Source organism: Saccharopolyspora sp. NPDC003752 (assembly GCF_053605825.1).
The window spans coordinates 1-56,548 of record NZ_JBSGJZ010000017.1; the positions used below are offsets into that span (position 1 = coordinate 1).

The following is a 56,548-nucleotide window of genomic DNA, read 5'->3' on the forward strand; positions in this document are numbered from 1 at the left end:
CAGTACCGCAATGTGAAGGCGGACTACGTCAAGCACCTGTGGAACGTCGTCAACTGGGACGAGGTCTCCAAGCGCTTCGCCGACGCCCGCGCCGGCAAGAACGGCCTGCTCCTTCCCTGACGGGCATAGCGGGACGGCGGTTCCGGGGCCGTGCGTGCTTTGTGTCGCCATAGCGGCACAAACCACGCACGGCCCCGTCGTGCGTCCGGCCCCGTGGCATCCGGTTCTGGAAATGTCATCCAACTGTGAGTTATCCGAATGCAGGCTCGGATACGATCGTGGACCAATGGCGAGTCCGCCAGCTCAGCCCTGCTACCGACCGGCCACTTAGGACCTCATTTGATGCCGACCCGCGTCTCCGTTCACCGTCGAGGAGTGCGGCTGCCGCTGCTCGCTTTTCCGGCCGCACTGGTCGTCACCGGCGGCGCCTGCCTGTGGGTGTCCCTCGCCGCACCGGTCGGCAGCCAGGCGCTCGTGGCCTGGTACGGCGGCGTCCTTTCGTTCCTGCTGTCCGCCGCGATCGCCGTCGCGATCCGCGGGGCGCAGCTTTTGCGCCAGGCGCGGGCGGATTCGGCGGCGCTCGACGCGGAACACGCCCGGCTCGCCGGTGAGGCGCTTCCGGTCCTGGCGCACCGGATTCGCGGCGGCGTCGCCGCGGACGCCGCTGCCGCCGAAGCGGCGCCGTCCTTCGGCATCGCGCACCAGCGCGTCATCCGGGCCATGGCGCAGGAAGTCGCCACCGGCGAACGCATGCGCGCCGCGGCCATGGCCACCTGCGCCAACGCGGCCGGTCGCATGCAGGCGCTGGCGACCAGCACGCTCGCCGACCTCCGCGAGATGGAGAACCGGCACGACGAGGACGTGCTCGCGGACCTGCTGAAGCTGGACCACAGCACGGCGCAGGCCGGCCGGCTCGCGGACAGCATCGCGGTGCTGACCGGCGCCCGCTCCGGCCGCCGCTGGACCAAGCCGATCGTCATGGAGAGCGTGCTGCGCGGCGCGATGGGCCGGATCAGCTCCTACCAGCGGGTCCGGCTGCATTCCACCAGCACGGTCGCGGTGGTGGGTTACGCCGCGGAAGGCGTCATGCACGCGCTCGCGGAGCTGATGGACAACGCCACCCGCTTCTCGCCGCCGGCGGAGGAGGTCCACGTCTACGTGGAGGAGCTCCACACCGGCGTCATCGTCACCATCGAGGACAGCGGCCTGGTCATGAGCCCTGCCGCACTGGCCCGCGCCGAGCGCGCCGTGTCGGCGGAACCGCTGGACCTGGCCGCGATGTCGGGCACCCGGCTCGGGCTCGCCGTGGTGGGCCAGCTGGCCCGCAAGCACGGCCTGACCGTCTCCTTCCGGTCGTCCTCGCGCGGCGGAACCGGCGTCGTCGTCCTGATCCCGCGGCAGCTGATCACGCAGCCCCGGCCGGAACCCGCGCCCGCCCCGAGGCAGGAGTCGGAAGCCCCCACGATCACCACAGCGCCGGTCGCGGCCGAAAGCGCCGATCCGGCACCGGAAACCGGCGAGCCGAACGCGCTGCCGAAGCGCCGCCGCGGCAAGACGCTGGCCGCGGCGCGATCGGCCGCCACCGCGCCGGAGGAGTCCGAGCCGCCCCGGCCGCGCCCGGACGCCGGGGCGCGGTTCGGCGCCTTCCGGAACGCCCGCCGCGATCCACCGTCCACTTCGGACGACGACTCTCGATGACGGCCTGACCGCCTGGACAACGGATTGGAGGCGCGGGTCGGTGCCGGGATCCCGGAGCACCGCCCCACAGCTGCGATGACCACGACAACTCGCGACCTCGATTGGTTGCTGGAGAACCTGCTGGAGCGGACGCCCGGCACCCGGCACGCCCTGGTGCTGTCCAAGGACGGTCTCAAGCTCTGCCACACGCCCGGCCTGTCGGTGGACCAGGCGGACCAGCTGGCCGCCATCGCCTCCGGCATCCAAAGCCTGTCCTACGGGGCGTCGGTCGAGTTCGGCGACGGCAGCGGCGGCGTCCGGCAGTCCATGACCGAGTTCTACGGCGGCGTGCTGTGCATCGTGGAGGCCGGGGTCGGCGCGCACCTCGCCGTGCTGGCCGCCGACGACGCGGACGTCGGCGTCGTCGGGCACAACATGAACGAGCTGGTGGAGCAGATCGGCGAGTACCTGAGCTCCCCGCCGCGCGACGACGACCCGGCCGAGGCGTGATGGCCAGGCGGTTGGTCGACGAGGAGGACCCGGACCGGCTCTACACCGTCACCGGCGGGCGCAGCCGGCCCACCGAGGACACCTTCGACCTGGTGACGCTGATCGTCAGCGAATCCGATCCGACCCCGGGAATGCAGTCCGAGCACGCCAAGATCCTGCGGTTGTGCCGTGAGCCGGTGGCGGTGGTGGAGCTGTCCTCGGACCTCGGGCTGCCGGTGAGCGTGGTGAAGATCCTGCTCTCCGACCTGCTCGACATGGGCAAGATCACCGCCCGCCACCCGTCCTCGAAGCGCGTCGAGGCGCAACTGCCCGCCCCCGAATTCCTCAAGCAGGTGCTCGTTGGACTCCGGAACATCTAGTCGCGTCCCGCTTCGCGACACCGCCGCGGACGGCTTGAAGATCGTGATCGTCGGCGGCTTCGCCGTCGGCAAGACCACCATGGTGCGCTCGGTCAGCGAGATCCGGCCGCTGAGCACCGAGGAGACGATGACGCAGGCCGGCATCGGCATCGACGAGACCGGCGGCGTCGGCGGCAAGTCGACCACGACGGTCGCGTTCGACTTCGGCCGCATCACGCTGGACGAGCGCCTGGTGCTGTACCTGTTCGGCGCTCCCGGCCAGGAGCGGTTCTGGTTCGTGTGGGACCAGCTGTTCTCCGGGACGCTCGGCGCGGTCGTGCTGGTGGACGGCCGCCGCCTGACCGATTCCTGGTACGCCATCGACCGCCTCGAACACCACGGCATGCCGTTCGTGGTCGCCCGCAACAACTTCGGCGAACCGGAGCACAGCCCGGCGCAGGTGCGCGACGCGCTCGACCTGTCGCCCGAGGTGCCGCTGATCGACTGCGACGCCCGCGACCGGGAGTCCAGCAAGGCCGTGCTGGTCGGGCTCGTCGAACACCTCCACGCCCTGTCGACCGCCCGGGAGGCCACGCGGTGACCAGCCCCAACAAGTCTTCGGCGGACGAGGACACGCACGCCGGGGCCGCGACGTTCTACGGTCCGCGGTTCCAGAACAACCCCGAGGAGGTCTACCGGGAGTTGCGGCGCGAGCACGGCACCGTCGCGCCGGTGCTGCTCGAAGGCGGCGTGCCGGCGTGGTGCGCGCTCGGCTACCGCGAGGTCCACCACGTCACCAGCAACCCCGACCTGTTCGGCCGCGATTCCCGCCGCTGGAACGGCTGGAACTCGGTGCCCCCCGACTGGTCGCTGCGGCCCTACGTCGAGCCCCAGCCGTCGGTGGTCTTCACCGAGGGCGAGGACCACCGCAAGCGCGGCGGCGCGCTGGCCGAAGCGCTGGCCGATGTGGACGAGTTCGACCTGCGGTCGCAGGTCGAGCAGATCTGCGACGGCCTGATCGACGGCTTCGCCGGCCGCGGCGAGGCGGATCTGATCGCCGAGTACACGCACCAGATCCCGCTGCTGGCGCTGCTGAAGATCTACGGGCTGCCGGACGAGGAGGCTCCGACGCTGGTCCGGGACGTGGCGCTGTCCGCCGAGGAGGGCGACGAGGCGGTCCGGGCGCACGAGCGGGTCGTCGCGCGGATGCTGGCGCTGGCGGGGGAGAAGCGCGAGAACCCCGGCCGCGACGTGCCCTCGTTCCTGCAGGCGCATCCGGTGGGGTTCACCGACGAGGAGATCGCGGCGGACCTGTTCATCACGATGGGCGCGGGCTATCTGACCACTTCGGACTGGATGGGCAACACCATCCGGCTGATGCTCACCGACGAGCGCTTCGCGGTGACCCTCGCGGGCGGCCGCCGCAGCGTCGGCCAGGCCCTCAACGAGGTGCTGTGGGAGGACACCCCGACGCAGAACTTCGTCGGGCGCTGGGCGACCCAGGACACGCGGCTGGGCGGCAAGCGGATCCGCAAGGGCGACCTGGTGGTGCTCGGGCTGGCGGCGGCGAACACCGACCCGCAGGTGCGGCCGGACTCCTACGCGGGCGCGGCGGGCAACCAGGCGCACTTGTCGTTCAGCCACGGCGAGCACGGATGTCCGTTCCCCGCGCAGGAAATCGCGCGGATCATCACGACGACGGGCATCGAGGTGCTGCTGGACCGGCTGCCGGACGTGGCGCTGGCGGTGGCGCCGGAGGGCCTGGTGTGGCGCCCGTCGGTCTGGATGCGGGGCCTGACGGCCCTACCGGTCACCTTCACCTGGTACTGACCGCAGAGGTGTGCGGTACCGCCGAGGGGCCTTCCAGCGCGTTCTCCGTGCCGACGCGACTACCAGCCCCCTGCAGGACCGCAATTTCAATGGAAATCAGAGGTTCGATTTCCATTGAAATTGCGGGAGTTGTCCACAGCCTCCGGCGTGTCGTTGGCCGACACGCCGGAGGTGCGCAGTTTCAATTGAAACTGTCGGTGTCGGGTTCAGCGGGTCCAGTGGTAGCGGCGTTCCGGGCGGCCGGTGCCGCCGTAGCGGAGGCGGACCTCCGCGCGGCCTGAGGCCACGAAGTGCTCCAGGTACTTTCGCGCGCTCACGCGGGAAACGCCTGCGGCGTCCGCGCATTCCGCCGCCGACACGTCGCCGTCGGTCGCGGTCGTCTCGCGCAGGATGCGCTCGACGATCTGCGCCGTCTCGGTGGCCAGCCCCTTCGGCGGCGCCGCTCGGTGGGTCCGGGTGCCGAAGATCTGGTCGACGTCCTGCTGCGCGGCGGGGGAGTCGCCGGGCAGTCCGCTGAGCTTCTGGTGCAGGGCGCGGAAGTTCTCCAGCTGGTCGCGCAGCGCCTCGTAGCTGAAGGGCTTGATCAGGTAGTGCAGCGCCCCGCCGCGGATCGCGCCGCGCACGGTGTCCAGGTCGCGGGCCGCGGTGATCACGATGACGTCGGGGTCCGCCGACGGGCGAGCGGTGCTCGCGCGCAGCTCCCGCAGCACCGAGAGGCCGTCCATGTCGGGCAGGTAGATGTCCAGCAGCACGAGCTCCGGGCGCAGTTCGTCGACGGCGCGGATCGCGTCCGCACCGGTGTGCGCCACCCCGACGATCTCGAACCCGTCGACGCGAGCCACGTATCCACTGTGGATCTTCGCGACCATGAAGTCGTCGTCCACCACCAACACCTTGATCACGATCCCGGCCCTTCCAGCGGCAGCCGCGCGGTGAACACCGCGCCGTGCGCGTTGTGCACCTCCACCGAACCGCCGCGACGATGACAGATCTGCCTCGTCAACGCCAGACCCAGGCCGCGTTCGCCGCCGCGCGCGGCCTTGGTGGTGAAGCCGTGCCGGAACACCTCTTCGACGATCTCGGCGGCCACCCCGGGCCCGGAATCCCGCACCACCGCGGTGACTTCGTCGGTGCAGCGCAGGTCGATCTCGATCCACCGGTCCGCGTCGGCCGGACCGGCTTCGAGGGCGTCGAGCGCGTTGTCGATCAGGTTGCCCAGCACCGTGACGAGGTCGGCGGACAGCTCTTCGTCGATCTCCGGCAGGTAGCTGCCCTCGTTCAGGCGCAGGCCGACGCCGCGTTCGGCGGCGAGGCTGGCCTTGGCGATCAGCAGCGCGGCGGTGGCCGGGTCGTGGACCCGCGCGGTGACCTCTGCGTGCCACTGCTCGCGGGTGTGGCTGATGCGGTGCACGTAGCGCTGCAGCTCCTCGTACTCGCCCAGCTCGACCAGCCCGGAGATGATGTGCAGCCGGTTGCTGAACTCGTGCGCCTGGGCGCGCAGGGTGTCGGTGGTGTCCCGGTGCACCGCGAGCTCTCGTTGCAGGTCCACGAGCTCGGTGCGGTCGCGCATGGTCACCACGGCGCCGACCGACGAGATCGGCATCCGGTTGAGCACCACGACCTTGCCGCGCCGCAGCACGATCTGGTCCACGCCGTCGGTTCGGCCGGTGAGCACGTCGCGGGCGCGGTCGTTGAGGTCCAGCGAGTCGATGTCGCTGCCCACGCAGTCCGCCGGCAGCGACAGCAGGCGGCGCGCCTGGTCGTTGACCAGCGTGATGCGGTTCTGCTCGTCGACGCCCAGCACGCCTTCGCGGACGCCGTGCAGCAGGGCCTCGCGGTGCTCGACGAGCCGGGTGATCTCCTGCGGTTCCAGGCCGAGCGTCTGCCGCTTCACCCGCCGGGCGAGCAGCACCGATCCGGCGATGCCGAGCACGGTGGCGAAGGCCAGCAGGGTCAGCGGGTTCTCCGGCGCCTGGCGCAGTCCCTGCAGCAGGTCCGGGGGATTGCGGCCGGCCGCGACGACGCCGAGGACGCGCGCGTCCTTGGAGATCACCGGCACTTGGGCGACGAGCGAACCGGCGCCGTCCAGCTCGATCTCGCCGACCCACGAGCGGCCGCCCAGCGCGGTCTCGGACTTCGGCAGCAGCTGCCCGCGCTGGCCGGGATCGGGCGAGGTGAGCACGATGCCGCGCTGGTCGGTGATGATCACGTAGTCGGCGCCGGAGAGGTTGCGGGTGCTCTCGGCGAAGATCGGCAGCGTGTCGCGCTTGTAGGGGTCTTCGAGGCTGACGCGCACCCCGGAGGTGGCGGCGAGGTCTTCGGCGACCGACAGCATCTTGCGGCCCTCGGTGGCGCGGAACGCGGCGTCGGTCTGCGCGACGGAGAACACCGCGATCGAGGCGAGCAGCAGGACGATGATCAGCAGCTGCCACCCGAGCAACTGCCGAGACAACGATCCCTGCACCCGCAACACCGCGCCCGCCTCCTCCACCGCCGGTTCGAACGTTAACCGCCGGGGTTCGGCGAACGCGCGGCACCCCGCCATCGCCGCAGGTCAGCGATCGATTTCCGGGTGTGATCACCGGGTGCGCCGCTCGCGGAGCGCTTCGGTCGCGCCCGACGCGCTCCAGCAGCAGGCGGGCGAATTCCAGCCGTTCCCGCTCGGGCCGGTCCCCGGGTGATGTGCTCGTGCGCTTCGCGCTGCTGCCGCCGGAATCGGTCCAGCAGCTCGGCGCCGTCCGGGCCGGTTCGCCACCGCTCCCGGTTACAAAAGTGACAAAAGTTTCGTTATGTACGCAACGGCGACAGTGCGGTGGTGGCGCGGCAGCATGGCATCACTCGGCTCTCGACCGCGGCGACGAACTCCCCGTGCACGCAGTGCGTTCGTCTCCGACGGCGGGTCCTCCGGCCGACGAATCCCGGGTGATTCCGCGGCGCGGTGCGCAGGCCGCGGAATCGCGGGAGGAGGAACGGGTGGACACCTGACACCCCCAGGTACCCACCTCGTGGTGGCCCGGTCGCACATCCCCCGGCGACCGGGCCACTGCTTTCCCTCCGGGTGCGGCTCGTCCCCCGAACTCGGGAACCGGTTGCACGGCACGGTGATGCATCCGGCGGTGGTGATCGAGTTGTGGTGGCGTCTCCCACGGCAATGCCCGACTCCAGGGAGGTTTTCCATGCGTCGTCCACTCATCACTGCGCTGCTCGGCGGTCTGGTCGTATTGGGGGCGTCCGGCACCGCCGTCGCGGCTGAAGGGACCAAACCCCTCGGGCTGGACAAGGTCCTCACCGCGACGGTGCTGGACGCGTCCTCGCACGACGGGGAGTCCCACGACGGAACCGCGCACACCACCACCTCGTCGCCGGACGAATCCGAGCCTCAGACCAAGCCGTACCCCAAGCCACAACCGCCGACCAAGCCCCAGCCCCAGTCCGAAACTCAGCCGCAGTCCGAAGCTCAGCCGCAGGACTAGCACCCGGGACCGCGTCGCGCCCGGTCGGCTACGGGCGCGGCGCGGCGGTGCTCCTGACGAGCGATTCGAAGGCCGCGACGTCGCCGATGATTTCCTCGGCCCGCTCCGGGGATTCGTACAGTCCGAAGTAGCGTTCGCCCACCTCGGCGGCGTTTTCTGCGGTGACTCCGGTGGCGATCGTGACCGCCGCGGCGTGGACCCCCTTCGGTGCGAGCTCGATGTGCAGCGCGTGCGCCCAGTTCCGCAGGCCCGCCATCGCCAGCCCCACGTTGCCCAGGAAAGGCGCGGGCACCAGCGACGACACCCCGGTGGTCAGCAGCAGCGATCCGCGGCCGCGCACCACCATGCCGGGGAGCACGTGGCTGACGGCGGTGACGGCGCCCAGCGCGCACAGCTCGAACTGCGCGCTCGCCGCATCGGGATCGGTCTCGGCGGCCGAGGTGATCGGCGCTTGCGGACCGGGGCTGTATTCGAGCACGTCGATCGGCCCGAGCGCGCGCTGCGCTTCGTCGAGCGCGCCGGTCAGCGCGTCGCGGTCCCGCACATCCGCCGGGTGCGCGGTCGCGGTGATGCCGCTGCTCTCCAGGTCCCGGACGGATCCGGCGAGCCGCGCCGCGTTCCGCGCGATCAGCCCGACCCGGAACCCGCGCCTGCCGAACGCCCGCGCGACGCCCATCCCGAGCCCCGGCCCGGCCCCGACGACCACCAGATTCTTGTGCACCAGCTTCCCTTTCCGCGTCACCGCTGGTCACCGGCCGGATGCTCGTCGTGCCGCGATGGCAGCACGAAGCACACACGGCCGCCCGCCAGCGGGAACGGCTGAACTTTCCAATGCTTATCTTTTGTGCGCAGGCACATCATTTGGTACCAACGGAGTCGGCACAAGACGGCACATTCCTGTCGGTGACGCACACGGAGGTAACCATTGACCCGCGCCGATGCAGTGGAAGCAGCGGCCTGCCAGGAGGTGCTGGGAATCCTGGCGCTGGTCGGGGACAAGTGGAGCCTGCTGGTCGTCGGGCAGCTCCGGGACGGGCCGCTTCGCTTCGGCGAACTGCACCGCGCCGTTCGCGGCATCTCGCAGCGGATGCTCACCCTGACGCTCCGCAAGCTGGAACGCGACGGCCTGGTCAGTCGCTCCGTGCACGCGAGCGTGCCGCCGCGCGTCGACTACGCGCTGACCGAGCTCGGCGACTCGCTGCTCGGCCCGGCGCTCGCGCTCGGCGAGTGGGCGATCGACCATCGCACCGAGATCGTGGCCAACCGGCTTCGCTACGACGCGCGCTGAGCCGGCCGGCGCGGTTGCGACGATCCGGTGATCGTGGTGATCCGCTGGACGAACCCCCCTGCGCCAAGGGAATCTGGGGCGGTCCGGGGCGACCGAGACTGGAGAGGGCAGGCGATGACGAAGCATCCGCTGGAACCGTTGAGCTCCGACGAGATCGTGCGCAACCGCGAGGTCCTGCAGGGCGCGGGACTCCTGCGCGATTCGATCCGGTTTCCCCTGGTGCAGCTGGAGGAACCGGCGAAGGCCGTGGTGCTGGCGGGCGGCGACTTCGACCGCCAGGTGCGTTCGGTGCTGCTCGACACGAAGACGGGTGAGCTGACCACCACCGTGGTGTCGCTGACCGGCGATCGGGTGGTGGAGCGGCACACCGTCGACCCGGTCGAGCACGGCCAGCCGCCGGTGATGCTGACCGAGTACGAGCTGGTCGAGAAGATCGTGCGCGCCGACGAGACGTGGCGGCAGGCGATCCGCGACCGCGGCATCGACGACATCGACGAGGTGCGGGTCTGCCCGCTGTCCGCCGGCTGGTTCGGCGTCGCCGAGGAGACCGGGCGCCGGATGCTGCGCGCTCTGGCATTCGTGCAGAACGACCCGGACGAACTGCCGTGGGCGCACCCGGTGGACGGGCTGGTGGCCTACGTCGACGTCATCGAGCAGCGCGTGCTGGAGGTCGTCGACGACCGCCACCTGCCGGTCCCGGCGGAGAGCGGCAACTACCCCGACCAGGAGCTGTTCGGCCCGCAGCGCGACACGCTGAAGCCGATCGAGATCACCCAGCCCGACGGCCCGAGCTTCGCCGTCGACGGTCACGAGGTGCGCTGGGAGAACTGGCGCTTCCGCGTCGGTTTCGACCCGCGCGAAGGCCTGGTGCTGCACCAGCTGTCGTTCCGCGACGGCGACCGGGAGCGGCCGGTGATCTACCGCGCCTCGGTCGCCGAGATGCTGGTCAACTACGGCGATCCGGCCCCGGCGCGGTTCTGGCAGAACTACTTCGACTCCGGCGAGTACTCGCTGGGCAAGCTCGCCAACGAGCTCACCCTCGGCTGCGACTGCCTCGGCGAGATCCACTACTTCGACGCGGTGGTGGCGCAGGAGGACGGCGCGCCCCGGACGCTGCGCAACGCGGTGTGCATGCACGAGGAGGACTTCGGCGTGCTGTGGAAGCACACCGACGTGTTCACCGGATCGGCCGAGACCCGGCGGCAGCGGCGGCTGGTGATCTCGTTCTTCAGCAGCGTCGGCAATTACGACTACGGCTTCTACTGGTACCTCTACCTGGACGGCACCATCCAGCTGGAGGTCAAGGCCACCGGCATCGTGTTCACCTCGTCCTACCCGGCGGAGGGCTCGCGCTGGGCCAGCGAGCTCGCCCCCGGCCTCGGCGCGCCGTTCCACCAGCACCTGTTCAGCGCGCGGCTGGACATGATGGTCGACGGCACCAGCAACGCCGTCGACGAGGTGCAGGCGAAGCGCGAGCCGATCAGCGCGGAGAACCCGCACGGCAACGCCTTCACCCGCAGCGTCACCCGGCTGGCGCGGGAGAGCGACGCCGGACGGGAGGCCGACCCGGCCGGCGGGCGGGCCTGGCACGTGGTCAACACCGAGCGCACCAACCGGCTCGGCCAGCCGGTCGGGTACGCGCTGCACCCGCAGGGCTATCCGGTGCTGCTGGCGGATCCCGGTTCGTCGATCGCGAAGCGCGCCGAGTTCGCGACCAAGCACCTGTGGGTCACCCGGTACGCGGCGGACGAGCGGTACCCGGCGGGGGAGTGGGTGAACCAGAGCCACGGCGGCGCGGGCATCCCGGCGTTCACGGCGGAGGACCGCGGCATCGACGGCGAGGACATCGTGCTGTGGCACACCTTCGGCCTGACGCACTTCCCTCGCGCGGAGGACTGGCCGGTGATGCCGGTGGACGTCTGCGGCTTCACCCTCAAGCCGGTCGGCTTCTTCGACCGGAACCCGACGCTCGACGTCCCGCCCGGCAACGGCACCGCGTCGCACTGCCGCGAGAGCTGACCGGGGGCGTGAGTGCGGAAGCCGGTTCCTACCGGTTTTCGCACTCACGACCGCCGGCTCCCCGCGCTGATGAGAAGCTGTCGGGGTGAGCACCCCCAAGCGATGCCCCTGCGGCCTCGGCGAACCGTTCGCCGAGTGCTGCGCCCGCCTGCACGCCGGCGAGCGCCGCGCGGCCACGGCCGAGCAGCTCATGCGCTCGCGGTTCAGCGCGTTCGCGGTCGGCGACACGGCCTACCTGCTGGCCTCGTGGCACCCCTCGACCCGGCCGGACTCGCTGAGCCTCGATCCCGACCAGCGCTGGGTCCGCCTCGAAATCCTCGACCGCACCGGCGGCGGGCCGTTCGACGCGGAGGGCACGGTCCGGTTCGAGGCGCACTACCGCCTGGGCGGGCGCGCCGGAGTGCTGACCGAGGACAGCCGCTTCGTCCGCGAGGACGGGGCCTGGTTCTACGTCGACGGCGACCACGACTGACCGCAGTTTCCGCAGTTTCAATTGAAACTGCTAGGCTCCGCGTCGACATCTCACCGTGGGCGCCTCCCATCGTGGACGGTAGCCTCGCCGATCAGCTTTCCTCGCGTCCGATGACGCGAGAAAGGTGGGAGTCACACCACATCGCAGCAAGGTGTTCTGAGATGGTTGTGACAATCGGGCGAGCAGACCTGCGTTCTGCCTTCGAATCACCGCATTCCGGCTCTCCGCGCGCCGAACTCGGCGCAGCGTCCGGCAATCCTCCGAAACCCGGGTTCTAGGGCGTCTCCGCGACGTCACCGGAACGCCCACATTTCCCGGACCGGTCATGGGATCCGGGTCCGAGGCCGCGCGCTTCGGCTCCCGGATCGCCGACCGGTGCCCGAATTCTCGGAGGTAATCGGAGTGCTGGAGAACAATTCCGCCGACCGGCCAGCGGCGCGACGCCCGTGGCTGGTGCTCGGCATCCTCTGCGTCGGCTTCTTCATGTCGTTGCTGGACGCGACGATCGTCAACATCGCGGTCCCGACGCTGATCGACGGCATCGGCGCCTCGTACGACCAGGTGTTGTGGGTGATCGATGCCTACCTGCTGGTCTTCTCAGCGCTGTTGATCACGACCGGACGGCTCGGGGACACCTTCGGGTACCGGCGCCTGTTCCTGATCGGCATCGCCGCCTTCACCGCCGCATCCGCGCTCTGCGGACTCGCGAGCACGCCGGGACAGCTGCTCGGCGCGCGAGTGCTGCAGGGGCTGGGCGGAGCGCTGCTGTTCCCGCAGGTGATCTCGTCGATCCTGACGATCTTCCCGCCGCGGATGCGCGGCCGGGCGTTCGGCGTCTTCGGCGCGATCGCGGGTCTCGCGCCGATCCTCGGCCCGGTGTTCGGCGGGTTCGTCGTCGCCCACCTCGGCTGGCGCTGGATCTTCTTCATCAACGTCCCCATCGGGGTGGCCACCGCGGTGCTGGTCCTGGCATTCGTCCCGGAGCTGCGCGTCGCACGCCCGCACAAGATCGACCTGGTGGGCGTCGTGCTCGCCACCGCGGGCCTGAGCGGGATCGTGTTCGGCCTCATCGAGGGCGAGCGCTACGACTGGGGAACGATCAGCGGGCCGATCGGCATCCCGTCGGTCATCGCGGCCGGCGTCGTGCTCCTGACGCTGTTCGTCGGCTGGCAGCACGTTCAGCGCGGTGAGCCGCTGATGCCGCTGGGCCTGTTCGCCGGACGGAACTTCGCGGCCGGGAACTGGATCGGCTTCGTCTTCCAGCTGGGCATGATCGGCACCGCGTTCGTGCTCGTCCTCTACCTGCAGATGGCGCAGGGGTATTCGCCGCTGGAAGCGGGTTTCGTCCTGCTGCCCAATGCCGTTCTCACCGCGATCGGCTCGGCGTACGCGGGGCGGCTGGCCGACGAGATCGGGGGCAAGCGCGTCCTCGCCGCGGGGATGATCACGCTCGCGCTCGGTCTGGTGGTCATCGCCGCGATGGCGGGGCCGGACTCCGGAGCCTGGCCGCTCCTGCCCGGCCTGCTGATCATCGGCATCGCCAGTGGCGCGACGTTCGCGCCGTTGCAGCAGGTCACCATGGACGGCGTCGATCCCAGGTTCGCGGGTGCGGCATCGGGGGTCGCAGGCACCACGCGGCAGGTCGGCGGGGTGCTGGGCACCGCGTTGGTGGGCGCCGTCCTGGCCTCCTGCCTGAACTCGGCCCTGCGCGGCGAAGCGGAGCTGCGCGCGGACCAGTTGCCCGCGGGGTTGCGCGCGCAGTTCGTCGAGAGCGCGGTGGCCGGGGGAGGGCGGTTCAGCCCGCCCTCGGTCCCGGCTGGTCTGTCACCCGAGGACGCCGCCCTCTTCGCGCGGCTGGGCCAAGAGGCGTTCGCGGTGGGGTTCGTCAACGCGATGCAGGTGGTGCTGCTGGCGTCTGCCGCGGTGCTGGTGGTAGCCGCGTTGTTCTGCTTTGCGCTCAAGGGGAACGACCGAGCTCCGCGAGGCGAAGCGGCCAAGGCGGACGCTGGCTGACGTCCGACGGAGCAGCGGGCGCGGCGGAGGCCACGCCCGCTGCCCGGCCGCGAGGGGATCGTGCTCGCGGCGCCCGTCGATCTCGCCCCGTCCGAAGTCGGCCGGTTCGGGCGACGCACGGGCGCGGCCCAGGTCGCGGCGCGGTTCGAACAGAGGAACTAGACTTCGTCGAGTGGCGGACTACCGGATCGACGATCTTGCTCGGGCTGCGGGCACGACGGTGCGCAACGTGCGCGTCTACCAGGACCGGGAGCTGTTGCCGCCGCCTCGCCGGGAGGGGCGCACGGCGATCTACTCCGACGCGCACCTGGTGCGGCTGCGGCTGATCATCAACATGCTGGAGCGCGGCTACGCGTTCGCGCAGATCAAGGAGATGATCGCGGCCTGGGAGTCCGGGCGCAGCCTCGGCGAGGTGCTCGGGCTGGAGGAGGTCGTCGGCGCGTCCTGGGCGGACGAGGCACCCCGCGCCGTCACGGTGGGGGAGCTGCGCAAGAAGTTCGGCAAGCAGTTCTCCCCGTCGAACATCAAGCGGTCGATCGAACTGGGCTTGCTGGAGCGGCGCGGCCGCAGCTTCGTCTCGCCGAGCCCGCAGCTGCTGGACGCCGGAGCGGAGCTGGTCAGCCTCGGCGTGCCGCTCAACGAGGTGCTGGACCTCGCCGAGCAGCTGCAGAAGGACATCGACCACGTGGCGGAGATCTTGGTCGAGGTGGTGCGCAAGCACGTGCTGACCCGCCCGATGCCCAGCGACGACGAGATCCCGTACTACTCCGACGTCCTGCAGCGGCTGCGGCCGCTGGTGATGTCCGCGCTCAACGCGGCCGCGGCGCGCTCGGCGGAGCGGGTCATCCCGGGCGTGCTCGGCGACAAGCTGGTGGAGCTGCTGGTGAACACCGGCAAGCCCAGCGAGGCGTCCTGATCGGCGTGGCCGACCGCTCGTGATCGGTTCGGATCGACATGGCGATCCGAAGTGCTCACGACGCACCCAGATCTGTCCCATGTGGACACCGGCGCGCGACGCCGTGACCTGAGCTCCAGAGGAACCCATGACCAACGCAGCACCCGAGACCGACCCCGTGCCGGCCCGGCCGTCCGGCAAGGACCGCGCGGCGCGCGTGCTCACCGAGGTCTTCGCGCCGTGGGTGATCGTCGTGCTGCTGCCGCTCGCGGTGGCCTGGCAGGCCACCCGCACCCTCGGCCCCACCCTGGGCTGGGGGCTGTTGGTCTCGGCCACCAGCAGCATCCTGCCGATGGGCGTGATCGTGTGGGGCGCGAAGACCGGGCGGTGGGACAGCCACCACGTGCGCGACCGCGCGGGCCGGTTCGTGCCGTTCGTCGCGCTGATCGTCATGAGCCTGATCGGGCTGGGACTGCTGGTCGCGTTCGGTGCGCCGTGGCTGCTGATCGCCCTGGACATCGCCATGATCGCCTCGTTGTTCGTCACGGGCGGCATCACGGTCTGGTGGAAGGTGTCCATGCACTCGGCGGTGGCCTCGGGCGCGGTGGTGATCCTCGCCGTGGTCTACCACCCTGCCTACCTGGTCCTGATGCTGGTGGTGGCGGCGGTCTCCTGGTCCCGCGCGCAGCTCGGCGACCACACGCCCGCGCAGGTCACCGTGGGAGCGGTCGTCGGCGCGGTCGTCGGCGGCGGCGTGTTCGCGGCGCTGGTCTGACAGCCCGCGCCGATTTCGCGCGAAATCACCACCTGGTACGCGTGGGTGTCGGCGATTTCGCGCGAAATCGCCGTTCGTCGTGCCTGGCCATGGCGGTTTCGCGCGAAACCGACGTCAGCCGGGCCCGGTCGCCGCTAGGGCGTCGGGTCCGGGAGGTCGGCGCGGGCGCGGTCCCGCACGGTCGACACGATCGGCGAGCACTCGAAAGCGCGGCCGACCTGGATCAACCAGCGCGCCTCGGTGTGCAGGTCGGCGGCCACGCCCCGGTAGGGCGCGGTGGCCTCGCCCGGTTCGGTGCGGTGCCGGTGGCCCGCGGCGTGCGCGTCCAGCGCGGCCGCCAGGCCGGCCGCCTCCACCACCTGGTGGGTCGCCCGCTCATCGAGCCCGGCCTCCTCGGCGGCCCGGCGGGCCCAGTCGCCCGCCTCGGGGTGGACGAAGGACCGCAGCACCAGTTGCGCGTCCCGGATCTCCACCACCCGCCGGTACAGCGCGAACTGCGCGTTCGAGGCGACCGCGCCTGCGGGCAGGGTGATCTGCGGCAGCTCGTCGGCCAGCCGCCGCCACAGCGGATGCAGCTTCCGGGCCTGGAACTCGGCGCGGCACCAGGTGATCGGCATCGCCACCCGAGGGCCCCAGACCGGCATCGTCGCCCCGACGGCCACCAGCGCCACGCACGCCCCGGCGCACGCGCCGCCCAACGGGTCCAGCACGCCCGGGTCGTGCCCGGCCACCGCCCACACCGCGGCGGCGATCTTGGTCAGCGCCCATCCCGCGGAAGCCACGCAGCCGACCTGGATCGTGCGCAGCCCGGCGCGCAACCAGCGACGGCTGCTCCGGGCGATGTAGTGGCGCAGGAACCACCCGAACACCGAGGTGGCCCACCCGATGTAGAGCGCGAACACGGTGACGTAGGCGGCCACCGCCGGGCGGTCGGCGAACGCGGACAGGAACTCGGGGTGGAACGGGATGCCGGCGGCGATCATCAACGCCGTCATGGTGGCCGCGGCGACGGCGGCCACCAGCACCTGGGCGCGCATCATCCGCCGCGCCCGCGCGCCGTCATGCACCAGGTGGGTCAGCAGTCCGTGGACGCACACACCGGCGACCATGGCCAGGATGTTGGCCACCAGCCGACCTAGGTTCGGCATCGGTTCCCAGGCGGACACCCAGAGCAGCGAGGCCGGGGCCACCAGGGCCGCCGACAGGCCGACGAAGCCGATCGCGCCGCACAGGTAGACCACGCTCGGCGTCAACGAGCGCCGGGACTGCACGAGTTTCGTGATCGCCGCCAGCACGGCAACGATCCCCGCGCCTTGCAGGACGATGCTGATCATCGGAGTTTCTCGGGCCCTCGGCGGCGTGCGCTGTCGAACGTCGCCTGGATCTGGCGGAGCGTGCGGCCGCTCTTCGCGTCGAGCTTGCGCACGCCGCGGATCGGCGCGGGCACGCGGCCCGCGCGGTACAGGTACAGGCTCGCCACCAGCTCCGCTTCCTGCTCGGTGGTGGCGTCGAACGCGGAGCGGCCCAGCACGCTCTCGACCAGCTCCCGCGGCAGGTCCGGCACCAGCGCGGCCACCATCGGCGAGTCGGCGAGCCTGGTGTCCGAGTGCCCGCACACCAGGTGGCCGACCTCGTGCAGGATGATGTGCTCCTCGTGCAGCGGGGTGCTGGTCACGTAGCCGATCACGTCCCGGTCGGTGAGCGAGACGAGCGCTCCGCAGGGGCTGTCGAAGTCCACGGTGGACACCTGGCGGAGCTCGATCGGCCGGCCGCGGGCCTCGGCCAGCTCGGCGATGAACGTCTGCAGGTCCCACGGCGCGGGCAGCGGCAGCGCGGCGGCCAGCTCCTGGCACCGCGCCGTCAGATCGCGATGGTCGGATCGTGTCACGTCCCGATCGTGGCTCACCGGCAGCACCAGCCGCGCGCAGCGGAACGATGTCGGATCCGAGTTGTGACCGCGCTCATGACTCATCGCGACCGGCGGTGCTGTTGGAGCGGCGCAGGTCTTCCACCACGCCCCGGATCCGGTCGGCCTGGGCGGCGGTCAGTCCGCGCAGGCTCACGGACTCCACGCCTTCTTCTTTCAGGGCGCGCAGTTCCACCAGGGTGGCCAGCTGCGCCCGGATCTTCTCGCCGTGCTCGCTGTTGTCGAACGTGTCCAATGGCACGCGGAAGAATGCGGCCAGCGCTTTCAGGTGTTGCCAGCCGGGATTGGGCGATTCGCCGGAAAGGATCTTGTAGAGCTGCGATACCGACATTCCCGTCGCCGCGGCGATCGTCTTGACGTCGTACGGTCTTCCCGTTTCGGGGCTGGGGAAGGATTCTCGCAACCACGCCAGCCGCTCGGCCAGGGCGGCCCCTGGGTCAGCCATCGCACTCACTCCGAAATCACAGCACGCGTGCCCACCACGTCGTTGACGATTTCTCACATTCTAGACTACCGTCTGATCGGATTACACGATCGTGGAATTCCGGGGGGTCCGGAACCTGGGGGTGTGCCAGGCGGCGCACGGGTCGCGCGTCGACCCGTGCCCTGCCTGGCACCAGGGGCCGAACCGGCGGCCCGTCCCGGTCGCCTTTCCGAAGGCGCCCGTGCGCTGATCGCTACGCCGTCGCGACCTGGTGGGCCGGCGCGGTCGTGGTGGCGGGGAGCGCGCGTTCGCGGAGCAGGAGGATTCCTGCCACGACCACGACCACTCCCGTGGCCGCGTGGATGCCGAAGGCCGCCGCCGGTGTTCCGCCGTGGGTGAGGACCGTGAGCGCGTCGCCGAACGCGATCATCGCGTCCGCCAGCGCCACCCAGCCCAGGGCTCGGCGTTGGCGCAGCGCTAACAGGATGAAGATGATCAGTGCGCAGGCCAGGTCGCGCACTCCCTTGACGATGAGGTAGCCCGCCGCGTCGCCCTGCGGCCAGTCGGGGATGCCGAAGCCCTCCGCCGCTCCGGTCGGGTCGATCACGAACCTCGTTCCGAAGGAGACCACGAAGAGGCCGAGCGCGATCATCAGGCCGGTGTTGAAGCGTCGCAGCGTCATGGCTGACTCCCTGTTGTCTAGCGGTGATCTGTTCTCTAGCGACGCTAGCAGTAGCTCTGCTTGGTTGTCTAGCGGTGCTAGGATTTGGTCATGTCCGTGAGAGAGCGCAAGGAACGGGAGCGGGCCGAACGGCACCGGCTGATCATCGAGTCGGCGCGCGAGCTCGCCGAAGCCGAGGGCTGGGACGCCGTCACCACGCGGCGGCTGGCGGAGCGCGTCGAGTACAGCCAGCCGGTCCTGTACAGCCACTTCAATGGCAAGGACGCGATCATCGCCGCCGTCGCCATCGAGGGCATCGCCGAAATGACCACCGAGTTCCGCCGGGCTCGCCAGGGGCGTCGCGCCCCCAAGGCGGCGTTGCGCGCGCTGGCCGACGCCTACCTGAACTTCGCCCGGGACCGGCCCGCGCTCTACGAGGCGATGTTCGTGCGGCCCGTCGACATCCCGTTCGGCACGGAGGATTCGCCCGCCGCGCTCAAGGAGGCGTTCGGCGAGCTCATCGCGGTGCTCGAACCGCTGGCCGGTGACCGCGATCTGGAAACCCTCGCCGAGGTGTTCTGGAGCGCCTTGCACGGCCTGGCCATCCTGACCCGCGGCGACCGGCTCCGGGCCAGTCATCACAAGGCCCGCCTGGACCTGTTGATCGACCAGTTCGCCTAGAGCCCCTCTGCCGGATCGCGGTCAGTCCTGCCGAAGCCCGGTGGTCGTCCGCCGACCGGCGGTAGCCTCGGTCCTCATGACTTGGCTCCCCGACGACTTCGTCCACCCCGTCCACGTGCCCGTGCCCGGCACCGCGTTCCACCTGCGGCCGATCCGGGAGTCCGACGCCGTGCGCGACTACCCCGCCGTGATGGGCTCCCGGGAACGCTTGTGGGAGATCTTCGGGCCGGCTTGGTCCTGGCCAAGGGAGACGATGACCTACGAGGAGAACCGCGCCGACCTGCTGCGGCACGAGAAGGAGATAGCCGCGCACCAGTCGTTCAACTACGCGCTGCTGGACGAGGGCGAGACGGCGCTCTTCGGCTGCGTCTACATCGACCCGCCCGAGCGCGCCGGCTCCGACGGCGAGGTGGCCTGGTGGGTGGTGGACGACCTCGTCGGCGGCGAGGTGGAGCGCGCGTTCGACGCGCTGGTTCCGCAGTGGATCGCCGCCGACTGGCCCTTCCGGCAGCCCCGCTACCTGGGCCGCGACATCACCTGGCAGGACTGGCTCGCGCTGCCGCGCGCCTCCTGACACGCCCGAGGCGCGCGGTCGGTCGCCGTGAAAGCACCGAGGGGTTTTTCGATTCTGCCTAGAATCGGGAAGTTCCGAACCTTGCCTTCTGGAGGAAAGATGACCGTTCTGATCGCTCAGATCAGCGATCTGCACCTGGACGGCAGCCAGTGGGCGACACAGCGCGCCACTCGCGTGATGGACCACCTCCGGGCCTTGCCTCGTCCGGTGGATGCGCTGCTGGTGACCGGAGACATCGCCGATCATGGCGCGGAGGCCGAATACGAGGAGGCGGCGCGGATTCTCGCCGCTCCGTTCCCGGTGCTGATGTGCCCGGGCAACCACGACGCGCGCCCGGAGTACCGGAAGGTCCTGCTCGGCGGGGATTCCGGCGGCGAGCCCGTCAACCAGGTCCACCACGTCGCCGGGACCGCGATCCTGATGTGCGACTCCACGATCCCGGGCCGCGACGAGGGGCGGCTCGACGCGCCGACGCTCGACTGGATCGGCGCCACGCTCGACGAACTGCCGCCGGACGTCCGGGCGCTGATCGCGTTCCACCACCCGCCGGTCGGCCTCCACCACCCGTTCATCGACGCAATCCTGCTGGAACAGCCCGAAGAACTGGCCGCCGTGCTCGAAGCGCGCCCGCAGGTCGCCGCCGTGCTGACCGGGCATGCCCACACCGCGGCCGCCTCGACCTTCGCCGGACGGCCGCTGCTCGTCGGGTCGGCGGTCAACTGGAACCTGCGCATGGCTTGGGAAGGCGACCGCCCGGACGATCGCGATGTGCCGCCCGGCATCGCCTTCCACGTGCTGGCCGACGATGGGCGCCTGACCACCCACTTCCGCGTCGTGCCCTGACCGCGGCGATGGCCAGCGGCTAGTAATACCGGATCGCAGCATCCACTGTGGATTCCCAGTGGGGTGCGGCCGGGCGGCGCCTGGGGGAGGGGGGCGGTGCGCCGCCCGGCCGCGTCGGCTCGACGCCTCGGGGTCGGGGAAGGTGGCATCGAGCCGGGTCAGGTGGTCAGAGGCGTTGCAGGGCTTCTAGAACCCGGTGGTGGAGCTCGAACGACGGCGGCTCGTGGATCGGCACCGTGTCCAGTGTGGAATGTTCGGTCGGCTCCCGGGGTTCTCGCAGGTGGTGCCTGCCGGTCGGGGTGTCGTTCCGCTTCGCTTCGGCTTCCACGTGATCGATCAGCTGCCAGACGTTCGTCGTGCCTTCGCCCGCTCCCGCGTGCTGGGGCAGGCGCCTGCGGTAGACGTACATCAGGAGCATGCCGAGCAGCATCGAGCCCAAGCAGGACAGGGCGGTCCAGAACGGGTGCATCGCGCGATTCCTTTCCCAAGCAGGTGAGCGACTTCTTCGAGGGCTGCGGTCTTCGCGCTCAAGGCTCGATACCGGCGAGCCGCCGAGCCTCGCGATTGCACTCGGGGCAGGTGTCCCAGAACCAGGCCAGCTCGCTGTTATCCGCGGAAAGCTGCTGAAGGCACAACGTCAGCACCTGCGTCCCGGTCGGATACGAGCAACCACAAGGCTTTTCGTCCAAGCTCGCATGCCGCTGCCCAGCAGCAGGCACCCAATGAAACGGATACATCCACGACCCCCATCGCTCGATTTACCGCACTTACCGGTAAGAGTTTGCCGGTGGTAAATCTGCTGATCAACTACCCGATCGGGGGTTGTTTGTGCACGTCAAAGGCATAGGGTGGTTTTCATGGTCGGAAAATCCGAACGCACCCCGAAGTCCCGAGCGCTCGGCGTCGAACTCCGCGAGTGCCGACTGGCAGCCGGGCTCACGCAGAAGGAACTCGCGGCGCAGATCGGTGTCAGCTACGTGTCGGTGTCTCGCTATGAATCCGGCACGCGATCACCGAAACCCGAAGATGTGGCCCAGATCTTGGCGACGCTCGGAGTGAAGGGTGAGAGGTACGCAGAGCTGGTCGACATGGCCCGTGGAGTCGATCAGCCGAACTGGCTGGAGACGGGGAAGAACGGGCTTCGCCGCGAGCTCACGACGATCATCGAGTTCGAGCGCACCGCCACCGGCATCGTCGATGTTGCCACCGGGGTAATTCCTGGTTTGCTGCAGACGTCGGACTACGCGCGAGCCATCATGGGTGAGGTGCCTGGCCAAGATCTCGAAGCACGCATAGCGATGCGCGTAGGTCGGCGGGACGTGCTGTTCCGGTCGGGCTCGCCGGACTTGACGGCCATCATCTCGGAGTCCGCCCTACGAGACCGGCTGGGCGGCGTCGCGGTCATGGCGGACCAGCTGCGGCATCTTCTCAAGATGGGCGAGCTGCCAAGCGTCACGATCATGGTTCTGCCTGCGGTTTCGGAACGTTGGCATGCGGCTCTAGCAGGCTCGTTCATCGTGTACGAGTTCCCGAAGAGCGCCCCGATCGTTCACCTGGAGCACTTCGCTTCGGGCGTCTTCATACATACAAAGGAAGTAGCGGCGTACCAGGACGCCGTGGTTACCCTTCGACACATGGCAATGGATCCAGCGAGCTCGGCGGAGCTGATCGCATCCATTGCCGACGAGTTGGAGGAGGTAACCGCATGACCAGGACCCCCATGGGCTGGCGAAAGTCTTCTCGCTCCCACCAGGTAAGCGCGTGCGTCGAGGTTGGGCGCATTGAAGGAAGCTGGCGCAAGTCCAGCCGCAGTGCAAACACCGACAACTGCGTCGAGGTCGGTCGCGTCGCCGTCGGTGCGGCGGTTCGGGACTCGAAGGACCGGGATGCCGGGTACTTCACCACGACCGGCCAGCAGTGGCGGTTATTCGTCACCGCCATCAAGACCGGGCGGTTCGAGCGCTGAGCGCACTGGGCCCGTGCGTACTTTTCGTCGCTATGGCAACCAAAAGTACGCACGGGCCCTGACCAGCTGAAACGGCTACTTGCCGAAGCCCGCCTTGCGGAGGGCGTCGGCCATCGATCCGGACGGGGCGTCGTTGCGCTGACCGCGGCCGCCGCGTCCCTGGCCGCCTCGGCCCTGACCGCCTTGACCGCCGCGACCGCCGCCGCCCTGACCACGACCGCCGCCGTTGCGGCCGCCGCCGCCCTGGCCGCGGCCGCCGCCCTGGCCCCGGCCGGAGTCGCGGTCCTGACGCCCGCCGGCGCCCGGCTCGTCGTCCAGGCGCAGCGTCAGCGAGATCCGCTTGCGCGGGATGTCCACGTCCAGGACCTTCACGCGCACGATGTCGCCCGACTTCACCACGTCGTGCGGGTCGTTGACGAAGTTCTTCGACATCGCCGACACGTGCACCAGGCCGTCCTGGTGCACGCCCACGTCCACGAACGCGCCGAACGCCGCCACGTTCGTGACCACGCCCTCCAGCGTCATGCCCGGCTTCAGGTCGGCGATCTTCTCGACGCCGTCCGCGAACGTCGCCGTCTTGAACTCCGGCCGCGGGTCCCGGCCCGGCTTGTCCAGCTCGGCGAGGATGTCCGTGACCGTCGGCAGACCGAAGCTGTCGTCCGCGAAGTCCTGCGGCCGCAACGACTTCAGCACCTTCGCGTTGCCGATCAGCCCGGTCATCTCACCGCCGGTGCTGCCCAGGATCCGGTGCACCACCGGGTATGCCTCCGGGTGCACCGCCGAGGAGTCCAGCGGGTCGTCGCCGTCCGGGATCCGCAGGAAGCCCGCGCACTGCTCGAACGCCTTCGGCCCCAGCCGCGCCACGTCCTTGAGCGCCTTGCGGGTCCGGAACGGGCCGTTGGTGTCGCGGTGGTGGACGATGTTGTCCGCCAGCCCCTCGCTGATGCCCGACACGCGGGTCAGCAGCGGCGCCGACGCCGTGTTCACGTCCACGCCGACCGCGTTCACGCAGTCCTCGACCACCGCGTCCAGCGAACGCGACAGCTTCGTCTCCGAGATGTCGTGCTGGTACTGGCCGACGCCGATCGACTTCGGGTCGATCTTCACCAGCTCCGCCAGCGGGTCCTGCAGGCGCCGGGCGATCGACACCGCGCCGCGCAGCGACACGTCCAGCTCCGGCAGCTCCCGCGACGCGTAGGCCGACGCCGAGTACACCGACGCGCCCGCCTCGGACACCGAGATCTTGGTGAGCTTCAGGTCCGGGTTCTGGCTGATCAGGTCGCCCGCCAGCTTGTCCGTCTCGCGGGACGCCGTGCCGTTGCCGATCGCGATCAGGTCCACGTCGTGCGCCTTGGCCAGCGTCGCCAGCTTCGCCAGCGCCTGGTCCCACTGCCGCTGCGGCTGGTGCGGGTAGATCGTGTCGGTCGCGACGACCTTGCCGGTGCCGTCGACGATCGCGACCTTCACACCGGTCCGGAAGCCCGGGTCCAGGCCCATCGTGGCGCGCGATCCGGCCGGCGCGGCCAGCAGCAGGTCGCGCAGGTTCGCCGCGAACACCCGGACCGCCTCGTCCTCGGCGTTCTGCCGCAGCCGCAGCCGCAGGTCCACGCTCAGCCGCGTCAGGACGCGGGTGCGCCACGCCCAGCGGACCACATCGGACAGCCACTTGTCGGCCGGGCGGCCCTGCGCGGCGATGCCGAACTGCTGCGCGATCCGCAGCTCGTAGTCGGTCGGGCCGACCTGCTCCGCGCCGTCGTCGGGCTCCAGGGACAGCTCCAGGGCCTCTTCGTTCTCGCCGCGGAACAGCGCCAGGATGCGGTGCGACGGCAGGTCCGCGAAGCCCTCGGAGAACTCGAAGTAGTCGGCGAACTTCGCGCCTTCCTCCTCCTTGCCCTCGCGCACCTTGGAGACCATCCGGCCGCGCGTCCACACCTTCTCGCGCAGCTCGCCGATCAGGTCGGCGTCCTCGGAGAACCGCTCGACCAGGATCGAGCGCGCGCCGTCCAGCGCGGCCTGGGTGTCGGCAACGCCCTTCTCGGCGTCCACGAAACCGGCCGCGGTCTCCTGCGGGTCGTTGCTCGGGTCCGACAGCAGCCGGTCCGCCAGCGGCTCCAGGCCCGCCTCGATGGCGATCTGTGCCTTCGTGCGGCGCTTGGGCTTGTACGGGAGGTAGATGTCCTCCAGCCGCGCCTTCGAGTCCGCCGCGGTGACCTGAGCCTCCAGCTCGTCGGTCAGCTTGCCCTGCGAGCGGATCGATTCCAGCACCGTCGTGCGCCGCTCTTCGAGCTCGCGCAGGTAGCGCAACCGCTCTTCGAGCGTGCGCAGCTGGGCGTCGTCGAGGGCGCCGGTCGCTTCCTTTCGGTAGCGCGCGATGAACGGCACAGTCGCCCCGCCGTCGAGCAAGTCGACGGCGGACTGCACCTGGCGCTCGCGGACGCCGAGCTCCTCGGCGATCTTCTGATGAACAGTCGTCACGTTGCTGATTCCGCCTTCTCTGCGGTCTTCGCCAGATCCGACCGAGCATTCTGCCGGACACCGCCCGCGCGCAACGTCGGCACTCACATCGGCGTGTCGGAACGTCGCCCATCGAGACCGCGCGATCACCCCGGGTCGTCCGGGTGACGGTGGCGGTTTCGCGCGAAACCGGCGCCTCGCCCAGGGGAAACGCCGGTTTCGCGCGAAAACGCCATCCTCCGGCGCCGAGACCTACCGCGAGGCGGACGCCCGGCGGGTCCGCCACCTGCGCAGCGACCGGATGAGCTGGCGGGTCAGGTTGGTGAGCACCAGCGCGAGGCCCGCCCACGGCAGCACCAGCAGCGCGAGCCGGAGTACGCCGACCGTCGCCGCGGCGGCGTCGCCCGCCCGCACCGAGGCGCCCACGCCGTTCCACTGGAGGACCAGCGCTTGCCACACGGTGGGCAGCACGTGCGGCGCTAGGAGCAGGAAGGCGATGATCCAGTACGCCATGAACGGGATCACCAGCACGACCCACACCGTGATCACCCGGCGGACCCACGGCTTGAGCTCCTGCACGCGCGGATGCGGGCGGCGGCCCGGGAGCAGGCTGCGCAGGACCGGCCCCATCCGGTCGAACAGGTCGGGCACGCCCACCAGGTCGCTCAGGATGTAGTAGCCGTCGAAGCGGATCGACGGCAGGAGCTGCCAGAAGGTGGTCGCCTGCCACGTCAGGAACGCGGCCAGCAGCCACGGCGAACCGGTCGGCGCGTAGGCGGCGATCATGGCGAGCATGGCGATCGCGTTGAAGTAGATGCCGCCGAGATCCGTGCGCAGCCGGCCGCCGCGGCTGAGCCGGTAGGAATCGGTGACCGTGCTGTACATCGCGGGCCACACCAGGTAGATGCCCACGCCCATCGCGCCCGGCCGCGCGCCGCCGTAGCGGCAGGCGGCGACGTGGCCGCACTCGTGGAACATCCCGGAGACGATCAGCACCACCAGCACCAGCAGGAGCTGCTCCGGCCGGTTGAGCAGCGCCTTCGCGCCCGCGACGACCTGCTCGGCGCCGCCGTGCACGGCCAACCAGACGTCGGCGAAGACGAAGGCCGCCAGGACGGTGACCACCACCGGCGGCCAGAACAGCGGCTGGAAGATCCCGGCGATCACCGCGACGGCGCGCTCCGGCACCAGTGCGACGCGGAACTTCAGCGCCAGCAACCGATCCCGCCCCTTCGGGACCTTCTCCGGCGGCGCACCGGACTCCGACACGGCCACGATCCCGGCGGGCCGCAACCGGTTCTCGACGAGGAAGAACGCCTGCCCGGCGGTGATGGTGCGCTCCGACTCGCCGCTGAGTCGCGCCGCGAGTTCCGCGAAGCTGCGGCGCCCATCGAGCCCCGCCGCCACCAGGTACAGCAAGTGCGAAAGCTGGAGGACCTGCCCATCGCGGCGGCGCACCAGGTACGGCGCTTCGCGATGCCCGGAGCCCTGGTAGCGGCCGATCAGCTCGGTGCCCGCCACGAGCGCGGGCACCGGCAGGTGCGCGACGTCCTCGTCCGCCGGGGGCGACCCGGCCTGGTGCGGGGCGGCCATTGCTACTCCTGGGTGATCATCCGGTCTGGAAACGGCCGACGGGCGCGACATCGTCCTTGATGGGGGAGGTCGCGCCCGCCGACTGTGGAACGCTCAGCGGCGCGTCATCGCGCCGTCTTGAACGCCGCACTGCTCACATCGCTCGACGTCAGCCGGCACTGGCGGTGCTGTTGCCGCCGATGCCGTTGCCGCCGATGCCGTCGCCGCCGATGCCGTCGCCGCCGTCGCCGCCGTCGCCGCCATCGCCTCCGAGGCCGCCGTTGCCGCCGGCCCCGCCGTTGCCGCCACCTTGGCCGCCACCTTGGCCGCCACCGTTGCCGCCGGTGCCGCCGTGGATGTCACCGGTGGTGGTGACGTTGGCGTCCCCGGTCACGGTTCCGGTGTGCGCGGGTCCGTAGTACGGGGCCATCACATCATCGCCGTTCCAGGGGAGCCAGAACGTTGACATGACGGTGCGCGCCGGGAGGAACTCGACGCGCTGGTCCGCCAGTTCGGCAGCGCTCAGCGACCGAAAGGTCTGTGGCATCAGGTGCTCCTTCGCAATTCGAGGGGATTCACTGGGAAAACCGGAACTCGGTCACCCGCTGGATGCGCCGCAGCGGCACGTTCCTGGCGCACGGGCAGAACCTAGAAGCACCGAACGCCTGATGCACTTCAATTCACCCTTACGAGCAAACGGCTTTCCGCCGCCGTGGAGGTGCGTGCGCATCTCGTCGGGGTTCGACCGTCGATCGACCGCCGAGCGGGGAGGGGGACGGCGGTGCGCGGGGCTGTCGTGGTTGGTGCAGGTTCATGACGCTCATCAGGGGTTGCGGCGAGTGTCCTCGCTGGTGCCGATGTGGCCGCCGCGGCCGCCGGTGCCACCAACGCCGCCGGTGTCCGCAATGGAGTTCAGGCCGCCTTGGCCCTGGAGTCCGGGCGTGCTCCCGATGCCGTCGCCGTCGCCACCGTCGCCGCCGTTGCCGCCGTCACCGCCGTCGCCGTCGAGGACGCTGACTATGGCCCTGCCGCCGCCCTCGGACATGATGTTGCCGGTGTTCGCGGCTCCGCCGCCGCCCCCGGTTCCGCCGGTCCCGCCGTCGCCTTCCACGTCGACGCCCATGCGGAAGCTGGTGGCGCTCGGCTCGCCGTCGCCGCCCTTGCCGCCGGTGCCGCCGCGGCCGCCCTTGCCGCCTTGCACGGTGATGTCGTCGTTGCCGGTGCTGACGATCGTGCCCGTCGGGCCGTTGCCGACGCCGCCGTTCCCGTTGTCGGTGTGGCGGCCACCGCCGCCGTTGCCGCCGACAGCGCCATTGCCGCTGCGGGTGTCCGCCGTGCCGGGGCCGCCCTTGCCGCCGGTGCCGCCATCGCCGTTGTCGCCGCCGGTGATGGTGATCTTGTTGTGGCCCGTGCCGGGGTAGATGCGGCCGAGGTTGCCGATGCCGCCCGCGCCCCCGTTGCCGCCCGCGCCGCCGCGCGCGTCGGCGGGGTTGGTGCTGCCCGGGCCGCCGTTGCCGCCTTCGCCGCCGTTGCCGCCCTTGCCGCCGGTGATGGTGATCGTGTTGTTCCCGGGACCGGCGTTGAGGATGCCGGTGGACGCCACCGCAGGGGAGCCGTTGCCGCCGGGACCGCCGACGCCTGCGCTTCCGCCGGCCCGCGCGCTGGTCCTGGCGTTGGGGCCGTCCTTGCCGGAAGTACCGCCGGTGCTGCCGCCGTTCTCGCCGCCGTTGGCGCCGGTGGTGCCGGCGGTGCTCCGGTCGCTCCTGGCGGTGGGCCCGAGGTATCCGTTGCCGCCCTTGCCGCCGTCGCCGCCGCTCTTACCGGTGATGATGATCGTGTCGTCGGCGCCGCCGGCGTTGATCGTGCCCGCCAGCGTGCCGTCCAACACGATCAGGTCGTTGCCGTCGGTGCCTTCGAGCGTCATCCCGGCTGGGACACCCCGGGAGCAGTAGATGTTCTCCCCGGAACCGTTGGGGGTTCGGGTGCAGGTGGGCGTCGCGGCATCGGCGGGCTGGACCATGATGAGGCTGAACGCCGCGGCGAGCATGGCGGCGCTGGGCAGCGGCCACCAGTGTCGGCTTGCCGAGTTCTGACTGCCGCCGGAGATCGCCGTGCTCGGCACCTCCGCGGGAACGGCCCGACGTGGACGGTTACTCATCGACGCAACTCCTTGCCCATTGTGATCAGGACTGGTCCGAACAGTCGCATAGTTTAGGCCTAAAGAACTAATAACCATGGAGTTCGAAAGAGTGATGTCGTGGCTCGTCTCCGGGATGTGCCCGCAGAACCTGATCTTGGTGGCCGCCGATCTTCCAGCGCCCCAAGCTGCCGGAAGGATTTTGTGCTGCCCGGTTTGCGCGGCCGGGTTCCGGTTGACGTTCCCGGCGGTCGAAAATTACGCGACCGGTTGTTTTCGAAAATGTTTCCGATTTGATGGTCGTGAACGTGAGTGCGATGCCGGAGCGGGTCTCCCGTTTGCCTGAATCGATTGTTTTCCGGGGCGTGTTGGGGTGTCGATTCAGGACGCAGGGGTGCTGATGTGCGCTGGTCGATGGCTTGCGGCATTGTGGCCCGGGTTGCCAGAGTTTTCGGGCTGCGCTGGATCGCGGGTTCCCTTAGTCTCCGTGCTGATGCCAACGAATCTGGGGCGTTGGAATGGGGATCTGGGGGCTTACGGCCTTGTTCGGCATCGATCTCCGCGCGGCATCCGAGCCCATTCGAACGAAGGAGGACAAAGTGTTCGACAACAGCGAACCATTGAGCTCCGCGGAGCTCGACGACCAGCGCATTGAGTTCCTGCCTGCGCGCACGGTCATGTCGACGTTCCCGTTCCACGGCGGCTGGGACCCCATCGCGATCAACGGTGGCGGTGGCGGTAATGGCGGCGGTGCCGGCGGAGGCACCGGTGGCGGCGCCGGTGGTAACGGCGGCGTCGGTGGTGACGGCGGTCCCGGCGGTCCCGGCATTGGTGGTAACGGCGTTGGTGGTAACGGCCATGGAGGCGGTGTCTTTGTCGTAGTGAAGTGATCCTTTTCGGCCGAGTCGGCGGTCCGTCGCTTTTTGCGGGTCCGCCGGCCCTTGTCGTCCTGTAGCGCCCGGCCTGCGATCGCCTCGTCCTGCGGAGGCGATCGCAGTTTGGTGTGGCCAAGTCGGGACGCTCGATGGCCGGTGAGCAGGCCGTGCGGTCCCTTGGGGGGCGGGGGCTTGAGTTGTTGGCTTGCGACGGCGTACTCAAGGTGCGGATGTGGACTGCTCGGTACTGATCGGTTTGCCGACACAAGGCTGGGCTGGCAGCCTTCATCGCCGAAAATTACGAGACCATACGGTTTTATAAATGATTCTGATCGCATAATTGCAAACATGAGAGTGATGTAATTGCGGTGTCGGAGTCAGGTGCCCGCCTGTGGAACTTGATTTTCGTGCGGTGCTCCGAACGGTGGTTCTCCCTGGTGGCGAGGGGGAGTCGACATTAGGGCAGCGGTTTGCGCGCTGGGGTCTCGACGTGTCGGAAAATTTCGGACTGCGCCGGATTCCGGGTTCGCCTAGGCTCCGTGCTGATGCCAACGAATCTGGGGGCGTTGGAATGGGGATCTGGGGAACTTGCGACCTTGTTCGGCATCGATCTCCGCGCGGCATCCGAGCCCATTCGAGCGAAGGAGGACAAAGTGTTCGACAAGACTCAACCGCTGAGCTCCGAGGAGCTCCATGACCAGCGCCTGGAGTTCCTGCCTGCGCGAACGGTCATGTCGACGTTCCCGTTCCACGGCGGCTGGGACCCCATCGCGATCAACGGTGGCGGCGGCGGTAATGGCGGCGGTGCCGGCGGAGGCACCGGTGGCGGCGACGGCGGCAACGGCGGCGTCGGTGGTGACGGTGGTCCTGGTGGTCCCGGCATTGGCGGTAACGGCCATGGTGGCGACGGCGTCGGTGGCGATGTCGTCATCCTGGTGGGGTGATCCTTTCTGACCGTACGGGCGGGTCCGTCGTCTCTGCGCGGGCCCGCCCGTCTGTCGTCGTCCCGCATTGCCGGGCCTGCGATCGTTCGCGTCCCGCGGAGGTGATCGAGGTTTGCGGCCGGAGCGTTCATGACCGTTGAGTACGGTGGCCGGATGGCTAAGTCGCGGACACCGGGCGGCGCGTCGATGGACAGCGAGCAGACCGCGCGCTCCCTGGAACGGGCGGCGCTGGAACTGCTGGCCCGGGACGGCGTGCTCAAGGGTCTCAACCTGCGCGAGGTCGCCGACCACGCCGGCGTGAACCGCGCGCTGGTGTACCACTACTTCGGCTCGCGGCGCGATCTGCTGCGCGCGGCGCTGCGGCACAACGTGCGGCAACGGATCATGAGCGCGCGGTTGCAGGACGAGCCGTTGGGCTTCGGCGACCGGTTGAAGCACGTGCTGCGCGGCTGCATCCGGTACGTGTCGATGTACCGGCTGGTCGCGCTGCTCGTGCTGGACGGCGACTCGACGCTGCGGTTGATGCCCGACCTGCCGCACACGCAGCAGCGGTTGAAGCAGGACCAGGCCGAGGGCGCGCTGGATTCGGAGATCGATCCGGTGGCGGTGCACGCGATGATGGTTTCGCTGTCGCTCGGGTACGCGATGTCGCGCACGCGGCTGGCCAAGGAGTTCGGCATCGGCGTGCGCGAACTGGACGAGCGGATGCTCGCGGTCGCCGAACGGCTGGGGCCGCAGACGCCCGAGAAGCCCTGAATTACCTGTTCAGGATGTCTGAGTAGATCATGAAAGAGCTTGCTGCTGAGGGAAAATCTGTCTCCACAGGATTGACGAAACGTTAAACACGCGCTTTCCTCTGTGGGTCGGCGCGGCCTCGCCGTTGAGGCTGCCGCCGCGAGGAGGCGAGTTCATTGGCGGTTCCCCAGACCACCGAGTTGGCCGGCAGCGGCACGCGCCAGACGCAGCCCGGGAGCATGCGGGCCTGGCTGGTCGTGGCGATGGTCGTCACCCTCATGGTGATCAACTTCGGCGACAAGGCGGTGCTCGGGCTCGCGGCCGGGCCGATCATGCGGGGGTCATCGCGTCGCCGACGCTGGTCTACCTGATCACCAACCACGGCTGGCGCGCGGCGTTCGTCGCGTTGGCGCTGGCCGGCGTGGTGTGGGTGGTGCTGTGGGCGTTTATCGGCCGCGAAGGGCCGCTGACCACCTATGACGCCGGGCAGCACGGCGTCGTGCAGGCGGGCGGCGAGCCGGACGTGCCGTACCGGAAGCTGTTCTTCAACGGCACCTTCGTCGGCGGCCTGCTGGCCGGGGTCGGCGCGTACTGGGCGCTGGCGATGAACACCGCCTGGCTGCCGATGTACCTGGAGAACGCGCTCGGGTACGAGCCGCACCAGATCGGCGTCGTCGTGGTGATCCCGAACGTGCTGAACGCGCTGGTGATGCTGGTCGTCCCGTGGCTCTCCGGGCGCTGGATGCGCCGCGGTGCCACCGGCCGGGTGGCCCGCGGTGTCGTCGCCGGGCTGGCCGTCACCTTCGCGGGCGGCTGCATGCTGCTCCTGCCGCACACCAGCGGTGCCGCCGCTCTGGTGCTGATGACGCTGGCGTTCGGGCTGCCGAGCGTGGCGTTCCCGCTGGGCTACCTGACCGCCGCGCAGATCGCGCCGGTGCGCAAGCGCGGGGCGGTGATCGCGTCGAAGACGGCGCTGGTGACCCTGGCCGGGGTGTTCGCGCCCGCCGTGACCGGCGCGCTCGTCCAGGCCGCCGGTTCGGGCGGGGCGGGATTCCAGACCGCGTTCGGCCTGTGCGCCGGGCTGATGATCGTCGGCGGCCTGCTCGCGGTGCTGGTCGTGAACCCCGAGCGCGACGCCCGCCGCCTCGGCCTGCTCCCGGCCGCAGCCGACCGCTCCTGAGTTTTCCGCGCGGCGATTTCGCGCGAAATCGCCGTTCTGCACGCCTGTGGGTTGGCGATTTCGCGCGAAATCGCCAACCGAGTCACCACGTCAAACGACCTCTGCAGAGCAGGAGGAGGCAGCATGCCGCTGGATTCGTTGTTCTTCCCCAAGGCGATCGGGGTGATCGGGCTGTCCGCCCGGCCCGGGTCGTGGGGGAGCCGGGTGGTGGAGATCCTGCGCTCCGGCGGGTTCGGCGGCGAGCTGTACGCCGTGGAGCCCCGCAACCGCGACGTGGACCTGCCGATCCTCGACGACCTGGCGGAATCCGGGAAGCTGCTGGACATCCTGGTCGTGGCCGTGCCGGCCGAGGCCGCCATCGAGGTGATCGAGCGGGCGCGGCGCGGTGGCGTCGGAGCCGTCGTGCTGTTCTCGTCCGGATTCGCCGAGGACGGCGCCGACGGCCGGGAGCGGCAGCAGCGGTTGCGCGAGGCCGCCGGGGACATGCCGGTGCTCGGGCCGAACTGCCTCGGCGTGATCAGCAAGCCCGCCTCGGCGAACGTGACGACCACCGCGTACGTGGCGCGGCCCGCGCCGCCGCCGGGTCCGGTGTCGCTGGTGTCGCAGAGCGGTGCGGTCGGCTTCGTGCTGGCCAGCCTGCTCGACGCCCGCGGCGTCGGCTTCACCTATTACGCCAGCGTCGGCAACGAAGCCTGCCTGGAGGTCACCGACATCGGCGGTTACCTCGTCGAACGCCCCGACGTGCGGGTGCTCGGGCTGTACGTGGAGCAGATCCGCGACCCGGAGGCGCTGGAACGGCTCGGCAGGCGGGCGGTCGAACTCGGCAAGCGCATCGTGGTGCTCAAGGCCGGAGCCAGCGAGGCCGGGCAGCGCGCGACGCTCTCGCACACCGCGGCCGTGGCCGGGGACCAGCTGCTGTTCGACGCGCTGTGCCGGGACGCGGGAATCGTGGTGGCCGAGGACGACGAGTCGTTCGCCGACCTCGTAGTCGCATTGCAACGCGAGGTGTCGCTGCCGCCGCGACCGAACATCGCGGTGCTGTCGATGTCGGGCGGCGCCGGGGCGATCATCGCCGACCGGCTGGCCGCGCTCGGCGCGGAAGTCCGGCCGTTGAGCGGGAAGACCCGGGACCGGATCGAGGAGCTGGAGCTCGCGGGCGTCGCGTCGACGGACAACCCGATCGACCTCGGCGGGCAGTTCTACCGCAGCTCCGACGCGTTCGGGCAGCTGCTCGCGCTGCTCGACGAGGATCCCGAGGTGGACGGCGTCGTCTGCTGCTTCACCTTCGGCGACCTGTTCCCGGAGCTGTACCGGGACCTCGCCGAGAAGATCGCCGCGCTGGACTCGCCGAGCTGGCTGGTGTGGGCGTGCCCGCCGCCGGGCGCGCTGGTCGGCACGCCGCCCGGGGTGGTGTACCCGAGCATCGCCGGGCTGATCCGCGCGCTGCCCGGCGTGATCCGCCCGGCGCAGCTGGACGTCGAGATCGGTGAGCAGGACGTGTCGGCGGCGGTGGAGCTGCTGAAACCGCACACCGGCGTGGTCACCGAGATCGATGCCCGCGAGGTGCTGCGCGAACTCGGCGTGCGCTACGTGGACACCGCCGTCGCGGGCGAGGACCTGCCACCCGCCGATCGGTACGTCGTGAAGATCGACTCGCCGGACGCGCCGCACCGCGCTCGCCTCGGCCTGGTCAAGCTGGGCGTCGCGGCGCCGGACGTCGCCGCTACCTGTGCGGAACTGCTTGCCAGGGCTGGAGAACTGGGCCTCGCCGGGGCGCGCGCGGTGATCCAGCCGCAGCTCGCGCACCAGGGCGAGATCGCCGTCGGGGCGGTGCGCGATCCGCACTACGGGCCCGCGCTGCTGATCGGGCCCGGCGGCTCGCGCGTCGAAGAGGCGGGGCTGGCGCGCCAGGTGATCCGCCTGCCCGCGCGTCCCGGGGCGATCGCACGAGCCCTCGCCGACGCGGCTCCACAACTGTCCACTGAGGAGTTCGCCGCGGTGCTGGCCCGGCTCGGCGAGCTCGTCGTGCGGGTACCGGCGCTCGCCGAACTCGACATCAACCCGCTGCTGCTGACGGCGGACTGCGCGCCCGTCGCCGTCGACTCGCTCATCGTCGTATCGGAGGAAGCATGACCGACACCGCCGAACGCAACCCGCTTGAGAAGCGCCGGCCGACCCAGATCGTCGCCCCGGGGGTCTACCAGCTGGGATTGCAGGGCAACAGCTTCGTCGTCGAAACCGAGCAGGGGCTGCTGGTGGTCGACACCGGGCCGAGCCCGAAGCTGGTCCCGGACGCGCTCGCCGACCTGCGGCAGCACACCGACGCCCCGATCCGCTGGATCGTCTACAGCCACGGGCACATGGGCTACAACTACGGCGTGCCCGGGTTCCTCGCCGACGCCGAACGCCGCGGCGACCCGCGGCCGACGATCATCGCGCACGAGAACGTGGTCCGCCGCTACCGCCGGTACGCCGAGACGGGCGGGCTGCAGTCCCACCTCAACTCGATGCAGTTCCGCCGCGCCAAGGAGGACTTCCCGGCGGTACCCCCGCAGACGTTCCCGGACCAGACCTACGCCGAGTCGCTGACGCTCGGCACCACCGGCCGCGTGGTGCAGCTGCTCTGGGCGCCGTCGGAGACCGACGACGTGACGGCGGTGTGGCTGCCGCAGGAGCGCATCCTCTACGGCAGCGCGGCGTTGATCGAGTCCATCCCGAACGTCGGCACGCCGCTGCGCACCCTCCGCGACCCCGTGCGCTGGGCCGACACCCTCGACCGGTTCGCCGCGCTGGACCCCGCCGTGGTGGTGCCGGAGTGGGGCAAGCCGCGGCGCGAGCAGATCGGGGAGATGCTCACCGGGACCGCGCGGGCCCTGCGCTGGCTGCGCGCCGAAGTGGTGGCACGGCTGAACAAGGGCATGGTGGTCGGCGAGATCCTGCACGACCTCGACTACCCGGCGGAGCTGTTCGAGCAGCCGTGGATGGCCGAGACCTACGGGCACCGCGACTACGTGGTCCGGGACATCGTGCGGTCCGAGACAGGCTGGTGGGACTTCAACCCGACCAACCTGCACCCGTCCCATCCCGACGTCGCCGCGGCAGCGGTCGCGGCAGCGATCACGGACCAGGCGGCGGTGCTGGCCAGGGCCCGCGAGCTGCGCGACGCGGGGGAGGTGCAGCAGGCGCTGCACGTGATCGACCTGCTCGCGCTGGCGCCGGGGGACGAGCCGGAGGTCGTCGAGGCCCGCGAGCTGAAGGCGGAGCTGTGCGAGCTGCGCGCGAAGCAGGCGTCGAGCTACGTGTCCCGGAGCCTGTACCGGATCTAGCGCGGCGTCGTGAGTGTTCTGGGTCGCTATGGCGGCCCAGAACACTCACGAACGCATCTCCGCTCGCCGGTGTCGTGGCACAAGGCCACCGATATCCCCACCTGCCACACGGGTTGTCGACCCCGCGGGACGGGGCTTGTGAGCTGAGCCGCTAGGCTGCTGCCGCCGAAACGCCGCGCAGTCACAAATCGTGACGGATCAAGCGGTGGACGTAGCCTGATGGGGTTAATCCAGGTACCCGCGTACGTACAAACCGCGATGCATGCACACGCTCCGTGCTGGAGTGTGGTGACTCGTGAACCCCGAATCCTCCGACCAACCAAGATCCCCCGAAAACAACGATCACGCCTCCACCCCGAACGAGGCGACTGACCGCGGGTTGCGTTCCGCTGCGCTGCGTGCCGACCAGGCCCTGCGCACGGCAGTGGATCGTGTGCGGCCGGCGGCGCACCGCGTCGGCGAGTGGCTCGCCCCGCTGATCCAGCGCGTCCTGCAGTGGCTCGCACCGCTGCTGCAGCGAATTCAGGAAGCACCCGTGGTGCGGCGTCTCCGGGAGAGGGTTGCGCCGCACGTCGAGAAGCTCCCCGAGTCCGTGCGGCGGGCGCCGCGGACCCGGTCCATGCAGGTGGGCGCCGCCGTCGCCGCAGTCGGCGTGGTGGGCCTCGTGATCGGCAGCGCGACCTCCGGCCCGACCGAGGCCGAGGTCCACGAAGCCGCCATGGAAGCCCCGATCCAGCAGCCGCAGGCCCAGGTCGCTCCCGAGCAGGCCCCGGCGCCCGAGGCCGCGCCCGCCCCGCAGGCGCAGCCGGCTCCGGAGACCCCGCTTGGCCCGCCGGTCGAGGGCATCGACGTGTCCAACCACAACGGCGACATCGACTGGCGCCAGGTCGCGGCCGACGGCAAGAAGTTCACCTTCGTGCTGGCCACCGACGGCACCAGCTTCACCAACCCGCGCTACAGCGAGCAGTACCACGGCGCCAAGGACGCCGGCCTGATCGCGGGCGCCTACCACTTCGCGCGGCCGGGTTCGTCCTCGGCCGAGGTGCAGGCCGAGCGGTTCCTGAACACCGCCGACTACCAGTCCGACGGCAAGACCCTGCCGCCCGTGCTGGACCTGGAAGTGGACCCGAACTCCGGCGGCTGCTACGGCCTGTCCGTGTCCGACATGCACCTGTGGACCAAGACCTTCAACGACAAGGTCAAGGAGCGCACCGGCAAGGAGCCGATCATCTACGCCAACCCGTCGTTCTGGCGGCAGTGCATGGGCGGCACCGACACCTTCGACGGCCACCCGCTGTGGCTGGCCTCCTACGAAGTGGACAGCCCGGCGGTTCCCGGCGGCTTCTCCGACTGGGACTTCTGGCAGTACACCGACAAGGGCAATGTCGCCGGCATCGGCGGCAACACCGACCTGAACCAGTACCAGCAGGGCTTCGAGCGGCTCAAGCAGCTGGCCGGCTGACCCCCGGCGTTCGCCGGAATTTCGACGGGAGCGGGCCGTCCGCGCAAGCGGGCGGCCCGCTCCTCTTCGTGCGCCGCCCGGCACAGCGACGCGGCCTCGAGTGAACGGCCTGTTTGTCTCGTCTACCGGGGTGATCGGGCCGTTCGCCCCGGGCGGCCGGCGACCCGGAGTCCTGTTTGGACGGAAGTGCGGCGTCGTGGGACGCATGAGCCCGGCCTCGGGTTGCGGTCGCGATGGGTGATCTTCGTCGTGCCCCGGATGGAGGGGATTCGCCCGAAGCCCGGGCGCCGGACCGATATCCTCGCCGCGATCGATGATCACCTGATCGGAGGCACGGCATGTCACTCTGGGAACAGCGGGTCACCCGAGCTCGGCAGCTGTGGATCAGCGGTGATCAAGCCGCCGCCGAGCACGAATTGCGGACCGTCCTCGACGACGGCGACTTCGACAGCTCCGTGCACGCGGCGTGCTTGCTCGGCGGTCTGCTCGACGAGCGCGACGACGCCGCCGGTGCCCGCGCGATGTACCAGCGGGCGCTGGACTCCGGGCACCCGATCTACGCCCAGACGGCCGCGATCTCGCTGGGCCTGCTGCTCTTCGACGCCGACGACCTGACCGCCGCCCAGGCGGTCCTGCACTTCTCCGCAGACGGCGCCGACCCGGACGCGGCCGGGCGCGCCAACGCACTGCTGGCGCAGGTGCTGCACATGCTCGGCGACACCGAGGGCGCGCGTGAGGCCCGAGACCGCGCCCTGGCCTGCAACGATCCCGCCGTGGTCGAGCTCGCCCAGGAGCTGGACCTGCCGGGCCCCGGCGAGCGGTCCGCCGACGAGTACCTCCAGGTCGCCTACGAGCAGGCGTGCTTGCTGCTGGACCAGAGCCGGGACCACGACGCCGAGCCGATCCTGCTGCGGCTGCTGGACAGCGGGCACCCGAAGTACGGATCGCTGGGCGCGGCGAAGCTGTACGCGCTGCACGTCGACGACTCCGCGATGGCGCGCCGGATGGCCGAGCGGATGATCGCCTACCGCCATCCCGAGCACCTCGGCTGGGGATACGTGCTGCTCGGCGGCGTGCTGGAGGACCTGGCCGACCTGCCGGGTGCGGCCGACGCGTTCCGGCAGGCCGCCGACGACCCGCGCCCCGACGTGCGGCTGCACGCGCTGATCCACCTGGGCATGGTGCACCGCGAACTCGGCCGGGCCGACCAGGCCCGCGAGACCTACCAGCGGGTGATCAACACCCGCCACCCGCGCTACTCGACCGAGGCGCTCGGCGTGCTCGCCGAGTTGCAGCGCGACGAGGGCGACATCGCCGGAGCCGTCGAAACGTTCGGCAAGGTGGCCGATTCCGGGCATCCGGAGAAGGCGCCGCTCGCCGCGTACAACATGGGCGTCCTGCTCTACGAGCACGGCGACCAGGCGGCCGCCGCCGAGGCGTTCCGGAAGGCCGCCGACGCCGACGACCCGCACGTCGCGCACCAAGCCGAGCTGGCACTGTCCATGATGGACGTGATCGACGCGCAGGAAGACCCGGAAGGCGGCGACGCCAAGCAACTCGCTCAGCGCGCCCGCGAGGCGGCCGCGGCGGGCGACCTCGCCGCCGCGCGAGCCGCGTACCAGCAGGTCATCGAGATGGATGTGCGCATCTGGTCGGTGATGGCGGCCAACTCGCTCGGCCTGGTGGAGGCGACCGCGGGCGAGCCCGACCGGGCGCGGCGGGCGCTGCGCTGGGCCGCGACCTCCGACGAGGGATCGCTGGCGCAGGACGGCGCGTTCCGCCACGCGCTGCTCGACGAACCGGCCGCGCAGCCGGTGCTGCAAGCGCTGCGGCAGTTCGAGCACGGCGACGGCAGCATGATCGACGCGCTCATCGCCGGCGCGGAGCCGGAGGCCCGCGACCTGGCGGCGGTGATCAAGGCCGAGCACGTGATGACCATCGACGTGCCGGAAGCGGTGGAGACGCTCACCGGGCTCGCTGAATCGCCGAACCGGCTGGTCTGGACGAAGGCCGGTCACCTGCTGGCCCGCTGGCTGGTGCGGGAGCAGCGGCTGGAGGACGGGCTGCGGATGCTGCACCGGGTCGTCCGCGAAGGACATCCCGCGCTGCGGCCGTGGGCGGCGTCCGAGCTCGGCGATCTGCTGCTGGACCAGGGAGATCTCGAAGGCGCCATCGCGGCGTTCGAGACCGCGGCGGCCACCGGGCACCCCGTCGTGCTGGGCGAGGTGTTCGGGAAACTCGCACTGATGTACCGAACCTGGGACCGGCACGACGAGCTGCTGGACCTCTACCGCCGCACCGCGGCCGGCAGCCACCCCGAGTTCGGTCCGCGGGCGGCGTTCCTGCTCGGCGAGGAACTGGTCGAGGCAGATGACCTGGAGTCGGCGCTGGAGCTGTTCACCAAGGCGGCCGACTCCACCTCCGCCGCCGCGCCGGTCGCGTCCTTCGGCATGCACGCCATCCGGCAGGAACTGGACGCCGCGCGGGCGAGCTTCCTCGCGCTGACCGACGACGAGAAGCCGCACTACACGGCCACGCAGCTGTGCCTGAACCTGGCGCACCGTTACCAGGGCCGGGGCGCAGCCGAGTTCACCGACTGGGCGTTGCGGCTGGTGGTCGAGGCCGGCCACCCGGAACGGGTCCAGCAGGGCTGGCTCTTCCTCGGCGCACTGCGCAACGAGAGCGGCGACGTCGACGGCGCGGTCGAGGCGTGGGAGCACGCGGCCCGGAGCACGGACGACGACGAAGCCGCGGTCGCGAAGTGCAGCCTGGCGGATCTGCTGCAGGCCCGGGGAGAGCTCGACCGCGCCGATGCGCTGCTGGACGAGGTCGCCGCGGGCGACACCGCCAACACCGTGAACGCCGCTCTGAGGCTGGGCGCACTCCGCTTCGAGCGGGACGACACCGACGGCGCGATGGAGGCGTTCCGTCGCGCGGAGTCGGTGGGAACCCGCGTCGAAGCCGCTCACGCCACCGCCAGCATCGCTGTTCTGCTTTCCCGGCGCGGAGAAACCGAGCGCGCGCGGGAAACGTTCGAGCGCGTGATCGCCTCGGGCGTGCCCAATGTGCAGGCCCAGGCCGCGCTGGACCTGGGCAACATGCTCCGGGACAACGGCGACGCAGCGGGCGCGAAGGACGCCTACGAGCGGGCTCTGGAGTTCGGCGATCCCGACGTCACGCCGTACGTGTACCAGCAGATGGGCGTCGAAACCGCCGAGCAGCGGGGATTCCGGCTGATCCAGGACGGCGACGTCGAGGGCGCCCGGGCGGCGATCCGCGAGCACTTCGGCTCGGCTCGCGTCGCCGACTACTGGTGCGCCTCCTGGAGCGACCCGGCGGCCGCGGCGTCGATCCTGTCCGGCGCCTTCGGCGACGACCTGCAGGCCTGCTCCGAACTCGGGCTGGACTTCGGCCGGGCGCTGGCGAACAACGACGACCCGGCGGCCCGGGAGTTCTTCCGGATGGTCGCCGACCACGGGCATCCCGCGCTGGTGCCGAAGGCCCAGATCGCGCTCGGGGAACTCGCCGAAGGCGAGCGGGAGCACGCGATGGCGCTGGCCTGGTACCGCCGCGCGAGCTCCGCCGACGAACCGGAGGCCACCGCGAAGGCCGGTGTGCTGCTGGCCCAGCTGCTGACCCGGCTGCACGACCAGGAAGGCGCGAAGTCCGCGTGCCGGCACGCGATCGCCGCGGGCTCCGGCATCTGGGCGGTGGACGCGGGCGTGCTGCTCGGCCACCTGCACCTCGTCGCCGGGGAGGTCGCCGAGGCACGCGAGATCTGGGACCGGGCCGAGGAAGGCGCCGAAACCCCCGAGCAGTTCGGGGCCGTGCTGCACCACCGCATCGAGCAGCTCGGCGAGACGAGCGACGAGGCGTTAGAACTGCTGCGCCGGGCCGCGCACTCGACCGACCCGAGAACGGCGGTCATCGCGATGGGCCTGCTCGGCGAGCGCGCCGAGGACCCGACCGAGGCCATCCGCTGGCTCGGCGAGGCCGCGGAACTCGGGGTGCCCGGGCATTCCGACGCCGTGCGCGGGCGGCTCGGCGAACTGCTGCTGTCGCAAGGAGACCGGGACGCGGCGCGAATCCAGTTCGAGCGGGTCAGCCGCAGCGACGAGCCCGACGTCGCGGCGCGCGGCGAGTTCGGGCTGGGCCTGATCCGCTACGAAGCGGACGATTTCACCGGTGCCGTAGCCGCTTTCGTCAAGACCGCGTCCTACACCTCCGACGACGACATGGCGGAGGACGCGCTGAACAACGTCCGCGTCGTGCTCGACGGGCAGCGAGCCGCGGGTGATCACCTCGGCGCCGCGAACACCCTGCGCCGACTCGCCGAAGTGGTGCCCGAATCCCACGTCGCGGAGTGGGCCCACGAGACCGGCGTGGAGTTCCTGGAGACCGAGGACCACGACGCCGCGCTGATCTACCTGCGGTGCGCGGTGGAGATCGGCGCCCCGGAGCCCGCGCCGGAGGCGGTGCTCGCGCTGGGCGAGGCGCTGCAGCTGCGCGGCGACTCGGCGGGCGCGCGGCAGGCGTACGAGCGGGTGCTCGCCACCGGCGACGAAAACCGCGCCGCGATGGCGAAATACCGGCTGGTCGAACTGCTCAAGGACGACGACCCGGCCGCCGCCGAGGAACTCATGCGGAGCCAGGACGGCGTCCTGGCTCCGGCGATGAAGGCGATGCTCGGGCTCAAGCGGCGCGAGGAGGGCGACACCGCCGGGGCGATCGAGGCGTTCCGGGAAGCGGCGGGCAGCGCCGACGACCGGTTCTCGCCGATGGCCACCTACGCGCTGGCGCAATCCCTGCGCCAGGACGGCGATCTCGACCAGGCCAGGCAGACCTACCTGCGGCTGATCGAGTCCGCGCCTGAGGACCACTACGCCGGGGAGGCGCTGCTGGAGCTGGCGTCGATGGCCTTCCAAGCCGAGGACTACGCGGAGGCCCACGACTGGAGCCTCCGGGCGTGGGAATCCGACGACGCGGAGCTGTCCGCGAAGGCGGCGATGAACCTCGGGGTGATCGCCAAGCGCCGCCGCGACATCGCCGCCGCGGCACCGTGGTTCCAGGCGCTGATCGACCTGGGACATCCCAGCGCCGCGCTCGCCGCCGCCCACCTCGCGGAAATGCACTACTGGCGCGAAGATCACGCCGAGGCGGTCCGGCACTACGAGTACACCCTGGCGAGCACCGAAGACCCGGAACTCATCGCCGAGGCCGCCTACCGGGTCGGCGAGATCCGCTACCGGCGCGGCGAAGTCCAGCAGGCGCGCGAACTCCTGAACCGGGCGGTGCGCACCGAGGATCCGTCCTTCGCCGACCAAGCCACGAAACTGCTGACCGAGCTGGGCGCGTAGCGCACTCGTGAGTGCTTTGGACCGCCTTTGCGCACCAAAGCACTCACGAGCGCGGGAAACCGAAGGTCAGGCGTGCGCCGTGATGAGGCGTTCCGGGAGCGCGAGGACCTGGTCGAGCACGTCGCACGCCGAACCGGCCGTGCGCCACTTCGCCTCGACCCGGTCGTCCCGGAAGTCGGCCCCGCGGGAAACCCGCGCGGCGCGGACGTCGTCCTCGCCGCGGAGCTCGACCACGTCGACGATGTCGCCGTGCGGGCGCACGTAGATCAACGCCATGAGCTCGCCGTCGGTGTCGCGCACCGGCGGCATCAACCGGAAGCCCCGCGCCACGAGCTTGCGCAGGCGGATGCTGGAAGCGTCCTGGTCCTCAACTTCAACTGACGAGGTCATCGAACTCACCGTCCTTGGCGCCGCGCACGAAAGCGGCCAGCTCGGCTCGGGTGTAGATCAGCGCGGTGCCGTATGCCTGGCGAGACTGGCGCATCGCGATGGTGCCGTCGTCCAGGGCGGCGACCTCTACGCAGTTGCCCCACTTACCGCTGTGGCGCGACTTCTGCCAGGTCACATCGCCCAACGCGGAGACCGGGACCTCGAACTGACCGTTCATCAGATCTCCCTCGGCCGACTGCACATGCAATTGCATTCGCCATTGCGCCGGACCGTACCACAGCTCTGCGCACACGCGCGATCACTGTGCGTACTCGAACTGTTTCGGCGTCAGAGCGCTTCGCGGGCTTTTCGCAGCAATTGGCGGGTTTGCTCCGGAGTGCGGGCGTCCACCATCAGTCGATCGAGTGTCCTGCCGTACCACTCGATCTCCTCCCGCTTGTCCAGGTACAGCGCGCCGCCCAGGTGCTCCAGGTAGACCACGTCCGGCAGTTCGGGCTCGTTGAAGCGGAGCATCGTGAACGAGCCCTCCGCCGCGTACCCGCTGAGCGAGAACGGCACCACCTGCAGCGCGATGTTCGGCAGCTTGGTCATCTCCAGCAGGTGGTCGATCTGCGCGCGGAGCACGGCGGCGCCGCCGATCGGCCGGTGCAGCACGGATTCGTCGATGACCGCCCAGAGCCGGGGCGCATCCGGCCGGGCGAGCAGCCGCTGCCGCTTCATGCGCAGCGAGACCCGGCGCCGGGTCTCGTCATCGGCCAGCTTCGGGTGTCCCGAGCTCGCGATCGCCATCGCGTAGGCCTCGGTCTGCAGCAGGCCCGGCACGAACTGCAGCTCGTAGGTCTGGATCCGGGAGGCGACCCCTTCGAGCCCGACGTAGTCCTGGAACCACGGCGGCATGGCCTCCGCGTACCGGTTCCACCAGCCGGGCTGCCTGGATTCGGAGACCAGCCGGAGGAAGTGCTCGCGCTCCGCCGGATCGGTCACGCCGTACATCGTGAGCAGGTCCGCGACGTCGCGTTCCTTGAACCCGACCCGGCCCAGTTCCATCCGGCTGATCTTGGATTCCGAGCCGCGGATGGCGTAGGCGGCCTCGGCGGGCAGGATCTCCGCGGCCTCCCGCAGCCGGCGCAGCTGCGCGCCCAGGATGATGCGCCGGGCCGTCGGGCTGCCGTCCGGTCCGGTCGCGTCGCCGTCGGCGGATCCCGCTTCCCGAGCCATCGCCGCACCTCCTGGTCGAATTTCCGCCCGATTCTCGCACCGCCGCGGTGGATGCACCCGCACCGATCGATCCACTCGTTCGGCTCAAGATCGACTTGCGCGACCTCACATTCTTAGCACGCCGGACGTTTACTCCCCGAAACGAAGCTCGTACTCTGTGCAACCCCGAGGCACCTGACATCACCCGTAAGCGAGGAACCATGGCAGCCGACCTCACCGCGTCCGACGGGGAAGCGACCCCGGTCCACATCGACACGAGCAAGGCCAGCATCGCCCGCGTCTACGACGCTTTCCTCGGCGGGAAGGACAACTACGAGGTGGACCGCGAGGTCTTCCGGCGCGTCCGGGAGGTCACGCCGGAGGCCGCGCAGCTGGCCTGGGACAACCGCCAGTTCCTGATCCGGGTCAGCCGGTTCATCGCCGCGGAAACGGGGATCACGCAGTACCTCGACTGCGGATCGGGCCTGCCCACCGCGGAGAACACCCACCAGGTGGTGCAGCGGATCAAGCCGGAGTCGCGGGTGGTCTACGTGGACAACGACCCCGTGGTCCTCGCCCACGGTCGCGCGTTGCTGGAGGAGAACTCGCAGACGCACTTCAGTCCCGCCGACATCTTCGAACCGGCGCGCATCCTGCAGGACGAGATCGTCAACCGGCACCTGGACCTCTCGGAACCGGTCGCGCTGTTCCAGCTGGGCACGCTGCACCACTACGACGGCGAGCGACCACCGGCCGACATCATGCGGGAGTACGTCGAAGCGCTGCCATCGGGGTCCTACGTGGCCATCAGCCACTTCCTCGACCCGGAGACCGAGGAGTACAACGAGCTGGCCCGGCGGATGGAGCAGGCGTTCCTGCACAGCCCGATGGGCACCGGGGTGTTCCGCACCCGCGCCGAGATCGAGGCGATGTTCCCGGGCCTGGAGTTCATCGACCCGGGCCTGGTGAAGTGCGCGGACTGGTGGCCGACCGGCCCCCGCCTCAACCCGCTCTACCCCGTCCAGCACTGCATCGCAGGAGCGGTGGCCCGCAAACCCTGACGCCGCAACGTTCTTCGTATCTACCAAACACTTGCTTGTTAGGCTAGACTCCGGCTGCCGCTGGTGTCCAGCGGATCGAGCCTGCCCGGCCGGCGCCTCGCCCGGATCAGCCGACCGGTGCCTGCGACGGAGGGACGGTCATGGCGGAGGCGTACATCATCGACGCGGCGCGGACCCCGGTGGGCCGGCGCGGCGGTGGGCTCAGCGGCATCCACCCGGCCGACCTATCCGCGCACATGCTCCGAAACCTGGTGGCCCGCACCGGGATCGACCCGTCGGCGGTCGACGACGTGGTGTGGGGATGCGTCGACGCGGTCGGCGCGCAGGCGGGCAACATCGGCCGCACCGGGTGGCTGGCGGCCGGGTTCCCGGAGCACGTCCCGGGTGTGACGATCGACCGCCAGTGCGGTTCTTCCCAGCAGGCGGTGCACTTCGCCGCCCAGGCGGTGCTCAGCGGCACGGCCGAGCTGGTGATCGCCGGCGGCGTGCAGAACATGAGCGCCATCCCGATCGGCAGCGCGCTGCTGGGCGGTGCGGAGCTCGGATTCCCCGTCGCCTACGGCCCGAACTCCGGTTCCGCGGGCTGGCAGGACCGCTACGGCGATGTCGAGGTGACGCAGTTCCGCGGTGCCGAGCTGATAGCCGAGAAGTGGGACATCTCCCGTTCGGACATGGAGGAGTTCGCGCTGACCAGCCACCGGCGGGCGATCGACGCGATCGACGCGGGCCGGTTCGACGAGGAACTCGCGCCGATAGCGGGTGTCGAGCGCGACGAAGGTCCGCGCCGCGACACCAGCAAGGAGAAGCTCGAAGGGCTCAAGGCGCTGCGCGAGGGCGGCCGCATCACCGCCGGGCTGGCCAGCCAGATCTCCGACGGGTCCTCGGCGCTGCTGATCGCCTCCGAGCAGGCCGTCGCCGACCACGGCCTGACGCCGCGGGCGCGCATCCACCACATGAGCGTGCGCGGCGACGATCCGGTCTTCATGCTGTCGGCGCCGATCCCGGCGACCCGGCACGCGCTGGCGAAGGCCGGGCTGAGCGCCTCGGACATCGACGTGGTGGAGATCAACGAGGCCTTCGCGAGCGTGGTGCTGGCCTGGCTGAAGGAGATCGACATCGACCCGGCTCGGGTCAACCCCAACGGCGGCGCGATCGCCCTGGGCCATCCCCTCGGCGCGACCGGGACCAAGCTGATGACGACGATGCTGGCGGAACTGGAACGCACGGGCGGCCGCTACGGACTGCAGACGATGTGCGAAGGCGGGGGCACGGCGAACGTGACGATCATCGAGCGCCTCGGCTGACGGGCACCGCGAGCGCACGGATTTCGGCGGTGTGGGAGGAGTTTCATGGCCATCAACCGGGAATTCGTCGGGCATACCTTCGGTTCCGGCGAACCGTACGAGGTGACGCGCGGCAAGATCCGCGAGTTCGCCGACGCCATCGGCGATGCCAACCCGGCCTACCGCAGCCCGGACGCCGCTCGCGCGCTCGGGCATCCCGACGTGATCGCGCCGCCGACCTTCGGCATCGTCGCGGCCGGCGCCGCGTCGTCGGACAACCCGATCCGGCGCCCCGAGTTCGGCCTCGACTACCGGATGGTCGTGCACGGTGAGCAGGAGTTCCGCTACCGGCGCCCGATCCGGGCCGGTGACGTGCTCACCGCGACGGGCCGGATCGCGGAGATCCGCGACGCCGGGCGCAACGAGCTGGTGCGCATCGAGACCGACATCCGCGATGGCGCCGGCGAGCTGGTGTGCACCGCGGTGAACGTCATCGTGTCGCGGGGCACCGCGGCCGGAGGGGAGTGAGGCATGCCGGCGAGCGTGCGCTACGACGACGTCGAGGTCGGCACCGAGATCGGTCCCGAGCGCTATCCGATCCACCGGCTGACGCTGGTGAAGTACTGCGGGGCTTCCGGTGACTTCAACGTGATCCACTGGAACGAGCGGATCGCCAAGCAGGCGGGGCTGCCGGACGTGATCGCGCACGGCATGCTCACCATGGCGGAGGCGGCACGGCTGGTCACGGACTGGGTGGGAGACCCGGGCGCGGTGCTGGAGTACGGCGTCCGCTTCGCGAAGCCGGTCGTGGTCCCGGACGACGACGAAGGGGTCGAGGTCGTGGTCGCGGGCCGGGTGGCGGAGAAGCTCGGCGACAAGCAGGCCGTGATCGAGCTCGCGGCCACCGCCGGGGGAGTCGACGTCCTGGCCAAGGCCAGGGCCGTCGTCCAGCTCACCTGACCCGGCACGGTGCCTGTTCCTGTTGTCAGGCAACGAGAACAGGCACCTCCGCTCATCCGGTCAGGGCATGGTCGCGCTCCGGCGGCCGGTGAGTCGCTGCAGTGCCTGGCGGTGCTTTCCGGGTGACCGTCGATTTCTCGCGAAATCGGTCACCTCCGGCGGTGCGGTCGGGAGTGTTCTGCGAAGATGGCGTCGTGGCTTCGACCAAGCGCTTGTCCGCCCGTGGCCGCGCGGCGCGGGATTCCGGCGGCTCCGGGCGGCGGGTTGAACTGCTGGCCATCGCCGGCGAGCTGTTCGCCACCCGCGGTTTCCTCGCCACCACCGTGCGGGACATCGCCGACGCCGCCGGGATCCTCTCCGGCAGCCTTTACCACCACTTCGACTCCAAGGAGTCGATGGTCGACGAGATCCTGCGCGAGTTCCTCGACGCCCAGCGCGAGACCAACGAGCAGGTGCTGCGGGAGGCGAGCGACCCGCGCGCCGCGATCACCGAGCTCATCCGGCGGTCCTTCGGCGCGATGCGGCAGTACCGGGCGGCGATCGCGATCTTCCAGAACGAGTCGAAGTACCTCGGCGGGTTCGAGCGGTTCGGCTACCTGCAACAGGCGGCCGAGGACTTCGAGCGGGTCTGGACCCGCGTGTTGCAGGACGGCCGGAGCGCCGGGGTGTTCCGCGAGGACCTCGACCCCAAGGTGACCTACCGCTTCATCCGCGACATGGTGTGGACAGCGGTGCATTGGTACGACCCGAGCGGAACGCTCACCGCGGACGCCATCGCGGACCAGTACATCAAGATCCTCTGCGGCGGCATCGTGTCGCGGGAGTGATGACGCGGTCGCATTCGTCGTCGTGCCACCGAGATCATGAATGTCTAAATTGGATTGTGCTCGACGCGGGTTGCCGGACTTCGTCCCTTGAGTTTCGTCCCCAATGGACACTTCGGTTCGCTGCGGCCTCGCGCGTGATGGCTCGTGAGCGTTTTGGAGTGCTGTAGCGCTCCAAAACGCTCACGAACCCTGAACGGCCGAACTGTTTCGCCCAGGTTTCGAGGAACGGGGAAGCTTCTCCGCGCCGCAGAGGCCCGGGTTATCCTCGCGGGAGCAGTGTGCTGCGGATGGCTGGAGGTCAACGGTGAACGACGGTGCGGCAGAAGCACGGCACGCCTGGATCAACTCGGGGGTGTTCGAGGTGGCGCCGGGCGTGCACCGGATTCCGCTGCCGCTGCCCAACGACGGGCTGCGCGCGGTCAACGTCTACGCCATCGAAGACGGCGACGGGCTGGTGCTCATCGACTCGGGCTGGGCGCTGGACGAAGCCCGCGACCAGCTCGAATCCGCGCTCGGCGAGCTCGGCTACGGCTTCGAAGACGTGCAGCGCTTCCTGGTCACCCACGCCCACCGCGACCACTACACGCTCGCCGTCGCGCTGCGACGCAACTTCGGTTCCCGGATCAGCCTCGGTGCGGGCGAACAGCCCTCCGTGGAGGCGCTGCTGGCCAACCGGCAGGAAGCCGAGGCCGAGCGGCTGCGGCGCTGGGGCGCGGACGAGCTGCTCGTCAAGCTCGCCGAGGCGTACGGCGGCAAGGCGCCGAAGTCCCGCAGCAGCTACGAACTCCCGGACGAGTGGCTGGAGGGCAAGGTCGAGATCCCCCTGCAGTCCCGGACCCTGCTCGCCGTGCCGACGCCGGGGCACACCCGGGGCCACGTGGTGTTCCTGGATTCCGAGTCGTCGCTGATGTTCTCCGGCGACCACATCCTGCCGCACATCACGCCGTCCATCGGCGTCGAGCCGGCGCGCGCCGACCTCCCGCTGGGCGAGTACCTGGACTCGCTGCGCCTGATGCAGTCCTACCCGGACATGCGGCTGCTGCCGGCGCACGGCCCGACGGGCGGGAGCTCGCACACCCGGGCCGCGGAACTGCTGCAGCACCACGAGGAACGGCTGGACCAGACGGCCGAGGCGATCCGCGACGGGGCGGGCACCGCGTACGAGGCCGCGCTGAAGCTGGGCTGGACCCGCCGCAACCGCAAGCTGCTCGATCTCGACCTGTTCAACCAGGTGCTGGCCGTCGGCGAGACCAACGCGCACCTGGATGTCCTTGTCACCCGCGGAATCCTGACCTCGTCCGCGACGGACGGCATCGTCGAGTACGCGGTGCCCGGCCAGGCCTGACGGGACCGCCGGCGCGGGTCTTCCGGGGCGGACCCCGGAAGGCTCACGCCAGCAGCAGGCGGACGGTGAGCTCCAGTCGGTTGGAGACGTCGGACGCGGATGCGCGGCGGGTCACCCAGGCGACCAGGTTGGACAGCCACACGTCGCCGATCACCCGCGCGATCGCCTTCTCCTCGTCGGTGGGATCGTCGACGGTCATGGCGTTGGTGAAGAACCGCTCGACCAGCGCCGCGACGGTGTCGACCTCGGCCGCCGCCGAGGTGTCGGCGAACATGAACGCGCGGGTCATCGCCTCGGTCAGCTGCGGGTTGCGCTGCAGCGTCTTGGTGGTGCGGTTGAGCACGAACATGACCCGCTCGTAAGGCGTTTCGCCGGGGATCTTCGTGCGGTCCATCTTGTCCTGGGCCCGCTCGAACTCCCTGGCCAGGCCGGTCACCAGCAGGTGGATCTTGGACGGGAAGTACCGGTACAGCGTCCCCAGCGCCACGTCGGCCTTCTCCGCGACGGTGCGCATCTGGACCGCGTCGTAGCCACCCTTGGTGGCCAGCGCGATGGTGGCGTCGATGATTCGCTTGCGGCGTTCGTGCTGAGCAGTGGAACCGGTCTCGTCGTCCCGGAGCGCCTGCAGCACATTCCGCGAGGTGCTTGCCATGCAGCGTCGGTCCCCTCGAAGACTCGTTGGTCGAAACGCGTGGTGGTCACCACGCGGCTCGTCGCCGCACCACCCTGACGGGTTAAGGTGATCGACGTGGTTCGATCGAAACATGTTCCAGTCTACCCAGCCCGCCGGGCGCTGGCTGTGTGAGGTGAGTCGTGCGGATCGCGTTGCTGTCCTACCGGAGCAAGCCGCACTGCGGCGGGCAAGGCGTCTACGTCCGGCACCTCAGCCGAGGGCTGGCGGAACTGGGCCATCACGTCGAGGTGTTCTCCGGCAAGCCGTACCCGGAGCTGGATCCCGGGGTGGATCTGACCGCGGTGGACAGCCTCGACCTCTACGACGACGCGGACCCGTTCCGCACCCCGCACTGGCGGGAACTGCGTGACGCCGTCGACCTGCTGGAGGTCGGCACCATGTGGAGCGCCGGCTTCCCCGAACCGCTGACCTTCAGCCTGCGGGCGGCGAAGCTGCTGCGCGCCCGGCGCCACGAGTTCGACGTGATCCACGACAACCAGTGCCTCGGCTACGGCCTGCTCGCCTTGCAGCGAGCCGGGATTCCGCTGGTCGCGACCGTGCACCACCCGATCACGCACGACCGCCGGGTCGACCTGGCCGGGACCACCGGCTGGCGGCGGGTCGGCGTGCGCCGCTGGTACGGGTTCACCCGCATGCAGGCGCGGGTGGCCCGCCGGATCCCGCAGCTGCTGACCGTTTCGGAGTCCTCGGCCGCCGACATCCGGCGCGACTTCGGCGTGGCCGCGAAGCAGCTGCAGGTGGTTCCGCTGGGCGTGGACGCCGAGGTGTTCAAGCCGCCGACCGCGCCCCGGGTGCCCGGCCGCATCGTGGCGATGGCCAGCGCGGACACCCCGATGAAGGGCATCGGCACGCTGCTGGAGGCGGTCGCGAAGCTGCGCACCGAACGCGCCGTGGAGCTGGTGCTGGTCGCGAAGCCGACGCCCGGCGGACCGACCGAGCAGCGCATCGAGGAGCTGGCCATCGGTGACGTGGTGCGCACCGTCAGCGGCATCAGCGACGCCGAGCTCGCGGAGCTGCTCGGCTCCGCCGAGGTGGCCTGCGTGCCGTCGCTCTACGAGGGGTTCTCGCTGCCGACGGTCGAGGCGATGGCCTGCGCGACGCCGCTGGTGGCCAGTCGCGCCGGGGCGATCCCGGAGGTGGCCGGGCCGGACGGCGAGTGCGCCGACCTCGTCCCGCCCGGCGACGCCGAGGCGCTGGCGACGGCGCTGGCCGGGCTGCTCGACTCGGCCGATCGGCGGCAGCGGCTCGGCGCGGCCGGCCGGGATCGGGTTTTGGCGAAGTACAGCTGGAAATCGGTGGCAGCGGCGACGGTCGACTGCTACGCCGAGGCGATCGCGCGGAGGGCGCGCGCCGGGGAGGGAGCAACTTGCTGACGGTGGACTTCGACAAGCTCGGCGTGCGGCCGGGCCAGCGGGTGCTGGACCTGGGCTGCGGCGCGGGGCGGCACGCCTTCGAGCTCTACCGGCGCGGGGCGGACGTGATCGCGTTCGACCAGGACGTCGAGGAGCTGGAGAACGTGGCGGCGATGTTCGCCGCGATGAAGGCCGAGAACCAGGTGCCCGACGGCGCCGCCGCGCAGACCGTCTCCGGTGACGCGCTCGCATTGCCCTTCCCGGACGAGCACTTCGACTGCGTGATCGCCTCGGAGATCATGGAGCACGTCCCCGAGGACGAGAAGGCGATGCGCGAGCTGGTGCGCGTCGTCAAGCCCGGCGGCCGGGTGGTCGTGACGGTCCCGCGTGCGTGGCCGGAGAAGATCTGCTGGGCGCTGTCGGACGAGTACCACCAGGTCGAGGGCGGCCACGTGCGGATCTACTCCGCCGACGAGCTGATCGGCAAGCTCCGCGACGCGGGCCTGCGCCCGGCGTTCCACCACTACGCGCACGCGCTGCATTCGCCGTACTGGTGGCTGAAGTGCGCGGTCGGCACCGACAACGACGACCACCCGCTGCCCAAGCTCTACCACCGGATGCTGGTGTGGGACCTGATGAAGGGGCCCTGGATCACCCGCACCGCCGAGCGCCTGCTGGACCCGGTGATGGGCAAGAGCATCGCCGTCTACCTGGGCAAGCCGGGACCGGCCCGTGCCGGGGCCTGAGGTTCCGGGCGTGCTGTCCGCCGAGGCGGCCGCCCAGACCGGCAAGGCCATCGCCGCGACGCAGCTGGCGTCCGGCGCGGTGCCGTGGTTCCCGGGCGGGCACGTGGACCCGTGGGACCACGTCGAGTCGGCGATGGCGATGGCCGCGACCGGGCTGCTCGCCGAGGCCGAGAGCGCCTACGAGTGGCTGCGCGCGACCCAGCGCCCGGACGGCTCCTGGCCGTTGCAGGTCCGCGACGGGCGGATCGAGGACGCCGGATCGGACACCAACTTCTGCGCGTATCCGGCCGTCGGCGTCTGGCACCACCTGCTGATCAGCGGCGACGACGGGTTCGCGGAGCGGATGTGGCCGGTGGTGCGGGCCGCGATCGACTTCGTGCTCACCGCGCAGCGGGAGCGGGGCGAGATCGACTGGGCCGTGGGGGAGTCGGGCATCCCGACCGGCGAGGCGCTGCTGTCGGGGTGCTCCAGCATCCACCACAGCCTGCGCTGCGCCCTCGCGCTGGCCGAGTACCTGGACCAGCCGCAGCCGGGCTGGGAGGTGGCGCTGGGCCGGCTCGGGCACGCGCTGCGCCACCACCCGGAGGCGTTCACGCCGAAGCACCGGTACTCGATGGACTGGTACTACCCGATCCTAGGCGGGGCGTTGCGCGGCGAGGCCGGGCGGCAGCGGCTGTTCGCGCGCTGGTCGGACTTCGTCGTGGACGGGCTCGGGGTGCGCTGCGTCGACGACCACCCGTGGGTCACCGGCGCGGAGACCTGCGAACTGGTGCTGAGCCTGGATGCGCTGGACGAGCACGACCGGGCCCGCGACCTGCTCGCGGCGATGCAGCACCTGCGCGACCCGGACGGCTCGTACTGGACGGGCCTGGTCTACGCGGACGGCAAGCGCTGGCCGGAGGAGCGCTCGACCTGGACCGGAGCAGCGGTGGTCCTGGCGGCGGACGCGCTGTCCCGCGCGACGCCGGGCAACGGCATCTTCCGGGGCGAGAAGCTCCCGGCGGGCCTGCCGCTGGAGAACGTCCCCTGCTGCGAACTCGAAAACGTCTCGGGCACCTGATCCACCGCGCGCCCCCGCCGACCACGTGTGCCGCAATTTCAATGGAAATCAGACCTCTGATTTCCATTGAAATTGCGGAAGTTGTCCACAGCCTTCGGCGTGTCGTGGTCCGACACGCCGAAGGAGTCCAGTTTCAATTGAAACTGGACCTCAGGTTTCAATTGAAACTGCGGGCCTCGGGACCGGGGATGCCTCGGGACCGGAGACGCCTCGGAACCGGAGATGCCTCGGAACCGGTGATGCCTGGGGAGCCGGAGACGTCTCGGAGCCGGTGATGCCTGGGGAGCCGGAGATGCCTTGGAACTGAAGGCGTTTGGGGTCGGTGATGCCTGGGGTCGGGGTCGGTGATGTCTGGGTGGGGGTCCGGTTGGTTTCGGGGGCTCGGTTCAGGGGCGGGTGCCGGGTTCGCCCTTTGTGCGTTGGAGGACTCGGAGGGAGCCGACGACTCGGGTTTCGCTGAACGCTCCCGTTTCCAGGGCTCGGCAGTAGATCCGGTAGGGCGCTTGGCCGCCGTCTTCCGGGTTCGGGAAGACGTCGTGGATGACCAGGGCTCCGCCCGGCGACAGCCAGTGCGCCCAGCCCTCGTAGTCCGTGCTCGCTGCCGCGTCCGTGTGGCCGCCGTCGATGAACAGCAGCGACAGCGGCGTCCGCCAGAACTCCGCGACCGCTCCGGAGCGGCCGACGATGGCCGTGACCTCGTCCTCCAGGCCGGCCGCGGCGATCGTCCGGCGGAATTCGCCCAGCGTGTCCAGCTTGCCGACGACCGGGTCGACCAGGTTCGGGTCGTGGTACTCCCAGCCCGGCTGGTGCTCTTCGGAGCCGCGGTGGTGGTCGATCGTGACGACCCGGCCTCCGGTGCGGCGGGCCGCGGCGCCGAGGTAGATGGCGGACTTGCCGCAGTAGGTGCCGATTTCGGCCGCCACGCCGGTGCCGAGGTGTTCCAGCGCCGTCTCGTAGAGCGCCTGGCCCTCCTCCGGCGGCATGAATCCGGTGGCCCGCTCGGCGAGCTCGCGCAGATCCGTCGGGATCGGGGGGTGCTGCTCGCGGTCGGTGGCCGATCCCTGCGTCACGTGCGTCCTCCGTCTGGTCCGGTTCGGTGCCGCCGGAATCCTACCTCCTGAACTGGTCAGTTCCGGTAGAACCTGTTGTCTTTCGCCGAGCCTGGGGTGCGGTCGTCAACGTTGTCGGGGCATCTGACCGCTTGCATTGCGGCTCGGCTGCCGGTACTACTAGAACAAGTTTCAGTATCGGGCGATGGATGAGGCGGGTCGGATGGAGTTCGCCTTCGGGGAAACGCAGCAATCCGTGCAAGATCTGGCCGCCGAGGTGCTGCGACGCGAATCCGGTCGCGGCGCACCAGGCGATGGAACCCGTTACGACGAAGCGATCTGGAAGGCGCTGGGCGACGCGGGACTGAGGTCCCTGGCGGTGCCGGAGCGGCTGGGCGGGGCGGGACTCGGCGTGCTGGAGACGGCGATCGTCCTCGCCGAGATCGGGCGCTCGGCGGCCGATGTCCCCGCCCTGAGCACGCTGGCTTTCGGCGTCCTGCCGGTCGCGCGCCACGGCACGCCCGTCCAGCAGGACGAGCTGCTGGACGGCAGGATCCTCACCGCCGCGCTGAACGAGCCGTCGTCGCCGCTGCCGGACGAGCCGCGCACCGAGGCGGTGGACGGCCGGGTTTCCGGTACGAAGACCGGTGTTCTTCACGCCGACCTCGCGCACCGGATCCTGGTCTCCGCGAGCACGCCCGACGGTCCCGGCGTCGTCCTCGTCGATCCGGCGGCGCGAGGCGTGACGCTGCACCAGGTGCGATCGTCGTCCGGCATCGAATGGTCCGTCCGCCTCGACGACGCGCCCGGCGAGTTCCTCGGCGGCGCGCCGGACCGCGCGGTGCTCGCCGACCTGCACGCATGCGCGCTCGCGGGGATCTGCGCCGTGGGTGACGGCGCGGTGGCCGGCGCGCTCGGTCACACCGCGGAACACCTGCGCACCAGGCACCAGTTCGGCAAGCCGCTGGCCGCTTTCCAAGCCGTCGCCCAGCAGATCGCCGACGTCTACATCGCCGCCCGAACCCTGCATCTGGCCGCGCAGTCCGCGTCCTGGCGGCTGGCCGCCGGGCTCGACGCGGCCGAGGACCTGGCGGTCGCCGCGTGGTGGCTCGCCGAGGAGGCCCCGCCCGTGCTGCAGACCTGCCACCACCTGCACGGCGGCCTCGGCCTGGACATCACCTACCCGCTGCACCGCTATTCGTCGCTGATCACCGACCTCGCCCGGCTGGCAGGCGGCGCGCAGCACCGCCTGGACGTGCTCGCGGCACGAGCCTGAGGAGGGGCATGTTCATCGAACTCACCGCCGGGCAACGCGCCCTGCAGGACGAACTGCGGGCCTACTTCGGCGATCTCGTGACGCGCGACGAGCGCGAGCGGATGGCGGTGGACCGGCACTGCTCCGCGCACCGCGACGTGGTGCGCCGGATGGGGCGGGACGGCTGGCTCGGCGTCGGCTGGCCCGTCGAGTACGGCGGGCGCGGCTTCGGTGAGGTCGAGCAGCTGATCTTCGCCAACGAGGCCGCCCGGGCGGACGTGCAGTTGCCCGCCGTGACGCTGCAAACGGTCGGGCCGACCCTGCAGGCCTACGGCACGCCCGAGCAGAAGGCGTTCTTCCTGCCCAAGATCCTGGCCGGCGAGATCCACTTCGCGATCGGCTACACCGAGCCCGACGCGGGCACGGACCTGGCCTCGCTGCGCACCGCGGCGGTCCGCGACGGCGACTCCTACGTGGTCAACGGGCAGAAGATCTTCACCACCGGCGCGCACGACGCCGACTACATCTGGCTGGCCTGCCGGACCGACCCCGATGCGCCCAAGCACAAGGGGATCTCGATCCTCATCGTGGACACCCGCGATCCCGGCTACTCGTGGACGCCGATCATCACCTGCGACGGCGCGCACCACGTGAACGCCAGCTACTACCAGGACGTCCGGGTGCCGGCTGACATGCTGGTGGGGGAGCAGGACAGGGGCTGGAGGCTGATCACCACCCAGCTCAACCACGAGCGCGTCATGCTCGGACCGGCCGGGCGCATCGCGGGCATGCGCGACCGGGTGCGCGAGTGGGCGCGGGGCCGGGCCGCGCCGGACGGAACGCCGCTGCTCGAACTGCCCGACGTGCGCCGGGTCCTCGCGCGGGTGCGCGCCTGCGAGCGGGTCAACGAGCTGCTCAACT

At 70.4% G+C, this 56,548-nt stretch carries 56 protein-coding genes (1 of these 56 cut by a window edge); 38 read left to right on the top strand and 18 right to left on the bottom strand.

Going from position 1 to position 56,548, the window contains the following annotated elements; genetic code table 11:
* From ACWEV3_RS22365 to ACWEV3_RS22390, 6 genes are all read left to right on the top strand, one after another.
* Positions 1-120 (top strand): Fe-Mn family superoxide dismutase (locus ACWEV3_RS22365; protein ID WP_452615923.1); only part of this gene is annotated, 120 nt, incomplete at its 5' end.
* Between the two features lie 255 nt (positions 121-375).
* Complete coding sequence (locus ACWEV3_RS22370) at positions 376-1,698, top strand: sensor histidine kinase (protein ID WP_452615768.1); 1,323 nt, start codon at positions 376-378, stop codon at positions 1,696-1,698.
* A 75-nt stretch (positions 1,699-1,773) separates the two neighbouring features.
* Positions 1,774-2,187, top strand: coding sequence for a roadblock/LC7 domain-containing protein (locus ACWEV3_RS22375; RefSeq protein WP_358394275.1), 414 nt, complete (start codon positions 1,774-1,776; stop codon positions 2,185-2,187).
* On the top strand, positions 2,187-2,546 hold the full coding sequence (locus tag ACWEV3_RS22380) for a DUF742 domain-containing protein (protein ID WP_452615769.1): 360 nt from the start codon (positions 2,187-2,189) through the stop codon (positions 2,544-2,546). The genes ACWEV3_RS22375 and ACWEV3_RS22380 overlap by 1 nt, the downstream gene beginning before the upstream one ends.
* A 43-nt stretch (positions 2,547-2,589) precedes the next feature.
* Entirely contained in the window at positions 2,590-3,126 is a 537-nt protein-coding gene (locus ACWEV3_RS22385) for a GTP-binding protein (protein ID WP_452615924.1), read from the top strand.
* The gene (locus ACWEV3_RS22390; RefSeq protein WP_452615770.1) at positions 3,123-4,355 is read left to right on the top strand and encodes a cytochrome P450; all 1,233 of its coding nucleotides are present in this window, start codon (positions 3,123-3,125) and stop codon (positions 4,353-4,355) included. The genes ACWEV3_RS22385 and ACWEV3_RS22390 overlap by 4 nt, the downstream gene beginning before the upstream one ends.
* Positions 4,356-4,561: 206 nt before the next feature.
* Here the strand turns inward: ACWEV3_RS22390 and ACWEV3_RS22395 are convergent, their stop codons facing one another.
* Positions 4,562-5,257, bottom strand: coding sequence for a response regulator (locus tag ACWEV3_RS22395; RefSeq protein WP_452615771.1), 696 nt, complete (start codon positions 5,255-5,257; stop codon positions 4,562-4,564).
* Complete coding sequence (locus ACWEV3_RS22400) at positions 5,254-6,825, bottom strand: sensor histidine kinase (RefSeq protein WP_452615925.1); 1,572 nt, start codon at positions 6,823-6,825, stop codon at positions 5,254-5,256. The genes ACWEV3_RS22395 and ACWEV3_RS22400 overlap by 4 nt, the downstream gene beginning before the upstream one ends.
* Before the next feature lie 706 nt (positions 6,826-7,531).
* Between ACWEV3_RS22400 and ACWEV3_RS22405 the strand changes: the two genes are divergently transcribed.
* Positions 7,532-7,828, top strand: coding sequence for a hypothetical protein (locus tag ACWEV3_RS22405; protein ID WP_452615772.1), 297 nt, complete (start codon positions 7,532-7,534; stop codon positions 7,826-7,828).
* A gap of 28 nt (positions 7,829-7,856) precedes the next feature.
* On the opposite strand, the gene ACWEV3_RS22410 is transcribed toward ACWEV3_RS22405, so the two are convergent.
* A complete protein-coding gene (locus ACWEV3_RS22410) occupies positions 7,857-8,549 on the bottom strand; it encodes an SDR family NAD(P)-dependent oxidoreductase (RefSeq protein WP_452615773.1) in 693 nt (230 codons plus the stop codon).
* A 204-nt stretch (positions 8,550-8,753) separates the two neighbouring features.
* Between ACWEV3_RS22410 and ACWEV3_RS22415 the strand changes: the two genes are divergently transcribed.
* The 6 genes from ACWEV3_RS22415 to ACWEV3_RS22440 all read left to right on the top strand — a co-directional run bounded on the left by ACWEV3_RS22415 (position 8,754) and on the right by ACWEV3_RS22440 (position 15,290).
* Entirely contained in the window at positions 8,754-9,116 is a 363-nt protein-coding gene (locus ACWEV3_RS22415) for a winged helix-turn-helix transcriptional regulator (RefSeq protein ID WP_452615774.1), read from the top strand.
* A gap of 114 nt (positions 9,117-9,230) precedes the next feature.
* Positions 9,231-11,135 carry a primary-amine oxidase gene (locus ACWEV3_RS22420; protein WP_452615775.1) on the top strand — a complete coding sequence of 635 codons (1,905 nt, stop codon included), beginning with the start codon at positions 9,231-9,233 and terminating at the stop codon, positions 11,133-11,135.
* A gap of 85 nt (positions 11,136-11,220) precedes the next feature.
* Entirely contained in the window at positions 11,221-11,607 is a 387-nt protein-coding gene (locus ACWEV3_RS22425) for a YchJ family protein (RefSeq protein ID WP_358572664.1), read from the top strand.
* A 402-nt stretch (positions 11,608-12,009) separates the two neighbouring features.
* Positions 12,010-13,620 carry a DHA2 family efflux MFS transporter permease subunit gene (locus ACWEV3_RS22430; RefSeq protein ID WP_452615776.1) on the top strand — a complete coding sequence of 537 codons (1,611 nt, stop codon included), beginning with the start codon at positions 12,010-12,012 and terminating at the stop codon, positions 13,618-13,620.
* A 172-nt stretch (positions 13,621-13,792) separates the two neighbouring features.
* Positions 13,793-14,536, top strand: a complete 744-nt coding sequence (locus ACWEV3_RS22435) for a MerR family transcriptional regulator (RefSeq protein WP_452615777.1) — start codon at positions 13,793-13,795, stop codon at positions 14,534-14,536.
* A gap of 127 nt (positions 14,537-14,663) precedes the next feature.
* The gene (locus ACWEV3_RS22440; RefSeq protein WP_452615778.1) at positions 14,664-15,290 is read left to right on the top strand and encodes a hypothetical protein; all 627 of its coding nucleotides are present in this window, start codon (positions 14,664-14,666) and stop codon (positions 15,288-15,290) included.
* A gap of 134 nt (positions 15,291-15,424) precedes the next feature.
* Here ACWEV3_RS22440 and ACWEV3_RS22445 read toward each other — a convergent pair whose 3' ends face one another.
* From ACWEV3_RS22445 to ACWEV3_RS22460, 4 genes are all read right to left on the bottom strand, one after another.
* A complete protein-coding gene (locus tag ACWEV3_RS22445) occupies positions 15,425-16,624 on the bottom strand; it encodes an MAB_1171c family putative transporter (RefSeq protein WP_452615779.1) in 1,200 nt (399 codons plus the stop codon).
* Complete coding sequence (locus ACWEV3_RS22450) at positions 16,621-17,178, bottom strand: M48 family metalloprotease (RefSeq protein ID WP_132490478.1); 558 nt, start codon at positions 17,176-17,178, stop codon at positions 16,621-16,623. Before ACWEV3_RS22450 ends, ACWEV3_RS22445 begins: the two co-directional genes overlap by 4 nt.
* 73 nt (positions 17,179-17,251) lie before the next feature.
* Positions 17,252-17,662: a helix-turn-helix domain-containing protein gene (locus tag ACWEV3_RS22455; protein WP_452615780.1), complete on the bottom strand. Its 411-nt coding sequence runs from the start codon at positions 17,660-17,662 to the stop codon at positions 17,252-17,254.
* Between the two features lie 232 nt (positions 17,663-17,894).
* Positions 17,895-18,323, bottom strand: coding sequence for a DUF4267 domain-containing protein (locus ACWEV3_RS22460; RefSeq protein WP_452615781.1), 429 nt, complete (start codon positions 18,321-18,323; stop codon positions 17,895-17,897).
* A 90-nt stretch (positions 18,324-18,413) separates the two neighbouring features.
* Between ACWEV3_RS22460 and ACWEV3_RS22465 the strand changes: the two genes are divergently transcribed.
* From ACWEV3_RS22465 to ACWEV3_RS22475, 3 genes are all read left to right on the top strand, one after another.
* Positions 18,414-18,983, top strand: coding sequence for a TetR/AcrR family transcriptional regulator (locus ACWEV3_RS22465; RefSeq protein ID WP_452615782.1), 570 nt, complete (start codon positions 18,414-18,416; stop codon positions 18,981-18,983).
* 76 nt (positions 18,984-19,059) lie between these two features.
* Complete coding sequence (locus ACWEV3_RS22470) at positions 19,060-19,557, top strand: N-acetyltransferase (RefSeq protein ID WP_452615783.1); 498 nt, start codon at positions 19,060-19,062, stop codon at positions 19,555-19,557.
* A gap of 99 nt (positions 19,558-19,656) precedes the next feature.
* Positions 19,657-20,400, top strand: a complete 744-nt coding sequence (locus ACWEV3_RS22475; RefSeq protein WP_452615784.1) for a metallophosphoesterase — start codon at positions 19,657-19,659, stop codon at positions 20,398-20,400.
* 166 nt (positions 20,401-20,566) lie between these two features.
* Here the strand turns inward: ACWEV3_RS22475 and ACWEV3_RS22480 are convergent, their stop codons facing one another.
* Complete coding sequence (locus ACWEV3_RS22480; protein ID WP_452615785.1) at positions 20,567-20,869, bottom strand: hypothetical protein; 303 nt, start codon at positions 20,867-20,869, stop codon at positions 20,567-20,569.
* A 58-nt stretch (positions 20,870-20,927) separates the two neighbouring features.
* Positions 20,928-21,137 carry a zinc finger protein gene (locus ACWEV3_RS22485; RefSeq protein ID WP_452615786.1) on the bottom strand — a complete coding sequence of 70 codons (210 nt, stop codon included), beginning with the start codon at positions 21,135-21,137 and terminating at the stop codon, positions 20,928-20,930.
* A gap of 120 nt (positions 21,138-21,257) precedes the next feature.
* Between ACWEV3_RS22485 and ACWEV3_RS22490 the strand changes: the two genes are divergently transcribed.
* Together ACWEV3_RS22490 and ACWEV3_RS22495 are read left to right on the top strand one after the other, a co-directional pair.
* A complete protein-coding gene (locus ACWEV3_RS22490; protein WP_452615787.1) occupies positions 21,258-22,109 on the top strand; it encodes a helix-turn-helix domain-containing protein in 852 nt (283 codons plus the stop codon).
* 11 nt (positions 22,110-22,120) lie between these two features.
* Positions 22,121-22,366: a DUF397 domain-containing protein gene (locus tag ACWEV3_RS22495; RefSeq protein WP_452615926.1), complete on the top strand. Its 246-nt coding sequence runs from the start codon at positions 22,121-22,123 to the stop codon at positions 22,364-22,366.
* 75 nt (positions 22,367-22,441) lie between these two features.
* Here the strand turns inward: ACWEV3_RS22495 and ACWEV3_RS22500 are convergent, their stop codons facing one another.
* From ACWEV3_RS22500 to ACWEV3_RS22515, 4 genes are all read right to left on the bottom strand, one after another.
* Positions 22,442-24,841, bottom strand: a complete 2,400-nt coding sequence (locus ACWEV3_RS22500; protein ID WP_452615788.1) for a Tex family protein — start codon at positions 24,839-24,841, stop codon at positions 22,442-22,444.
* 231 nt (positions 24,842-25,072) lie between these two features.
* Positions 25,073-26,413 (bottom strand): hypothetical protein, encoded by a 1,341-nt coding sequence (locus ACWEV3_RS22505; protein WP_452615789.1) that lies wholly within the window; start codon positions 26,411-26,413, stop codon positions 25,073-25,075.
* A gap of 148 nt (positions 26,414-26,561) precedes the next feature.
* Positions 26,562-26,939 (bottom strand): hypothetical protein, encoded by a 378-nt coding sequence (locus ACWEV3_RS22510; protein WP_452615790.1) that lies wholly within the window; start codon positions 26,937-26,939, stop codon positions 26,562-26,564.
* A 276-nt stretch (positions 26,940-27,215) separates the two neighbouring features.
* Positions 27,216-28,550: a hypothetical protein gene (locus ACWEV3_RS22515; protein WP_452615791.1), complete on the bottom strand. Its 1,335-nt coding sequence runs from the start codon at positions 28,548-28,550 to the stop codon at positions 27,216-27,218.
* Positions 28,551-29,128: 578 nt separating this feature from the next.
* On the opposite strand from ACWEV3_RS22515, the gene ACWEV3_RS22520 reads away from it, so the two are divergent.
* The 9 genes from ACWEV3_RS22520 to ACWEV3_RS22560 all read left to right on the top strand — a co-directional run bounded on the left by ACWEV3_RS22520 (position 29,129) and on the right by ACWEV3_RS22560 (position 42,408).
* Positions 29,129-29,419 (top strand): hypothetical protein, encoded by a 291-nt coding sequence (locus ACWEV3_RS22520; protein WP_452615792.1) that lies wholly within the window; start codon positions 29,129-29,131, stop codon positions 29,417-29,419.
* Between the two features lie 581 nt (positions 29,420-30,000).
* Positions 30,001-30,348 (top strand): hypothetical protein, encoded by a 348-nt coding sequence (locus ACWEV3_RS22525; protein WP_452615793.1) that lies wholly within the window; start codon positions 30,001-30,003, stop codon positions 30,346-30,348.
* Positions 30,349-30,477: 129 nt separating this feature from the next.
* The gene (locus tag ACWEV3_RS22530) at positions 30,478-31,104 is read left to right on the top strand and encodes a TetR/AcrR family transcriptional regulator (RefSeq protein ID WP_452615794.1); all 627 of its coding nucleotides are present in this window, start codon (positions 30,478-30,480) and stop codon (positions 31,102-31,104) included.
* Positions 31,105-31,259: 155 nt separating this feature from the next.
* Positions 31,260-31,454 (top strand): hypothetical protein, encoded by a 195-nt coding sequence (locus ACWEV3_RS22535; RefSeq protein WP_452615934.1) that lies wholly within the window; start codon positions 31,260-31,262, stop codon positions 31,452-31,454.
* Entirely contained in the window at positions 31,454-32,263 is an 810-nt protein-coding gene (locus tag ACWEV3_RS22540; RefSeq protein WP_452615927.1) for an MFS transporter, read from the top strand. Before ACWEV3_RS22535 ends, ACWEV3_RS22540 begins: the two co-directional genes overlap by 1 nt.
* 123 nt (positions 32,264-32,386) lie before the next feature.
* A complete protein-coding gene (locus ACWEV3_RS22545) occupies positions 32,387-34,396 on the top strand; it encodes an acetate--CoA ligase family protein (RefSeq protein ID WP_452615795.1) in 2,010 nt (669 codons plus the stop codon).
* The gene (locus ACWEV3_RS22550) at positions 34,393-35,589 is read left to right on the top strand and encodes an alkyl sulfatase dimerization domain-containing protein (protein WP_452615796.1); all 1,197 of its coding nucleotides are present in this window, start codon (positions 34,393-34,395) and stop codon (positions 35,587-35,589) included. The genes ACWEV3_RS22545 and ACWEV3_RS22550 overlap by 4 nt, the downstream gene beginning before the upstream one ends.
* 379 nt (positions 35,590-35,968) lie before the next feature.
* On the top strand, positions 35,969-37,051 hold the full coding sequence (locus tag ACWEV3_RS22555; protein ID WP_452615797.1) for a lysozyme: 1,083 nt from the start codon (positions 35,969-35,971) through the stop codon (positions 37,049-37,051).
* Positions 37,052-37,389: 338 nt separating this feature from the next.
* Positions 37,390-42,408: a tetratricopeptide repeat protein gene (locus ACWEV3_RS22560; protein WP_452615798.1), complete on the top strand. Its 5,019-nt coding sequence runs from the start codon at positions 37,390-37,392 to the stop codon at positions 42,406-42,408.
* A 66-nt stretch (positions 42,409-42,474) separates the two neighbouring features.
* On the opposite strand, the gene ACWEV3_RS22565 is transcribed toward ACWEV3_RS22560, so the two are convergent.
* The 3 genes from ACWEV3_RS22565 to ACWEV3_RS22575 form a co-directional block, all read right to left on the bottom strand.
* Positions 42,475-42,798 (bottom strand): hypothetical protein, encoded by a 324-nt coding sequence (locus tag ACWEV3_RS22565; protein WP_452615799.1) that lies wholly within the window; start codon positions 42,796-42,798, stop codon positions 42,475-42,477.
* Entirely contained in the window at positions 42,782-43,015 is a 234-nt protein-coding gene (locus ACWEV3_RS22570) for a DUF397 domain-containing protein (RefSeq protein ID WP_452615800.1), read from the bottom strand. The genes ACWEV3_RS22565 and ACWEV3_RS22570 overlap by 17 nt, the downstream gene beginning before the upstream one ends.
* Before the next feature lie 110 nt (positions 43,016-43,125).
* On the bottom strand, positions 43,126-44,016 hold the full coding sequence (locus ACWEV3_RS22575) for a helix-turn-helix domain-containing protein (RefSeq protein WP_452615801.1): 891 nt from the start codon (positions 44,014-44,016) through the stop codon (positions 43,126-43,128).
* 200 nt (positions 44,017-44,216) lie between these two features.
* Here ACWEV3_RS22575 and ACWEV3_RS22580 point away from each other — a divergent pair, with 200 nt between their 5' ends.
* From ACWEV3_RS22580 to ACWEV3_RS22605, 6 genes are all read left to right on the top strand, one after another.
* On the top strand, positions 44,217-45,056 hold the full coding sequence (locus tag ACWEV3_RS22580; protein ID WP_452615802.1) for an SAM-dependent methyltransferase: 840 nt from the start codon (positions 44,217-44,219) through the stop codon (positions 45,054-45,056).
* A 140-nt stretch (positions 45,057-45,196) separates the two neighbouring features.
* On the top strand, positions 45,197-46,360 hold the full coding sequence (locus ACWEV3_RS22585; protein ID WP_452615803.1) for an acetyl-CoA C-acetyltransferase: 1,164 nt from the start codon (positions 45,197-45,199) through the stop codon (positions 46,358-46,360).
* 45 nt (positions 46,361-46,405) lie between these two features.
* Positions 46,406-46,867: a MaoC family dehydratase N-terminal domain-containing protein gene (locus ACWEV3_RS22590; protein WP_452615804.1), complete on the top strand. Its 462-nt coding sequence runs from the start codon at positions 46,406-46,408 to the stop codon at positions 46,865-46,867.
* A 3-nt stretch (positions 46,868-46,870) separates the two neighbouring features.
* The gene (locus tag ACWEV3_RS22595; protein WP_452615805.1) at positions 46,871-47,299 is read left to right on the top strand and encodes a MaoC family dehydratase; all 429 of its coding nucleotides are present in this window, start codon (positions 46,871-46,873) and stop codon (positions 47,297-47,299) included.
* Between the two features lie 194 nt (positions 47,300-47,493).
* A complete protein-coding gene (locus tag ACWEV3_RS22600) occupies positions 47,494-48,126 on the top strand; it encodes a TetR/AcrR family transcriptional regulator (RefSeq protein WP_452615806.1) in 633 nt (210 codons plus the stop codon).
* A gap of 304 nt (positions 48,127-48,430) precedes the next feature.
* Complete coding sequence (locus tag ACWEV3_RS22605) at positions 48,431-49,471, top strand: MBL fold metallo-hydrolase (RefSeq protein ID WP_452615807.1); 1,041 nt, start codon at positions 48,431-48,433, stop codon at positions 49,469-49,471.
* Positions 49,472-49,514: 43 nt separating this feature from the next.
* Here ACWEV3_RS22605 and kstR read toward each other — a convergent pair whose 3' ends face one another.
* A complete protein-coding gene (gene kstR / locus ACWEV3_RS22610) occupies positions 49,515-50,123 on the bottom strand; it encodes a cholesterol catabolism transcriptional regulator KstR (RefSeq protein ID WP_132490427.1) in 609 nt (202 codons plus the stop codon).
* 161 nt (positions 50,124-50,284) lie between these two features.
* On the opposite strand from kstR, the gene ACWEV3_RS22615 reads away from it, so the two are divergent.
* Genes ACWEV3_RS22615 through ACWEV3_RS22625 form a run of 3 tightly spaced genes read left to right on the top strand, consistent with a single transcriptional unit; the run spans position 50,285 to position 53,323 of the window.
* Positions 50,285-51,538, top strand: coding sequence for a glycosyltransferase family 4 protein (locus tag ACWEV3_RS22615; RefSeq protein WP_452615808.1), 1,254 nt, complete (start codon positions 50,285-50,287; stop codon positions 51,536-51,538).
* Between the two features lie 2 nt (positions 51,539-51,540).
* Positions 51,541-52,263 carry a methyltransferase domain-containing protein gene (locus ACWEV3_RS22620; RefSeq protein WP_452615809.1) on the top strand — a complete coding sequence of 241 codons (723 nt, stop codon included), beginning with the start codon at positions 51,541-51,543 and terminating at the stop codon, positions 52,261-52,263.
* A 10-nt stretch (positions 52,264-52,273) separates the two neighbouring features.
* Positions 52,274-53,323 carry a prenyltransferase gene (locus ACWEV3_RS22625; RefSeq protein ID WP_452615810.1) on the top strand — a complete coding sequence of 350 codons (1,050 nt, stop codon included), beginning with the start codon at positions 52,274-52,276 and terminating at the stop codon, positions 53,321-53,323.
* 386 nt (positions 53,324-53,709) lie between these two features.
* Here ACWEV3_RS22625 and ACWEV3_RS22630 read toward each other — a convergent pair whose 3' ends face one another.
* A complete protein-coding gene (locus ACWEV3_RS22630) occupies positions 53,710-54,393 on the bottom strand; it encodes a class I SAM-dependent methyltransferase (RefSeq protein WP_452615811.1) in 684 nt (227 codons plus the stop codon).
* 202 nt (positions 54,394-54,595) lie between these two features.
* On the opposite strand from ACWEV3_RS22630, the gene ACWEV3_RS22635 reads away from it, so the two are divergent.
* Positions 54,596-55,648, top strand: a complete 1,053-nt coding sequence (locus ACWEV3_RS22635; protein WP_452615928.1) for an acyl-CoA dehydrogenase family protein — start codon at positions 54,596-54,598, stop codon at positions 55,646-55,648.
* Between the two features lie 8 nt (positions 55,649-55,656).
* Positions 55,657-56,548, top strand: the 5' portion of a protein-coding gene (locus ACWEV3_RS22640; protein ID WP_452615812.1) for an acyl-CoA dehydrogenase family protein. 281 nt of this gene lie beyond the right edge of the window; only the first 892 of its 1,173 coding nucleotides appear in the window; it begins with the start codon at positions 55,657-55,659; its stop codon lies off the right edge, out of view.

What these genes read in the sequence shown, in the direction of transcription:
- ACWEV3_RS22515 (WP_452615791.1), bottom strand. Translation starts at nt 28,550, where the DNA reads ATGAGTAACCGTCCACGTCGGGCCGTTCCCGCGGAGGTGCCGAGCACG.
- ACWEV3_RS22475 (WP_452615784.1), top strand. Translation starts at nt 19,657, where the DNA reads ATGACCGTTCTGATCGCTCAGATCAGCGATCTGCACCTGGACGGCAGC.
- ACWEV3_RS22575 (WP_452615801.1), bottom strand. Translation starts at nt 44,016, where the DNA reads ATGGCTCGGGAAGCGGGATCCGCCGACGGCGACGCGACCGGACCGGAC.
- ACWEV3_RS22375 (WP_358394275.1), top strand. Translation starts at nt 1,774, where the DNA reads ATGACCACGACAACTCGCGACCTCGATTGGTTGCTGGAGAACCTGCTG.
- ACWEV3_RS22530 (WP_452615794.1), top strand. Translation starts at nt 30,478, where the DNA reads ATGACCGTTGAGTACGGTGGCCGGATGGCTAAGTCGCGGACACCGGGC.
- ACWEV3_RS22460 (WP_452615781.1), bottom strand. Translation starts at nt 18,323, where the DNA reads ATGACGCTGCGACGCTTCAACACCGGCCTGATGATCGCGCTCGGCCTC.
- ACWEV3_RS22580 (WP_452615802.1), top strand. Translation starts at nt 44,217, where the DNA reads ATGGCAGCCGACCTCACCGCGTCCGACGGGGAAGCGACCCCGGTCCAC.
- ACWEV3_RS22445 (WP_452615779.1), bottom strand. Translation starts at nt 16,624, where the DNA reads ATGATCAGCATCGTCCTGCAAGGCGCGGGGATCGTTGCCGTGCTGGCG.
- ACWEV3_RS22490 (WP_452615787.1), top strand. Translation starts at nt 21,258, where the DNA reads ATGGTCGGAAAATCCGAACGCACCCCGAAGTCCCGAGCGCTCGGCGTC.
- ACWEV3_RS22590 (WP_452615804.1), top strand. Translation starts at nt 46,406, where the DNA reads ATGGCCATCAACCGGGAATTCGTCGGGCATACCTTCGGTTCCGGCGAA.
- ACWEV3_RS22560 (WP_452615798.1), top strand. Translation starts at nt 37,390, where the DNA reads ATGTCACTCTGGGAACAGCGGGTCACCCGAGCTCGGCAGCTGTGGATC.
- ACWEV3_RS22585 (WP_452615803.1), top strand. Translation starts at nt 45,197, where the DNA reads ATGGCGGAGGCGTACATCATCGACGCGGCGCGGACCCCGGTGGGCCGG.
- ACWEV3_RS22440 (WP_452615778.1), top strand. Translation starts at nt 14,664, where the DNA reads ATGACCAACGCAGCACCCGAGACCGACCCCGTGCCGGCCCGGCCGTCC.
- ACWEV3_RS22510 (WP_452615790.1), bottom strand. Translation starts at nt 26,939, where the DNA reads ATGCCACAGACCTTTCGGTCGCTGAGCGCTGCCGAACTGGCGGACCAG.
- ACWEV3_RS22455 (WP_452615780.1), bottom strand. Translation starts at nt 17,662, where the DNA reads ATGGCTGACCCAGGGGCCGCCCTGGCCGAGCGGCTGGCGTGGTTGCGA.
- ACWEV3_RS22495 (WP_452615926.1), top strand. Translation starts at nt 22,121, where the DNA reads ATGGGCTGGCGAAAGTCTTCTCGCTCCCACCAGGTAAGCGCGTGCGTC.
- ACWEV3_RS22545 (WP_452615795.1), top strand. Translation starts at nt 32,387, where the DNA reads ATGCCGCTGGATTCGTTGTTCTTCCCCAAGGCGATCGGGGTGATCGGG.
- ACWEV3_RS22505 (WP_452615789.1), bottom strand. Translation starts at nt 26,413, where the DNA reads ATGGCCGCCCCGCACCAGGCCGGGTCGCCCCCGGCGGACGAGGACGTC.
- ACWEV3_RS22550 (WP_452615796.1), top strand. Translation starts at nt 34,393, where the DNA reads ATGACCGACACCGCCGAACGCAACCCGCTTGAGAAGCGCCGGCCGACC.
- ACWEV3_RS22595 (WP_452615805.1), top strand. Translation starts at nt 46,871, where the DNA reads ATGCCGGCGAGCGTGCGCTACGACGACGTCGAGGTCGGCACCGAGATC.
- ACWEV3_RS22485 (WP_452615786.1), bottom strand. Translation starts at nt 21,137, where the DNA reads ATGTATCCGTTTCATTGGGTGCCTGCTGCTGGGCAGCGGCATGCGAGC.
- ACWEV3_RS22480 (WP_452615785.1), bottom strand. Translation starts at nt 20,869, where the DNA reads ATGCACCCGTTCTGGACCGCCCTGTCCTGCTTGGGCTCGATGCTGCTC.
- kstR (WP_132490427.1), bottom strand. Translation starts at nt 50,123, where the DNA reads ATGGCAAGCACCTCGCGGAATGTGCTGCAGGCGCTCCGGGACGACGAG.
- ACWEV3_RS22380 (WP_452615769.1), top strand. Translation starts at nt 2,187, where the DNA reads ATGGCCAGGCGGTTGGTCGACGAGGAGGACCCGGACCGGCTCTACACC.
- ACWEV3_RS22635 (WP_452615928.1), top strand. Translation starts at nt 54,596, where the DNA reads ATGGAGTTCGCCTTCGGGGAAACGCAGCAATCCGTGCAAGATCTGGCC.
- ACWEV3_RS22420 (WP_452615775.1), top strand. Translation starts at nt 9,231, where the DNA reads ATGACGAAGCATCCGCTGGAACCGTTGAGCTCCGACGAGATCGTGCGC.
- ACWEV3_RS22570 (WP_452615800.1), bottom strand. Translation starts at nt 43,015, where the DNA reads ATGAACGGTCAGTTCGAGGTCCCGGTCTCCGCGTTGGGCGATGTGACC.
- ACWEV3_RS22465 (WP_452615782.1), top strand. Translation starts at nt 18,414, where the DNA reads ATGTCCGTGAGAGAGCGCAAGGAACGGGAGCGGGCCGAACGGCACCGG.
- ACWEV3_RS22565 (WP_452615799.1), bottom strand. Translation starts at nt 42,798, where the DNA reads ATGACCTCGTCAGTTGAAGTTGAGGACCAGGACGCTTCCAGCATCCGC.
- ACWEV3_RS22405 (WP_452615772.1), top strand. Translation starts at nt 7,532, where the DNA reads ATGCGTCGTCCACTCATCACTGCGCTGCTCGGCGGTCTGGTCGTATTG.
- ACWEV3_RS22470 (WP_452615783.1), top strand. Translation starts at nt 19,060, where the DNA reads ATGACTTGGCTCCCCGACGACTTCGTCCACCCCGTCCACGTGCCCGTG.